The 55,489-nt window shown below is 64.6% G+C and carries 54 protein-coding genes, 9 tRNA genes and 1 pseudogene (1 of these 64 only partly in view); 30 read left to right on the top strand and 34 right to left on the bottom strand.

Translation table 11 applies throughout. The features are described 5' to 3' along the window. The first annotated feature begins 23 nt into the window (after positions 1-23). Positions 24-1,175, top strand: coding sequence for a serine hydrolase domain-containing protein (locus ABWW33_RS17755; RefSeq protein WP_353403048.1), 1,152 nt, complete (start codon positions 24-26; stop codon positions 1,173-1,175). On the opposite strand, the gene ABWW33_RS17750 is transcribed toward ABWW33_RS17755, so the two are convergent. After that, entirely contained in the window at positions 1,165-1,323 is a 159-nt protein-coding gene (locus ABWW33_RS17750) for a hypothetical protein (RefSeq protein WP_176651632.1), read from the bottom strand. The genes ABWW33_RS17755 and ABWW33_RS17750 overlap by 11 nt on opposite strands. A 111-nt stretch (positions 1,324-1,434) precedes the next feature. Here ABWW33_RS17750 and ABWW33_RS17745 point away from each other — a divergent pair, with 111 nt between their 5' ends. From ABWW33_RS17745 to ABWW33_RS17720, 6 genes are all read left to right on the top strand, one after another. Further along, positions 1,435-2,016, top strand: coding sequence for a putative metalloprotease CJM1_0395 family protein (locus tag ABWW33_RS17745; protein WP_176651633.1), 582 nt, complete (start codon positions 1,435-1,437; stop codon positions 2,014-2,016). A 42-nt stretch (positions 2,017-2,058) separates the two neighbouring features. Next, a complete protein-coding gene (locus ABWW33_RS17740) occupies positions 2,059-2,268 on the top strand; it encodes a hypothetical protein (RefSeq protein ID WP_176651634.1) in 210 nt (69 codons plus the stop codon). A 68-nt stretch (positions 2,269-2,336) separates the two neighbouring features. Continuing rightward, complete coding sequence (locus ABWW33_RS17735; protein WP_353403047.1) at positions 2,337-3,230, top strand: hypothetical protein; 894 nt, start codon at positions 2,337-2,339, stop codon at positions 3,228-3,230. Positions 3,231-3,329: 99 nt separating this feature from the next. Continuing rightward, a complete protein-coding gene (locus ABWW33_RS17730) occupies positions 3,330-4,499 on the top strand; it encodes a methyltransferase (RefSeq protein WP_353403046.1) in 1,170 nt (389 codons plus the stop codon). 106 nt (positions 4,500-4,605) lie between these two features. Continuing rightward, positions 4,606-4,682, top strand: a tRNA-Met gene (locus ABWW33_RS17725). 77 nt (positions 4,683-4,759) lie between these two features. Next, positions 4,760-6,283: a tyrosine-type recombinase/integrase gene (locus tag ABWW33_RS17720; RefSeq protein WP_353403045.1), complete on the top strand. Its 1,524-nt coding sequence runs from the start codon at positions 4,760-4,762 to the stop codon at positions 6,281-6,283. A gap of 24 nt (positions 6,284-6,307) precedes the next feature. On the opposite strand, the gene ABWW33_RS17715 is transcribed toward ABWW33_RS17720, so the two are convergent. The 3 genes from ABWW33_RS17715 to ABWW33_RS17705 all read right to left on the bottom strand — a co-directional run bounded on the left by ABWW33_RS17715 (position 6,308) and on the right by ABWW33_RS17705 (position 8,328). Next, positions 6,308-7,447, bottom strand: a complete 1,140-nt coding sequence (locus ABWW33_RS17715; RefSeq protein WP_353403044.1) for a hypothetical protein — start codon at positions 7,445-7,447, stop codon at positions 6,308-6,310. A gap of 30 nt (positions 7,448-7,477) precedes the next feature. Beyond that, positions 7,478-7,777: a hypothetical protein gene (locus tag ABWW33_RS17710; protein ID WP_353403043.1), complete on the bottom strand. Its 300-nt coding sequence runs from the start codon at positions 7,775-7,777 to the stop codon at positions 7,478-7,480. A gap of 191 nt (positions 7,778-7,968) precedes the next feature. Beyond that, a complete protein-coding gene (locus tag ABWW33_RS17705) occupies positions 7,969-8,328 on the bottom strand; it encodes a virulence factor (RefSeq protein ID WP_353403042.1) in 360 nt (119 codons plus the stop codon). A 312-nt stretch (positions 8,329-8,640) separates the two neighbouring features. Here ABWW33_RS17705 and ABWW33_RS17700 point away from each other — a divergent pair, with 312 nt between their 5' ends. The 5 genes from ABWW33_RS17700 to dbpA all read left to right on the top strand — a co-directional run bounded on the left by ABWW33_RS17700 (position 8,641) and on the right by dbpA (position 12,755). Then, a complete protein-coding gene (locus tag ABWW33_RS17700; RefSeq protein ID WP_353403041.1) occupies positions 8,641-8,874 on the top strand; it encodes an AbrB/MazE/SpoVT family DNA-binding domain-containing protein in 234 nt (77 codons plus the stop codon). Continuing rightward, entirely contained in the window at positions 8,868-9,215 is a 348-nt protein-coding gene (mazF, locus tag ABWW33_RS17695) for an endoribonuclease MazF (RefSeq protein WP_353403040.1), read from the top strand. Before ABWW33_RS17700 ends, mazF begins: the two co-directional genes overlap by 7 nt. 61 nt (positions 9,216-9,276) lie before the next feature. After that, entirely contained in the window at positions 9,277-10,938 is a 1,662-nt protein-coding gene (locus ABWW33_RS17690; RefSeq protein ID WP_353403039.1) for an acid phosphatase, read from the top strand. A gap of 102 nt (positions 10,939-11,040) precedes the next feature. Beyond that, a complete protein-coding gene (locus ABWW33_RS17685; protein WP_176651640.1) occupies positions 11,041-11,265 on the top strand; it encodes a hypothetical protein in 225 nt (74 codons plus the stop codon). An 80-nt stretch (positions 11,266-11,345) separates the two neighbouring features. Beyond that, positions 11,346-12,755, top strand: coding sequence for an ATP-dependent RNA helicase DbpA (gene dbpA / locus ABWW33_RS17680; RefSeq protein WP_353403038.1), 1,410 nt, complete (start codon positions 11,346-11,348; stop codon positions 12,753-12,755). 30 nt (positions 12,756-12,785) lie between these two features. Here the strand turns inward: dbpA and ABWW33_RS17675 are convergent, their stop codons facing one another. Beyond that, complete coding sequence (locus ABWW33_RS17675; RefSeq protein WP_353403037.1) at positions 12,786-14,306, bottom strand: sensor histidine kinase; 1,521 nt, start codon at positions 14,304-14,306, stop codon at positions 12,786-12,788. Further along, a complete protein-coding gene (locus ABWW33_RS17670) occupies positions 14,303-15,016 on the bottom strand; it encodes a response regulator transcription factor (protein ID WP_176651643.1) in 714 nt (237 codons plus the stop codon). Before ABWW33_RS17670 ends, ABWW33_RS17675 begins: the two co-directional genes overlap by 4 nt. Positions 15,017-15,165: 149 nt before the next feature. On the opposite strand from ABWW33_RS17670, the gene msrB reads away from it, so the two are divergent. The 8 genes from msrB to ABWW33_RS17630 all read left to right on the top strand — a co-directional run bounded on the left by msrB (position 15,166) and on the right by ABWW33_RS17630 (position 21,955). Then, positions 15,166-15,660 (top strand): peptide-methionine (R)-S-oxide reductase MsrB, encoded by a 495-nt coding sequence (gene msrB, locus ABWW33_RS17665; RefSeq protein WP_353403036.1) that lies wholly within the window; start codon positions 15,166-15,168, stop codon positions 15,658-15,660. Positions 15,661-15,672: 12 nt separating this feature from the next. Then, positions 15,673-17,565, top strand: coding sequence for a cytochrome c biogenesis protein DipZ (locus ABWW33_RS17660; protein WP_353403035.1), 1,893 nt, complete (start codon positions 15,673-15,675; stop codon positions 17,563-17,565). Between the two features lie 12 nt (positions 17,566-17,577). After that, positions 17,578-18,291, top strand: coding sequence for a peptide-methionine (S)-S-oxide reductase MsrA (gene msrA, locus ABWW33_RS17655; RefSeq protein ID WP_353403034.1), 714 nt, complete (start codon positions 17,578-17,580; stop codon positions 18,289-18,291). 75 nt (positions 18,292-18,366) lie between these two features. Continuing rightward, positions 18,367-19,416: an ABC transporter substrate-binding protein gene (locus ABWW33_RS17650; RefSeq protein WP_353403033.1), complete on the top strand. Its 1,050-nt coding sequence runs from the start codon at positions 18,367-18,369 to the stop codon at positions 19,414-19,416. Then, on the top strand, positions 19,413-20,000 hold the full coding sequence (locus ABWW33_RS17645) for an SCO family protein (RefSeq protein ID WP_353403032.1): 588 nt from the start codon (positions 19,413-19,415) through the stop codon (positions 19,998-20,000). Before ABWW33_RS17650 ends, ABWW33_RS17645 begins: the two co-directional genes overlap by 4 nt. After that, positions 19,997-20,470 (top strand): cupredoxin domain-containing protein, encoded by a 474-nt coding sequence (locus tag ABWW33_RS17640; RefSeq protein ID WP_353403031.1) that lies wholly within the window; start codon positions 19,997-19,999, stop codon positions 20,468-20,470. Before ABWW33_RS17645 ends, ABWW33_RS17640 begins: the two co-directional genes overlap by 4 nt. Then, on the top strand, positions 20,458-21,216 hold the full coding sequence (locus ABWW33_RS17635) for an ABC transporter permease (protein WP_353403030.1): 759 nt from the start codon (positions 20,458-20,460) through the stop codon (positions 21,214-21,216). Before ABWW33_RS17640 ends, ABWW33_RS17635 begins: the two co-directional genes overlap by 13 nt. After that, positions 21,206-21,955, top strand: coding sequence for an ABC transporter ATP-binding protein (locus ABWW33_RS17630; RefSeq protein ID WP_176651650.1), 750 nt, complete (start codon positions 21,206-21,208; stop codon positions 21,953-21,955). The genes ABWW33_RS17635 and ABWW33_RS17630 overlap by 11 nt, the downstream gene beginning before the upstream one ends. On the opposite strand, the gene ABWW33_RS17625 is transcribed toward ABWW33_RS17630, so the two are convergent. From ABWW33_RS17625 to earP, 4 genes are all read right to left on the bottom strand, one after another. After that, positions 21,948-22,964 (bottom strand): alpha/beta fold hydrolase, encoded by a 1,017-nt coding sequence (locus ABWW33_RS17625; protein WP_353403029.1) that lies wholly within the window; start codon positions 22,962-22,964, stop codon positions 21,948-21,950. The genes ABWW33_RS17630 and ABWW33_RS17625 overlap by 8 nt on opposite strands. A 110-nt stretch (positions 22,965-23,074) precedes the next feature. Then, the gene (locus ABWW33_RS17620) at positions 23,075-24,679 is read right to left on the bottom strand and encodes an amidase (protein WP_353403028.1); all 1,605 of its coding nucleotides are present in this window, start codon (positions 24,677-24,679) and stop codon (positions 23,075-23,077) included. A gap of 183 nt (positions 24,680-24,862) precedes the next feature. Continuing rightward, entirely contained in the window at positions 24,863-25,438 is a 576-nt protein-coding gene (locus tag ABWW33_RS17615) for an elongation factor P (RefSeq protein ID WP_176651652.1), read from the bottom strand. A gap of 132 nt (positions 25,439-25,570) precedes the next feature. Continuing rightward, entirely contained in the window at positions 25,571-26,722 is a 1,152-nt protein-coding gene (gene earP / locus ABWW33_RS17610) for an elongation factor P maturation arginine rhamnosyltransferase EarP (RefSeq protein WP_353403027.1), read from the bottom strand. Positions 26,723-26,884: 162 nt separating this feature from the next. Here earP and ABWW33_RS17605 point away from each other — a divergent pair, with 162 nt between their 5' ends. The 3 genes from ABWW33_RS17605 (at position 26,885) to ABWW33_RS17595 (ending at position 30,737) form a co-directional block, all read left to right on the top strand. Next, positions 26,885-28,258 (top strand): hypothetical protein, encoded by a 1,374-nt coding sequence (locus ABWW33_RS17605; protein WP_353403026.1) that lies wholly within the window; start codon positions 26,885-26,887, stop codon positions 28,256-28,258. 98 nt (positions 28,259-28,356) lie between these two features. After that, positions 28,357-28,656 carry a hypothetical protein gene (locus ABWW33_RS17600; RefSeq protein ID WP_353403025.1) on the top strand — a complete coding sequence of 100 codons (300 nt, stop codon included), beginning with the start codon at positions 28,357-28,359 and terminating at the stop codon, positions 28,654-28,656. Between the two features lie 11 nt (positions 28,657-28,667). Next, complete coding sequence (locus ABWW33_RS17595; RefSeq protein ID WP_353403024.1) at positions 28,668-30,737, top strand: S8 family serine peptidase; 2,070 nt, start codon at positions 28,668-28,670, stop codon at positions 30,735-30,737. A 57-nt stretch (positions 30,738-30,794) separates the two neighbouring features. Here ABWW33_RS17595 and ABWW33_RS17590 read toward each other — a convergent pair. The 13 genes from ABWW33_RS17590 to apbC all read right to left on the bottom strand — a co-directional run bounded on the left by ABWW33_RS17590 (position 30,795) and on the right by apbC (position 35,992). Then, positions 30,795-30,870, bottom strand: a tRNA-Glu gene (locus tag ABWW33_RS17590). A gap of 39 nt (positions 30,871-30,909) precedes the next feature. Continuing rightward, positions 30,910-30,985 (bottom strand) — tRNA-Glu (locus ABWW33_RS17585). A gap of 140 nt (positions 30,986-31,125) precedes the next feature. Beyond that, positions 31,126-31,201: transfer RNA gene (locus ABWW33_RS17580), tRNA-Glu, on the bottom strand. Positions 31,202-31,223: 22 nt separating this feature from the next. Beyond that, positions 31,224-31,299, bottom strand: a tRNA-Ala gene (locus ABWW33_RS17575). A 64-nt stretch (positions 31,300-31,363) separates the two neighbouring features. After that, positions 31,364-31,439: transfer RNA gene (locus tag ABWW33_RS17570), tRNA-Glu, on the bottom strand. A gap of 35 nt (positions 31,440-31,474) precedes the next feature. After that, positions 31,475-31,550 (bottom strand) — tRNA-Ala (locus ABWW33_RS17565). Between the two features lie 34 nt (positions 31,551-31,584). Continuing rightward, positions 31,585-31,660: transfer RNA gene (locus ABWW33_RS17560), tRNA-Glu, on the bottom strand. A gap of 33 nt (positions 31,661-31,693) precedes the next feature. After that, positions 31,694-31,769 (bottom strand) — tRNA-Ala (locus ABWW33_RS17555). 84 nt (positions 31,770-31,853) lie between these two features. Further along, a complete protein-coding gene (gene gltX / locus ABWW33_RS17550; protein WP_353403023.1) occupies positions 31,854-33,263 on the bottom strand; it encodes a glutamate--tRNA ligase in 1,410 nt (469 codons plus the stop codon). Positions 33,264-33,292: 29 nt separating this feature from the next. Next, the gene (locus tag ABWW33_RS17545) at positions 33,293-33,700 is read right to left on the bottom strand and encodes a VOC family protein (RefSeq protein WP_353403022.1); all 408 of its coding nucleotides are present in this window, start codon (positions 33,698-33,700) and stop codon (positions 33,293-33,295) included. A 142-nt stretch (positions 33,701-33,842) separates the two neighbouring features. After that, complete coding sequence (locus ABWW33_RS17540) at positions 33,843-34,463, bottom strand: TetR/AcrR family transcriptional regulator (RefSeq protein ID WP_353403021.1); 621 nt, start codon at positions 34,461-34,463, stop codon at positions 33,843-33,845. Between the two features lie 5 nt (positions 34,464-34,468). After that, entirely contained in the window at positions 34,469-34,861 is a 393-nt protein-coding gene (locus ABWW33_RS17535; protein ID WP_176651659.1) for a DUF4399 domain-containing protein, read from the bottom strand. A gap of 15 nt (positions 34,862-34,876) precedes the next feature. Next, the gene (gene apbC, locus ABWW33_RS17530; protein WP_353403020.1) at positions 34,877-35,992 is read right to left on the bottom strand and encodes an iron-sulfur cluster carrier protein ApbC; all 1,116 of its coding nucleotides are present in this window, start codon (positions 35,990-35,992) and stop codon (positions 34,877-34,879) included. Positions 35,993-36,007: 15 nt separating this feature from the next. Between apbC and metG the strand changes: the two are divergent. Both metG and ABWW33_RS17520 read left to right on the top strand, forming a co-directional pair. Further along, positions 36,008-38,233: pseudogene (gene metG / locus ABWW33_RS17525) on the top strand (methionine--tRNA ligase); the annotation flags it as partial. Positions 38,234-38,243: 10 nt separating this feature from the next. After that, positions 38,244-38,723, top strand: a complete 480-nt coding sequence (locus ABWW33_RS17520) for a GNAT family N-acetyltransferase (protein WP_176651662.1) — start codon at positions 38,244-38,246, stop codon at positions 38,721-38,723. A gap of 82 nt (positions 38,724-38,805) precedes the next feature. On the opposite strand, the gene ABWW33_RS17515 is transcribed toward ABWW33_RS17520, so the two are convergent. From ABWW33_RS17515 to ABWW33_RS17485, 7 genes are all read right to left on the bottom strand, one after another. Continuing rightward, positions 38,806-39,570 (bottom strand): hypothetical protein, encoded by a 765-nt coding sequence (locus ABWW33_RS17515; protein WP_176651663.1) that lies wholly within the window; start codon positions 39,568-39,570, stop codon positions 38,806-38,808. 3 nt (positions 39,571-39,573) lie between these two features. Then, positions 39,574-40,041 (bottom strand): cache domain-containing protein, encoded by a 468-nt coding sequence (locus ABWW33_RS17510; RefSeq protein ID WP_176651664.1) that lies wholly within the window; start codon positions 40,039-40,041, stop codon positions 39,574-39,576. Beyond that, positions 40,038-40,616, bottom strand: a complete 579-nt coding sequence (locus tag ABWW33_RS17505) for a hypothetical protein (protein WP_176651665.1) — start codon at positions 40,614-40,616, stop codon at positions 40,038-40,040. The genes ABWW33_RS17510 and ABWW33_RS17505 overlap by 4 nt, the downstream gene beginning before the upstream one ends. A gap of 9 nt (positions 40,617-40,625) precedes the next feature. After that, the gene (locus ABWW33_RS17500; protein ID WP_353403018.1) at positions 40,626-41,702 is read right to left on the bottom strand and encodes a porin; all 1,077 of its coding nucleotides are present in this window, start codon (positions 41,700-41,702) and stop codon (positions 40,626-40,628) included. A 75-nt stretch (positions 41,703-41,777) separates the two neighbouring features. After that, entirely contained in the window at positions 41,778-45,386 is a 3,609-nt protein-coding gene (locus tag ABWW33_RS17495; protein ID WP_353403017.1) for a hydantoinase B/oxoprolinase family protein, read from the bottom strand. A 22-nt stretch (positions 45,387-45,408) separates the two neighbouring features. Beyond that, a complete protein-coding gene (locus tag ABWW33_RS17490) occupies positions 45,409-46,680 on the bottom strand; it encodes an MFS transporter (protein WP_176651668.1) in 1,272 nt (423 codons plus the stop codon). Positions 46,681-46,763: 83 nt separating this feature from the next. Then, positions 46,764-47,537 carry a putative hydro-lyase gene (locus ABWW33_RS17485; protein ID WP_353403016.1) on the bottom strand — a complete coding sequence of 258 codons (774 nt, stop codon included), beginning with the start codon at positions 47,535-47,537 and terminating at the stop codon, positions 46,764-46,766. A 154-nt stretch (positions 47,538-47,691) separates the two neighbouring features. Between ABWW33_RS17485 and ABWW33_RS17480 the strand changes: the two genes are divergently transcribed. Then, positions 47,692-48,624, top strand: coding sequence for a LysR family transcriptional regulator (locus ABWW33_RS17480; RefSeq protein WP_176651670.1), 933 nt, complete (start codon positions 47,692-47,694; stop codon positions 48,622-48,624). Between the two features lies 1 nt (position 48,625). On the opposite strand, the gene ABWW33_RS17475 is transcribed toward ABWW33_RS17480, so the two are convergent. Together ABWW33_RS17475 and ABWW33_RS17470 are read right to left on the bottom strand one after the other, a co-directional pair. Next, positions 48,626-50,656, bottom strand: coding sequence for a 2Fe-2S iron-sulfur cluster-binding protein (locus ABWW33_RS17475; protein ID WP_353403015.1), 2,031 nt, complete (start codon positions 50,654-50,656; stop codon positions 48,626-48,628). Positions 50,657-50,668: 12 nt separating this feature from the next. Continuing rightward, complete coding sequence (locus ABWW33_RS17470) at positions 50,669-51,292, bottom strand: glutathione S-transferase family protein (protein WP_353403014.1); 624 nt, start codon at positions 51,290-51,292, stop codon at positions 50,669-50,671. 122 nt (positions 51,293-51,414) lie between these two features. Here ABWW33_RS17470 and ABWW33_RS17465 point away from each other — a divergent pair, with 122 nt between their 5' ends. Beyond that, entirely contained in the window at positions 51,415-52,317 is a 903-nt protein-coding gene (locus ABWW33_RS17465) for a LysR family transcriptional regulator (protein ID WP_353403013.1), read from the top strand. Between the two features lie 6 nt (positions 52,318-52,323). On the opposite strand, the gene ABWW33_RS17460 is transcribed toward ABWW33_RS17465, so the two are convergent. Then, positions 52,324-53,223, bottom strand: a complete 900-nt coding sequence (locus ABWW33_RS17460) for a DMT family transporter (RefSeq protein ID WP_353403012.1) — start codon at positions 53,221-53,223, stop codon at positions 52,324-52,326. A 147-nt stretch (positions 53,224-53,370) separates the two neighbouring features. Between ABWW33_RS17460 and ABWW33_RS17455 the strand changes: the two genes are divergently transcribed. From ABWW33_RS17455 to panC, 3 genes are read left to right on the top strand one after another with little or no spacing between them, the layout of a single operon-like run. Beyond that, entirely contained in the window at positions 53,371-53,580 is a 210-nt protein-coding gene (locus ABWW33_RS17455; protein WP_176651675.1) for a DUF3460 family protein, read from the top strand. A 19-nt stretch (positions 53,581-53,599) separates the two neighbouring features. Further along, positions 53,600-54,505 (top strand): segregation and condensation protein A, encoded by a 906-nt coding sequence (locus ABWW33_RS17450; RefSeq protein WP_353403011.1) that lies wholly within the window; start codon positions 53,600-53,602, stop codon positions 54,503-54,505. A 50-nt stretch (positions 54,506-54,555) separates the two neighbouring features. After that, positions 54,556-55,395 carry a pantoate--beta-alanine ligase gene (gene panC / locus ABWW33_RS17445; RefSeq protein WP_176651677.1) on the top strand — a complete coding sequence of 280 codons (840 nt, stop codon included), beginning with the start codon at positions 54,556-54,558 and terminating at the stop codon, positions 55,393-55,395. On the opposite strand, the gene ABWW33_RS17440 is transcribed toward panC, so the two are convergent. Then, a protein-coding gene (locus ABWW33_RS17440) for a hypothetical protein (RefSeq protein WP_353403010.1) crosses the window boundary here: on the bottom strand, positions 55,392-55,489 show its 3' end. It continues 340 nt past the right edge of the window; 98 of the gene's 438 nt are visible here — the last part of the coding sequence; its start codon lies beyond the right edge, outside the window — the gene reads right to left on this strand; it ends in the stop codon at positions 55,392-55,394. The genes panC and ABWW33_RS17440 overlap by 4 nt on opposite strands.

Below are 55,489 nucleotides of genomic sequence, written 5' to 3'. Positions count from 1 at the left end.
TTATTGATAATTCAAGGCCATCCATGAATTTGCTGCTTCGTCTGTGCTGCTGTCTGTCGATCGCGCTGCCGGCGGTCTGCGAGGCGGCCTGTTACGCCCCGACGTTGCAGACCGATGGCTGGGAACTGTCGGTGCCCGGCGCATCGGGTTTCGACGCCAACGCGCTGTGCGTCACGCTGACCGCGCTGGATCGGGGCCGGGACAATATTCACAGCATCGTCATCGAACGCCACGGCAAGCTGGTGGCGGAGATGTACCGCAGCGGCAAGGACCGTTCGCTGCAACGGGGACTGGGCGTCTGGCCGCCGTTCGCGGCAACCGTGGAGTTCGGACCCAACACCTTGCACGACACGCGCTCGATCGGCAAGAGCGTCATCAGCCTGCTGGTCGGCATCGAAAAACAGCGCGGCAAAATCGCCTCGCTCTCCACGCCGGTGCTGGACTACTACCCCGAAGACCAGGACCTGCGCTCACCGCAGCTGAGCGCCATCACCGTGGAGCACCTGCTGACGATGAGCGGCGGCTGGAAATGGGAAGAAGGCGCGCAACCCAACAACGAGCTGCGCTTGTTCTGGAAATCCGACCGCGTGCGCTACGTGCTGGAGCGGCCCATCGTCGCGCCGCCCGGCACCGTCTGGAACTACAACGGCGGCGGCACCAACATCCTGGCCGACATCGTCGCGCGCGTCAGCGGCCTGTCGTGGGTCGACGTCGCCAGGACCGAGCTGTTCGAACCGCTGGGCATCGCGCGCTGGGAATGGGTGACCGACCTGCGCGGCAGGCCGATGCCGTTTGCCGGACTGCGCATGCGTCCGCGCGACATGGCCAAGCTGGGGCGGCTGATGCTGAACCAGGGGCGCTGGAACGGGAGGCAGATCGTCGCCGAGGAATGGGTGGCGGAGTCGCTGAAGCCGCGCCTGAGCGTGGGTTTCAAGAGTCCGGGCAACCAGCCGGACGAACTGCATTACGGCTATCAGTGGTGGACCGGCACGGCCGCCTGGCACGGCCATCGCACCGCCTGGAGCGCCGCCTTCGGCAACGGCGGCCAGCGCATCTTCATCGTGCCGGAGCTGGACCTGACGGTGGTGGTCACCGCCGGCGACTACGGCTCCGATGCGATGGGCGCCAAAGTCAACCAGCTGCTGCACACGCTGATCGCCACCATCAGCGACTGAGATCCTGGTCGCGACGTTCCATCTTCAACATCTCCCAACCCAGCTCGCGCCGGATCTGCTTGGCGTCCGGCGGAGGACGCCGTTCCTCTATCTGCGTCTGCAACCACTGTCGTACGGTTTCCTTGCTCGGCTGCTGTTTCTGGTCCATGGTCTTGCCTCTTGTGTGGAAGATTAATCCCTAGGTAGTCCTTCAACGCGGCGGCGCCAAATCAGTTGACGCGAAGCCGTCCATAAAAAATTGCGCTATCATCCAAGCATCATGAGCATCGGCGCCATATCACCGAGTTCCGCCAGCCCGCCACCGGCCCGCGAAAAGCAGCCGGCGCAGGTGCCGTCGTCCATCACGCCGGCGGGGCCGGCCTCGGCGTCGACCGCCTCCTCGCCGAACACCAATTTCTCCGGCAGCGACACGGCCACCAACCTGACGCCCGAGGCGCTGGCCCTGGTTTCCCAGCTCAAGGCCCGCGACACCGAAGTGCGCCAGCACGAACAGGCCCACCTGGCGACGGCGGGCGGACTGGCCACTTCGGGCGCCTCCTACACCTACCAGCGCGGACCGAACGGCGTCGACTATGCCATCGGCGGCGAAGTCCACATCGACACCTCGCCCGGGCGCACGCCGCAGGAGACCATCGAGCGCGCCCGCACCATCCAGGCCGCCGCGCTGGCGCCGGCCGATCCGTCCGGTGCCGACCGCGCCGTCGCGGCGCAGGCGGCGCAACTGGAATTGCAGGCCCGTGCCGAACTGGCGACGCAGCAGGTCGAGCAGGCCACGTCCAAAGTCCAGCGGACCTATGGCCAGGAACCGCTGGTGCCGCCCAAGCTCGACATCTACGCCTGAGTGATAAAATCCCGCCTTTGCCGTCACCCGTAAAGCGCAACCATGTTAAAAGCACCACGCACCCTGACCTTCAAATGCGCCAAGTGCGCCAAGGCCGTCCAAGTCCGCCTGCAAAAAGTATCGGCCTGCTCGCACATCCAGCCTTACCTGGGAATTTGCCAGTGCGGCGAGGTCAAACACCACGCCATCGGCCAGAAAGAAGCCGTCGCCTCCTACCTGGCGGCGCCTGAAGGCTGGACCCACCATCATTAAATCTGCACGCGGCCCTCAAGAAATCGGCGGGGATACCGTTATAGAAGTAATATCAAACGGAATTTGCCATGTCTACCATCCCCGCCCTTGGCGCCCGCTCCTTGCCGGCGTCCACCCACGCCGCCAATCCATACGGCGATAGCAAGAGCAGCGCCACGAGCGCCGGCAAGCTGGCCAAGAGCACGGATTCTGCGCCGACTTCGCTGTCCAGCGACGGCCTCGACCTGCAAAAGCACGTGGCGTCGGTAGGCAATGCCACCGTCGATTTCGCCCAGAATTTCCTCAGCAGCTTCACCAACTCGCTGTTCGGCGACGCCGCCAAGGGCGCGGTCATCGATTTCGACTCGGCCAGCCTTGACACCTCATCGACCTTCGGCGTGGCGGTGCAGCACAGTTCCGGCCCGAACGGCAGCAGCGACGCCGCCGCCTTCCAGCTGAGCGACAGCTCGCACTTCATCGGCAAGGGCACGATCACCACGGCCGACGGCCGCAAGTTCGACTTCGAGGTGGAGGTCCAGTACAACTACGACCTGACCGCCGGCGCCAGCCAGTCCTCCGGCGCGGCCCAGCAGCCGGACACCCAGGCCGCCGGCAACAAGCCGGTGGCCTCCAACAGCGCCGGCAGCGACAACCTGCCGACCGTGCAGGTACCGAATATCGACTTCCCCGGCACCCTGGCCGACCTGTTCAAACTGATCGGCCGCGACCTGCAGACCGCGCTGTCGACCGGCGACGACAAGAACAGCCAGACCAGCAACGGCATCGACCGCAACACGCTGCGCAACCTGTCGCTGCGCCTGCTCAACCTGGTCGACAGCAAGGACACCAATACCTACAGCGCCCCGTCCAGCGCCGACAAGGCCAAGTCCGCCGCCGACGCCTACGGCGCGCAGGCCGCCGATCCGGTCGCCGCGCCCGCCGCCAGCGATGCCACGCCGGACGCCAAAGCCGCCACAGCCTGACCGCCAAGTATAATAAGCACCTCATTACAAGAACACCGGCAGGGATGAGTCCCGTCGCCGGTGTTTTTGCCGCTTATTCTTCCTACCGATTGCCCCGACATGCCCGCACAAACCACCGCCTCCCCGACGCAGCAACAGATCCACTGGGAGGAAAACGGCGTGCAGCACAGCGCCCGCTGGCGCTCCGAAGCCGGCATGCCGCCGCCGAAACGGGTGATGATCGCCGACGACCGCACCAACGCGGACGTGGCCTACCGCCTGGCCTGCGAAGGTACCGCCCTGCTGTGGCGCGGCGACTTCCAGAACGCCCGCCAGCTGCTGCAGGCCCTGGCGCGCCGCGCCGACCACAAAAGCAAGCCGGCCAAGAAAGCCAAGCCGGCCAAGACACCCGCCACGCCGACCGAAGCGTTCCACCTGCACCGCCAGGCGCAATCGCAGCGCGCCCGCACGCTGGCCATGCTGCTGATTCCGTTCGACGCCGGCTACACCATCCCCCTGCGCCGCGCGCCGGACGTGCAACTGGCCTGCAACGAAGCCTACGGCCGCTTCGAGGAGCCCTTCGTCGCCTCGCTGCGCGAGCTGCTTGGCCTGATCGGCGCGCATGAATGGCGCCGCACCGGGGTCGAGATTCCGGCGCTGGATGCGCGCATCCATCCGCATTACGGCGTGTTCTCGCCGGTACGCGGAGAATACGTGGAACTGGTGGCGAATACGCCGCTGCCGGCCGGCGTCAAGCTGGCATATGACATCGGCGCCGGTACCGGCGTGCTGTCGGCGGTGCTGGCCAAGCGCGGCGTGGCGCGCATCATCGCCACTGACCAGGACCAGCGCGCGCTGAGCTGCGCGCGCGAAAACCTGGCGCGGCTGGGCCTGGACGGCCAGGTCGAGCTGCTGGAAGCCGACCTGTTCCCCGAAGGCCGGGCGCCGCTGGTGGTGTGTAATCCGCCGTGGGTGCCGGCGCGTCCGAGTTCGCCGATCGAATACGCGGTCTACGATCCGGACAGCCGCATGCTGCGCGGCTTCCTGGCCGGCGTGGCGGCGCACCTGACGCCGGGCGGCGAGGGATGGCTGATCCTGTCCGACCTGGCCGAGCACCTGGGCCTGCGCCCGCGCGAGGAACTGATGGCATGGATCGCCGCCGCCGGCCTGAAGGTCGTCGACCGCCACGACGTCCGCCCGACCCACCCGCGCGCCGCCGACACCACCGATCCCCTGCACGCCGCCCGTGCCGCCGAGGTGACGTCGCTGTGGCGCCTGGCGGCCACGTAGAATGCGATAAACATAAGGACCACTTAAAAAAATTATCGAAATATAAGTGGCTCTTATTTTGACCCTTGCGGAATGCAAAAGGGCTGTGTATAATTCGGGCCTCAGACGCGGGGTGGAGCAGTCTGGCAGCTCGTCGGGCTCATAACCCGAAGGTCACAGGTTCAAATCCTGTCCCCGCAACCAGAATTCGCTAGTCCTTGATTTCTTTCAGAAATCAAGGACTTTTGTTTTTTCCGGTGTGCCACTTTGTGAGCCACCTCATGCAGATCAAGACCCCTCGCCTCTTCCGCAATCGCTGCGGCGTCTTCTACTTCCGCATCAAAACCGCCGAGTCCGACCGCCGTTTCAGTTTGCGGACCAAGTGCCCCAGCACGGCAGCTATAATCGCCCTACATCTAAACGCGGACTTAGAACGAAAGCGAGCAATGAGCAACCCCAAGCTATCCGATTTCAATTTCGACCTCGAGGCCATACGACGCTACGAAATCGATCTAAAAAACGGCGTGCTAAGGGCCGATGGTGCAGCGGACCACAAACGGATGATGGAGGCCATCGACCGCCTCGGCATGATCGACCGCGACGACCGCCCATTGCGCTCCGCCAGCGTCCAGCCCGGCAAGTCGGAGCCCCTGACATCTGCCGTAGACAAATGGCTCGCCAACTGCTCTGGAAAGAACGGAGCACGGACCGTGGACACGAAGGTCTATCACATCAAGGATTTCCTCGCGCTATCGTTCCCCTTGGTGGAGTCGGTCGAGCGCTGGCTCGCCGAGCATGAGAAAGTCGAGTTCAACAAAAACAAAGGACTGCGACGGTTAGAGGAGAACAAGGCCTCCGGTCGCCATTCCAGCGTCAACATCGAAGTCAACGCCATTGGCAAGCAAACTTTGGTCGAATACAAGGATGCTCTGCTCGCGATCCCACAGACCCCGAAGACCATCGACAACAAGCTCAACACCCTTCACGACTTCTTCAAATACATGATCGGCCACGGCCTGCACACAGCCCTTGAAACGAATCCGGTCGAAGGGATGTTCATACAGACGAAAAAGTCGCGCACAAAGGCGACAAAGTCATATCAGCCCTTTACGGAGGAAGCACTCGCTATCCTGTTCGAGCCCAAGGCCTACGGCGCCGCAATGGACGCGCCGGACCTGTTCTGGGGGCCGCTGCTGGGCATCTACACCGGTATGCGGATCGGTGAAGCGACTCAAATCCGCTGTGTTGATGTCCGCCAAGCTCCCAACAACGGCTTGCACTACATCCACGTTTATAAGAGCAAGACGCCCGGAGGCATTCGCAACGTCCCGATTTCAGACGGGCTGATCCGCTTGGGCTTCTTGGAATACGTCGAAGAGTGCCGCGCCGCAGGGGCAGAGCGCCTATTCCCGCATCGCACGCTCATCAACCACAGCTACTCAAAAGAGCTATCCGCCGCGATGCTCGCACATCAGCGCGCGCGGGGCATCAAGGCGCCGCAGACCAGTTTCCACTCGTTTCGCGTCAACGTCATCACGCAGATGCACAACAACGATTCCAATACCGCCAAGGTCATGAAGATCGTTGGGCACGACGATGGCGGTGGCCACGCGGTGCATTGGGGCTATGTCCGCGACTTGCCCGACCTGAAACCTATCGTTGATAAGCTGGCATGGCCTATTGACTTACATACGTTGCGATACAGTGGGAGCTTCGCCGCTTTCATCGCAGACCGCAACAACTGGGCCGCCGATAAAGATGCGGCGCCTGAAACCCCAAAAGCCGCTCCGCGAGTTCCGCTTTAAACAGTATAAACCGTTTTAATCGTTTTATAGACTTGGCCCGCGACGCGACGCCGAGGCTGTGTGCGCGGCGTGAGGCGTGCACACTTTCAACGCCACGCTCTCCTTGCAGCTGCTCGGTGGCCCTGTTCGCTGCTTTGTTCCACGAATAGGTGCCCCGGAATGATTGACTCCGCGAATCTCTACTGGCGACACAGCCCCTCCGCCACGCTTCGCCCGACCGTAATGGCGTTGCGTCTCGGTGGTTTGATGCCCCAGCACGGCCGCTGTGCTCTCGGAATCGCCCGCAGCCTTGGACTGGGCTGAAACGCGATGTCGCATGGAGTAAGCAGATATCGGGATCTTCGATTTTTTCGCGAAGTAGCAGAAGATTTTGGTGAAGCGCTGCCCCGCCGACAGACCCTCGGTGGCATCGACCTTCACGACCAATGGCCTGCGGTTGTCCGCGACTTGGTTCGCGAGTTCTAACCAGCGCCTTTGCACCGCTGGCGCAGCATCTCTCGGAAAGCGGCTTACGACTTCGCGCAGGTCCAATCCTTTCTTCTTGCCATCCGCTTTCACCGATTCAACGAAGAAGCAGAGAGCGGCCGCACCGTTGATTTTTTTCGTCTCGATCCGCACGCCGTTCCCGAGCTCTTGGCCGCGACACCCGCTGAACTCGGTGACCAAAAAGGCCTGGCGGAACTCAGATGCGCCAACAGCATCGAAGAATACTTCAAGCTGCGCGTCGGTCGCAGCCTGCTTCTTGTGGTCGGCCTCCTGTTTGCGCGCGTGTGTGAAGTCAGTCCACGGAAGTGCGCGGAACGCATCCAACGCCGCGATTAGCTTCTCAGCCTTCTCGACCTCTTCCGCCCACATCAACTGACGCACCGGCGCCAAAAAAACTTGGCTTCGCGTGGCCTTGTCAGCCTCGCGAAGCGCCGCTTTGATCTGGCGCCGATACTCCCACACTCCCGCCGCTCGCATCGCATAGCGCTCGTTCTTCGTCGCCTTTGCCATATCCCAACCACGCGACAGCAACGCCGCTCGCCGTGCGTATTCGCTCTGCGAATTCTTGGCGAGCGGCGTTGCTATCTTCAATTCCTCCCGCGCCAAACGGACGACATCCTGCAAACGGACGATGTCCGCTTGCGTGATGGTCGTCGTTCGCTTAGTCGGCCTTGGCACGTCCACTCCTCCTCAATCCCCTGATGATCCTCAACCCTTCGGGTTTCGGCTAATCGGGGCTTTCGTCGCAGCTCGTTTTGCTGACGCAACGCCTTTGGCGCCACTCGCACGCACCTCATCTGACGATGACTTTTGTTCCAAAAGGTTGGTGCGCGTATTTTGTCTAGTGCCCGACGGGCCCTGGACAAAATACGGCGCCATGCCGTTTGCTGTGGCCGTTGCTGCTGCCATGGCGGCCTTTCGCACGAAATCGGAGCGCGACAGTCCGACAGACTTCGCCACCTCAGCGAGCCATGCCCAGTCTTCGGCCGCCCAGCGGGTGACCTTCAACGATGCAGTTCCTGTTAGTTTTCCAGCCATGGCTTGCCCCCCGTCTGATTTCATTTGATGTAGTGACTATCTCAAACAGCAGTCGTTACATCCAGATTTCACGGAAAGAAAATTCAGTCAAAGTGAGGCAGAGAATTTTCAGGCATAAAAAAACCAGCGACGAGGCTGGTTTTTGGGGGGGGCAGATAGCTTCAAAGAGCTGGGGTCAAGTCGTTCATTTCCTCGATGCGAAGCATTCTGATGTCTTTGACAGAGGCCTTAAACCATGGCAACGCAGCGCTGACCGACTGCACAGCTAATACGCACTTGACGGCGGTCATTGACGCATCACCAAAATAAACACTTCCTTGCTGCCACGTGAATCCTTTGGCAACAAGCGCGGCTTTGATTTCCGCGTAGGCATTTTGCAAAGACGGCTTGCCATATGAAGCTTGCAGCGCCTGCGTATCTAGATCAAATGCTACTGCATACATATTCTTTGCATCTTTCGGTAATGGTGGGAGCGATGCTTGCTGTAACAAATTTTGCAACGCGATGTCAATTTGGCCCATGTGACCTCCTATTTATGGCGCAAAGTATAGCATGCATCCCGCAGGATGCTTGTCGAGCCCAACTTCATTGACGATTTCCCTGTGTGATACACTCGATGGCACACCTTTTTAACCCGCAACCGGCGAGGCAATGCACCCGTTCTCATAGGGGACTAGCGTAAATTTTGGTGTGGCTGGGCACTTATCCTGTCCCCGCAACCAGATTCGGTAAGCCGTTGATTCTTCTCAAGAATCAACGGCTTTTTTCTTTTTCAGCCTCGAAATTTATGCCCGACTGTATCTACAATGTAGAAACATTTGACGGAGGCGGAAATGCTGGTTGAAATTCAAAAATGGGGCAATAGCGCCGCGCTGCGGATTCCTGCCGCGGCATTGAAGGAAGCGGGTCTTCAGATAGGCCAGAAGCTCGATTTAAAAACAGAGTCCGGGCGACTGCTTCTCGAACCTGCCGCCGAAAACCTTGAAGACCTGATCGCACGGATAACTCCCGAGAATCGCCACAGCCCTTTGCTGGAGGATCAGGCCACAGGGAACGAAGCATGGTGACAAAGGCCTACATCCCCGATCGCGGCGATGTCGTGTGGCTGGACTTTACGCCCCAGGCAGGACATGAACAGGCAGGCCGCCGGCCAGCCTTGGTACTTTCGGTCGCCAGCTACAATGCGGCAGCCGGCCGGGCCATCTGCTGCCCCGTCACCAATCAGACCAAAGGCTATCCATTCGAAGTACCCGCCGTGGCCGCCCCCCATCATCATGTGACCGGCGTTGTTTTGGCCGACCATGTTCGGTCCGTTGACTGGCGTGCTCGCAACGCCAGCAAGTTCGCCGAGGTCACAGCGCAATGCGCGCATGACGTCAGCAATCGTATCAAATTGCTCCTCTCTTGATGTACACAAGTTGTCATAAAACTGTCACAATTGTCCTTTTTGGTTAGCCTAGGAGGCGTTTGTGAAGGATCAAGTTCAGGTAGCAGAACAGCAGGATCAGGACGTTCCCGCCAACCCTTCACGCCGACGCATCTTCCAGGCCGCAGCCGCAACCGGCATGGCCGCTTCCCTGCCCACGCTGGCCACCGCCGCGCCGGCCAAACAGCCGGCCAAAGGTTCGCTGGACGCCAAGCTCAAGGCCAGCGTCAAGAACGTGGTCGTGATCTACCTGGAAAACCGCAGCTTCAACAACCTGTTCGCCAACTTCCCCGGCACCGCCGCGCCACTGTCGGCCGTGCCGCCCGCCGCCTGCCTTCAGCGCGACTTCGACGGCTCGGTGCTGCCGGCGCTGCCGAAGGTCTGGGGCGGCATGGTGCCCAATACCCAGGACATCGGCGGCAAGAAGTACGCGCTCAAGGAAGACGACATCAAGAACCTGCCGAACGGCCCGTTCAAACTGGTCGACGCCGAAGGCAAGCCGCTGCCGGAAGCCGTCATCACGCGCGACCTGTGGCACCTGTTCTACCAGAACCAGATGCAGATCAACGGCGGCAAGAACGACGGCTTCGCCGCCTGGGGCAATACCGGCGGCATGGTCATGGGCTACTACGGCGAAACCAGCAAGAACCTCGGCCTGTGGAAGATCGCCGAGCAGTACACGCTGTGCGATAACTTCTTCATGGCGGCCTTCGGCGGCTCCTACCTGAACCACCAGTTCCTGGTCTCCGGCCGCACGCCGGAATACTTCAACGCCAAGGACACCGCCGCCAAGAAAAAGATCGCCGTGCTGGACGACGGCCCGACCGGCTACCGCCTGTCCGTCGCCAAGGACAGCCCGGCCTCCGCGATGGACGGCCATCCGCATTACGTCAACAACGGCGCGATCACGCCGGACGGCTACGCGGTCAACACCATGGCGCCGCCCTACCAGCCGAGCTACATCCGCCCCGCCTTCGACGGCGACCCGCTGCTGGCCGATCCGCACGACGCCGGCACGCTGCCGCCGCAAACCTACGACACCATCGGCGACCTGCTGTCGGCCAAAAAGGTCAGCTGGGCGTGGTACGGCGGCGCGTGGCAGGCGGCGCTGGACGCGCGCGGCGGCGGCGAGAAGCCCAACTTCCAATATCACCACCAGCCGTTCAATTACTTCAAGCAGTTCGCGCCGGGCACCGCCGCCCGCGCCGAGCACCTGCGCGACGGTGGCCTGGGCGACAGCCCGATCTCGAACAAATTCATCGCCGATGCGCTGGCCGGCAAGCTGCCGGCGGTCACCTTCTACAAGCCGCAAGGTAACCTGAACCTGCATGCCGGGTATTCGGACGTGGAGTCCGGCGACGCCCACATCGCCAACGTGATCGAGCACCTGAAGAAATCGCCGCAGTGGAAGGACATGGTAGTCGTCGTCACCTTCGACGAAAACGGCGGCTGGTGGGACCACGTGGCCCCGCCGAAAGGCGACCGCTGGGGCCCGGGCTCGCGCATTCCGGCCATCGTCATTTCGCCGTACGCGAAAAAAGGCGCCGTCGACCACAGCTTCTACGACACCACGTCGATCCTGCGCTTCATCACGCGCCTGCACGACCTGCCGCTGCTGCAAGGCCTGAAGGTGCGCAACGAAGCCTTCGCCGCCCGCAATGCGCTGCCGCCGGGCGACCTGACGGGGACGCTGAGCTTCCGTTGAGTTTGGGCTGGATTTAAGCTTTGTGTTACACTTCGCCCACGCATTGAAGCATTACATTTTACTGAGCCCGACTGCCGCAGCCGGGCTTTTGTTTTTTTCCAGATGAGAGATAAAAAAGATAACGCCACGTTCGACCTGCCCGGCTTCGGTCCCGCCGCGCCGCTCGAACCGGAGGCAAAGCGCCCGCCGGCGCCGCGCGGCAAACGCGCCACGCTCAAGCAGGAGCAGCTCGAACTGCTGGAGCCGACCGACACCACCGGCCTGCCGGTCTGGGTGCGCGACGACTCCCTCGACCTGACCGGCCTGCCGGTCTGGGCTCCGAACTAAATCCGAATCACCTCACAGCGTCAGGGCCGGCACGGAGCCTGTTAGACTGTGCTTACGTCCTTTTGAACAGGTCCGACACCATGACATCGACTGCATTTTCCAGCCTGCCGCTGGCCCCCGCCCTCCTCGACAACCTCGACTCGCTCGGCTACAAGGAGATGACGACCATCCAGGCGCAAAGCCTGCCGTCGGTGCTGGAAGGCCGCGACCTGATCGCCCAGGCCAAGACCGGCAGCGGCAAGACCGCCGCCTTCGGCATCGGCATCCTGGCCAAGCTGAATCCGGCATGGTTCGCGGTGCAGGCGCTGGTGCTGTGCCCGACCCGCGAACTGGCCGACCAGGTGGCCAATGAGCTGCGCCGCCTGGCCCGCGCCACCGGCAACGTCAAGGTGCTGGTGCTGACCGGCGGCTCGCCGATGCGCCCGCAGATCGCCTCGCTGGAACACGGCGCCCACATCGTTGTCGGCACCCCGGGCCGCGTGCGCGACCACCTGGGCCGCGCCACGCTGGACCTGTCGAAAGTCGAAACGCTGGTGCTCGACGAAGCCGACCGCATGACCGACATGGGCTTCTACGACGAAATCGCGGGCATCGTCAGCGCCTGCCCGAAACGCCGTCAAACGCTGCTGTTCTCGGCCACCTACCCGGACGACATCCGTCGCGCCACCGATTCCTTCCTGGTCGATCCGGTCGAAGTGACGGTCGAAGCGCAGCACGACAACAGCCAGATCGAACAGCTGTTCTTCGAGATTGGCTTCGACCAGCGCAACACCGCCGTCAGCCGCCTGCTGGGCCACTACAAGCCGGTGTCGGCGATCGCCTTCTGCAACACCAAGGTGCAGTGCCGCGAACTGGTCGAGGAGCTGCAGTCGAAAGGCTTCTCCGCGCTGGCGCTGTACGGCGAACTGGAACAGCGTGAGCGCGACGAGATCCTGGTGCTGTTCGCCAACCGAAGCTGTTCCGTGCTGGTGGCCACCGACGTCGCCGCGCGCGGCCTGGACATCCAGAACCTGGAAGCGGTGATCAACGTCGATGTATCGAAGGATACCGAAGTCCACATCCACCGCGTCGGCCGCACCGGCCGTGGCAATGAAAAAGGTTTGGCGCTGTCGCTGTGCGCGCCGAACGAGAAGAAGTGGGTCAAGCTGATCGAGGAATACCAGGGCTCGCCGGTGCAGTGGTTCGACCTGGACAGCCTGGACGAAAACGACTACGGCGTCGATCCGGCGCCGATGATGACGCTGGTGATCTCGGGCGGCAAGAAGGACAAGCTGCGTCCGGGCGACCTGCTGGGCGCACTGACCGGCGACGCGGGCCTGTCCAAGGAACAAGTGGGCAAGATCAACGTGTTCGAATTCCAGACCTATGTGGCGATCGACCGCCGCGTCGCTTACGAGGCGTTCGACCGCCTGAGCAAGAACAACCCGCTGGGCAGGGACTTCGGCGCGATCAAGGGCCGCAACTTCAAGATGCGCTTCATCGACGCGTAAGCTGTATGTGAGCTGTATGCTGGCGCGCGGCTAGCCCTGCGCGTCCAATGCAAAGCGGAACACGGCGCCGCGCTGGGGTTCGCTGAGCAGCTCGATCTTGCTGCCGTGAAGCTGCAGCACCCGGCTGACGATCAGCAGGCCCAAGCCGCCTTCCCTGCGTTCGCCGCGCAAGGCGAACGGGCGGCGGAACAGCACTTCCTGCATCGCCTCCGGGATGCCCGGCCCGGTATCGCCGACGGTCACCTGCACCTTGCCATCACGCGCCGGTTCGACGACGATTTCCACCTCGCCGCCGGCCGGCGTATGCCGCAGCGCGTTGTCCAGCAAATTGGTCAGCACGCGCTCTATCATGCCCAGGTCGGCCTGCACCATCGGCGCCGGATGCGGCAGCGTCGCCATCAGGCGCACCTTGCGCTCCTCGGCCTGCAATTCAAACTTCTGGAATACATCCTGTATCAGGTCGCTGAGCGAAAACGCTTCGATCTCGGGTTCGACCGAGCCATGCTCCAGCCGCGCCAGTTCAAACAGCGCCTGCGCCAGCCGCCCGACCTTGCGGCTCTGCGCCAGCGCGATGCCGAGATAGCGCTGGCGCCCCGCCGCATCGAGCGTGTCGTCCTTCAGCGATAGCGTCTCCAGGTAGCCGTGCAGGGAACCCAGCGGCGTGCGCAGGTCGTGCGAGATATTGGCCACGATTTCGCGGCGGTCGTGATCGAGCTGGCGCACCGTCTGCCACTGTTCGTTGATGCGGTCCGCCATCTCGCCGAAGGAGCGCTCCAGGATCGCGATCTCGTCGCGCCGGCCGCCGCTGACGGGCGGCGGCAGCACCAGCTGCTCGGCCTTGGTATCCAGCTGCTGCATGGTCGCGGCCAGGCGGTGCAAGGGCCGCGTGATCAGGCGGAAGGCGACCAAACCGGCCAGCAGGCCAAGCAGGGCCACGATCGCCATCGACCACAGCGTGGTGCGCAGCACCGAACTGGCGGCGGCGCGCGCCGCCAAGCGGTCGTGCTCCTCACTTTGCAGCACCACGTAGATGTAGCCTACCTTGCGCTCGCCCATGCGCAGCACAGCGGCGCTGAACACCTTGCGGCCGTTCTCGCTGCGCGGGTCGTCGCCCTGTATCGGCAACGGTTGCTTGTCGAGGAAGCGACGGATCGGTTCGAGATCGACGCGATTGCGCCGCAAGTGGCCGGCCGGCGCGGCATGGCCGACGACCATGCCTTCCATGTCGAGCAGGTAGACTTCGACATTCGGATTGACCACCATCAGCTGGCCGAACAGGCGGCGCACGGCCTCGGGCCCGAGACCTTCGCTGGCGGGTGCGCCAGGCGCTGGCGCAGGGGAAGCTGCGGCATCGCTGTCGGCGTTCATCAGTTGCGCTTCGAGCGCGATGCTGCGCGCCAGGCCGCGCGACAGGCCTTGCACCACTTCCTTCTCATGCATGATATTGGCGCGGATCTGCAGCCACGCGGACGCGCCGCAGCAAGCCAGCAGCAGCACCGCGAACACCAGCGACAGCCGCTGCGACAGTGTCAGCGAAAATCCGGACTTCATGCCGCGCCGCCTGTGGCGAAACGGTAGCCCTTGCCCCACACCGTCAGGATGCGGCTCGGCTCGGCCGGATCGGCTTCTATCTTGGCGCGCAGGCGGTTGATATGGGTGTTGACCGTGTGCTCATAGCCGTCATGCTGGTAGCCCCACACCTGGTTCAACAGGTCGAGCCGGGAAAACACCTTTTCCGGATGCTTGACGAAGAAGTACAGCAGGTCGAATTCGCGCGGCGTCAGGTCCAGCGGCCGGCCTTCGACGGCGGCCTGGCGCGTCACCGGATCGAGGCGCACGCCGTTGAGCTCCAGCGCCCCGCCCTCGTTGCGCTGGTTTTTGGCCATGGCGTCGGCCCGGCGCAGCAGCGCCTTGACGCGCGCAACCAGCTCCAGCACCGAAAACGGCTTGGCCAGGTAGTCGTCGGCGCCCAGCTCCAGCCCGAGGATGCGGTGCACCTCGCTGGAACGGGCGCTGGTGATGATGATCGGCGTGTAGGTCTTCATGGCGCGCGCCTGGCGGCAGATTTCCAGGCCGTCGACACCTGGCAGCATCAGGTCGAGGATCAGCGCGTCCCAGCCGCCGTTGCGCAGCTGGGCCAGCCCCTGGTTGCCGTCGGCGCAATGGGTGACCTGATAGCCCTCGTCTTGCAGATGCAGGCGCAGCAGATCGGCGATAGGCATATCATCTTCTACGATCAGGACGCGTTTTGGTAAATCCATGGTCAGTCGAGCCGGAAAAAGTCGGGATGCGCCATTGTGCGGGATTTCTGGCCTGGAAAGTATCACAATTAATTGAAGTTTACGTGAGGATTTCGCCAGCCCTTCTGGACAACAATGGCTGCATCGACATTCCAACTTTGGAGCTTCTCATGACTTCCAGACGCAAATTTCTCCTGACTAGCGGTGCCGCCCTGATGGCAGGCGCCGCAGCTTTAAAATGGCGCGCGGTGCAGGCCGCGCCGGCCCCTGCCTGGGAAGTGAACCTGAGCGACGCCGAATGGCGCGCCCGCCTCACCCCGGCCCAGTATGACATCCTGCGCCGCGGCGGCACCGAGCGTCCGTTCAGCAGTCCGCTGTACAAGGAACATCGCGCCGGCAAATTCTTCTGCGCCGGCTGCCAGAACCCGCTGTTCTCGTCCGCCGCGAAATTCGACAGTGGCACCGGCTGGCCGAGTTTCTGGAAGCCGCTGGAGCGCGGCGTCTACACCGCCCGCACCACGTCGCTGGGCTTCCGCGGCGTCGAGGTGCAGTGCCGCCGCTGCGGCAGCCACCTCGGCGACGTGTTCGACGACGGCCCGGAGCCGACCGGCCTGCGTTATTGCATCGACGGCCTGGCGCTGAGCTTCACGCCCGGCGCGGCTTGACCGGAGGATGCCATGCTACTGATCCTTCTTTCCTACCTGGGCGGCGCGCTGACGATACTCAGCCCGTGCATCCTGCCGGTGCTGCCGTTTGTATTTGCCCGCACCGGACAACCTTTTGTACGCAGCGGCTTGCCGATGTTGGCAGGCATGGCGCTGACCTTCGCGCTGGTGGCGACGCTGGCCGCCGTCGGCGGCGGCTGGGTGGTGCAGGCCAATCAGTACGGCCGCTGGCTGGCGATGGCGCTGATGGCCTTCTTCGGTGTGACACTGATGCTCCCGCACCTGGCGGACCGCTTGACCAAGCCGCTGGTGGCGCTGGGCGACAAGCTGTCCAGCAAGGCGCAGCAGGCGAATGCTCCGGCGTCCGGCGACGCGGTGGTTGGCGCCTGGTCCGGCGTACGCGCCTCGTTCCTGCTCGGCATAGCGACCGGTTTGCTGTGGGCGCCTTGCGCGGGTCCGGTGCTTGGCCTGGTGCTGACCGGCGCGGCATTGAACGGCGCCAGCGTGGGTACCACGCTGCTGCTGTTGGCCTACGCGGCCGGCGCGGCGACTTCGCTGGCGTTGGCGCTGCTCGTCGGCGGCAAGGTCTTCGGCGCGATGAAGCGCTCGCTGGGCGCCGGCGAATGGGTACGCCGTGGCTTGGGCGTGGCCATGCTGGGCGGCGTGGCGGCGATCGCCACCGGACTGGATACCGGCCTGCTGACCAAGGTGTCGACGGTGGCGACGGCGGGCCTGGAGCAGAAGCTGATCGATGTGCTGTCGCCGCACGAGCAGCAGCAAGCCGCCAGCCAAGGCGCGGCGATGATGTCGCGCAGCGCGGAGCCTGAAGGTGGCGCCATGATGAGCGGTGGCGCCATGATGTCGCGCACGGCGATGACCGGCAAGGGCCCGGCCATGATGGCGATGCACGGCGCGGCGGCCGATGCCGACGCGCTCAAAGTTGAAGGCACGCTGCCGCAGCTGACCGGCGCCGTCGACTGGCTGAACTCCCCGCCGCTGACCGCCGCCCAGCTCAAAGGCAAGGTCGTGCTGGTCGACTTCTGGACCTACTCGTGCATCAACTGCCTGCGCACCATGCCCTACGTGAAGGCCTGGGCGGAGAAATACCGCGACCAGGGCCTGGTGGTGATCGGCGTGCACGCTCCCGAATTCGCCTTCGAGCGCGACCTCGGCAACGTGCGCAAGGCGATCAAGGATCTCGGCATCACCTACCCGGTCGCCGTCGACAACAACTACGCCATCTGGCGCGCGTTCGGCAACCAGTACTGGCCTGCCCACTACTTCATCGACGCCAAAGGCCAGATCCGCCACCACCATTTCGGCGAAGGCGAATACGCCCAGTCGGAACAGGTGATCCAGCAGTTGCTGGAAGAGGCAGGCCGCAAGGACGTCACCAACACCGTCGTCAGCGCGGAGGATGCGAAAGGCGTCCAGCAGGCGGCCGACATGAGCCAGGTCGCTTCGCCGGAAACCTACCTGGGATACGAGCGCGCACAAAACTTCGCCTCGGCTGAAAAACAGGCCGCCGACAAAACCCGCCTGTACACGGCGCCAGCCAAGCCGGCGCTGAACCAGTGGGGCCTGGCCGGCAACTGGCTGTCGCAGCCGGACCAGGTCACGCTGAACGACGCCAGGGGCAGCATCGTCTACCGCTTCCACGCCCGCGATCTGCACCTGGTGCTCGGTCCCGGCAAGGATGGCAAACCGGTGCGCTTCCGCGTGACCGTCGACGGCGCCGCGCCGGGCAAGGATCACGGCACCGACGTCGCCGCAGACGGCACCGGCACCATCACCGGCCAGCGCCTGTACCAGCTGGTGCGCCAGTCCGGCAGCGTCGCCGACCGCACCTTCAGCATTGAATTCCTCGATCCCGGCGTACAAGCCTACGCCTTCACCTTTGGTTGAAACGGAGTACATATGAACAGCATCTTGAAAAACTGGGGCGGTCCGCTGGTACTGGTGGGCGCCAGCATCTTCGGTGTCGCGTTATGGCAACAGCCGGCGGAATCGGCGGAAATCGCCGTCGTCATCGCGCCGCCGGCGGTCGATGAGCCGGCAACCACCGAACACTCGGCCACCGCCATCTTCGCCGGCGGCTGCTTCTGGGGCGTGCAAGGCGTGTTCCAGCACGTCAAAGGCGTCGGCAACGCGGTCTCCGGCTATGCCGGCGGCGACAGCCGCACCGCCAACTACGACGCCGTCAGCGGCGGCGACACCGGCCACGCGGAAACCGTGAAGATCACCTACGATCCAACGCAGATCAGCTATGGCAAGCTGCTGCAGATCTTCTTCTCGGTGGCGCACAATCCGACGGAGCTGAACCGCCAGGGGCCCGACACAGGCACCCAGTACCGCTCGGCGATCTTCCCGCAGTCGCCGGTCCAGCGCAGCGTGGCGGAAAAGTACATCGTGCAGCTCGATGCGTCGCACGTGTTCAAGAAGCCGCTGGCGACCAGGATCGAACTGGATAAGAAATTCTATCCGGCCGAAACCTATCACCAGAACTTCCTGACGCTGCATCCCAGCCATCCGTACATCGCCTTCAACGACCTGCCGAAAGTCGAGAACCTGAAGCGGATCGCGCCGGATGTGTATCGCGCCGACCCCGTACTGGTCAGAAAAGCACTTTAAGCCTGAAACACCCTCAGCCGGTGTAGTACAATTACATAATGTATTACACTGCGGTATTACACACGGCTGAGCGCTATGGATAACCAAGACCACTCTTCTCCCGATTCGCCACTGCGGCGCCAACTGCTGGGCGGCCTGCTGTCGGCCGCCGTGCCGGCGCTGCCGCTGATCCTGCCGTCCAGCGCCCGCGCGGCCGATGCACCGATCCAGGTCGGCGGCCTGCCCGTCACCTGCAATCTGACGCTGCCGGTGGCCTGCATGGCGAAGGCCGCCGCCGCCGGCAAGCCGGGCGCGCTGCCGCGCGGTTTCGAGTACAGCAAGTACAACGGCTGGCCCGAGATCAAGGAATCGCTGATGACGGGCCGCATCCAGGCCGCCTACATGCTGGCGCCGCTGGTGATGGACCTGGCCGACAAGCGCATCCCCGTCAAGATCGTCTCGCTGGGCCACCGTTCGGGCGCCGTCATCATGGTGCGCACCGATTCCGCCTACAAGAAATTCGCCGACCTGCGCGGCAAGCGCATCGCCATTCCAAGCCGCTTCGCGGTGGACTTCCTGTTCCTGCGCAAAATGCTGGCGCGCGAAAAAATGACGCCCAAGGATATCGAGATCGTCGAGATGGCGCCGCCGGACATGCCGGCCGCGCTGTACGCCAAGGCGGTCGACGGCTACTGCACCGGCGAGCCGTTCGGCGCAGCGGCGCAGCGCGCCGGCTATGCGCGGCCGCTGGCGATGACGCGCGACGAATGGCGCAACTACATCTGCTGCGTGCTGACCGTGCGTGAAGAGCTGATCAAGGAAAACCGCCCGCTGGTGCAGGAGCTGGTCAACTTCGTGCAGGCGTCCGGCAACTGGCTCGATTCCGGGCCGGCCAGCCGCGAAAAGGCGGTCACGATCGCCGCCGGCCGCAAGTACTTCAACCAGGATCCAAATGTGCTGCGCTTCGTGATGCAGAACCCGACCGACCGCGTGACCTACGGCGACCTGCGCATGATACGCGCCGAATTCGACGAGTTGATGCAGCTGTCGATCGAAGCCGGCACCATCAAGCACCCTATTCCCTACGAATCCTATGTGGACGAGAGCTTCGTCAAGGCCATCAAACCGGTGGCCATCAACATATGATCAAGACTCTCGTGCTGCTGATGGCGATGGCGGCGACCTCGCTGAGCGCCCATGCCGCCGACACGCTGGGACTGAAAGCCGGCGTATTCGATCCGCCGCGCATGGCGCCCGACTTCACCGTGCGCGGCTCGGACGGCAAGGAGCTGAAACTGAGCCAATACCGCGGCAAGCTGGTGCTGCTGGAATTCGGCTACACCTCCTGCGTCGATGTGTGCCCGGTATCGCTGGCGATGCTGGCCGACGCGCGCAAGCAGCTCGGTGAGCAGGCCGCCCAGCTGCAGGTGATCTATGTGACGGTCGACCCGGAGCGCGATACGCCCGAACGCATGAAGAACTACCTGCGCGCCTTCGACCCGACCTTCATCGGCGCCACCGGCACGCCACAGCAGATGGAGCGTGTGCGCCGGGACTACGGCATCACCGCCACCAAAAAGATGATCGAGGGGAGCAAGACCGATTACGTCGTCGGCCATTCCTCGTATCTGTACTTCGTCGATCGCAAGGGCAACCTGCGCGCGCTGCTGCCGTTCGGCCGCACCGCCGCCGACGTGGTGCATGACACTACACTGCTGCTGAAGAATTGAGTACGCCGCCGCGCCGCCGCTATCGCTGGCCGCTGGCCGGCGCCGCCTTGCTGCTGGCTGCTGCTGCAGCGCTGTGCATCTGGGCCGCGCTGGCGCCGCTCGTCCTGCCCTCGCGCGACGAACTGTTTGAAATCCCCAATGGCACCTGGGCGCGCCGCATGGCCGGCGACAAGGTGGAGATCCTGCCGTCCGAAATCCATCTGACGCAGGGCGCCAACGACGTGCTCCTGCTGCGCAACAAGGACAGCGTGCCACAGATCTTCGGACCGGTGCTGATCATGCCGGGGCAGAGTTTCCGGCTGCCGTTCGAAACCGTCTCCATCAACGACTTCGCCTGCACCGCGCACGCCAGCGGCCAAATGCGCGTGGTGGTGGACGCCATGCCGGCCGCCGGCTGGCCGCGCCTGAAGTGGCGCGCGCTGCGGGCGGCACATTCCCTCAACATGAACTGGACGTTATGGAAAAACTGAAAAAAATCCTGCCGCCGCTGGCGGTGCTGGTCGCGCTGATCGCCCTCTGGTGGGTGGTCGTGGTACAGACCGAAAGCGTGATCTTCCCGACGCCGCTGCAAGTGGTGACCGGCACGCTGGAGCTGGCCGAAGACGGCACGCTGTGGGAGCACATCGGCGCGTCGCTGTTCCGCGTCGGCACCGGCTTCGGCCTGGCGGCGCTGGTCGCCATTCCGATGGGCCTGTGGATGGGGCGCGTGGACGGCGCCTACATCACGCTCAATCCGATCTTCCAGATCCTGCGCCCGATCTCGCCTATCGCCTGGATCCCGCTGGCGATCCTTTGGTTCGGTGTCGGCAACCTGTCGCCGATCTTCCTGATCTTCATCGCCTCCGTGTTCCCGATGATCGTGCAGACGGCCGCCGGCGTGCACACCATCGAACGGCGCTACCTGCGGGCGGCCGAGAACTTCGGCGTGTCGAAGACGGTGCTGTTCCGCCAGGTGATCATCCCGGCGGTGCTGCCGGAGATTATCGTCGGCATGCGCATCTCGCTGGGCGTGGCCTGGCTGGTGGTGGTGGCGGCCGAGATGATCGCGCTGCGCTCCGGCCTGGGCTATCTGATCATGGATTCACGCAACGCCGGCAACCGCTACGACCTGGTCATCGCCGGCATGATCATCATCGGCATCATCGGCCTGATACTGGACGCGGTGATGCGCAAACTCGAAGGCCTCAAATCGGTAAGGTGGCGCTATGGACGCTAAAACTATGGACGCTAAAATCGTCGTCGACAACATCAAGAAAAACTTCAAGGAGCTGCCGGTGGTCGGCGGCGTCAGCCTGGACGTGAAGGATGGCGAATTCGTCGCCATCGTCGGCCCGTCCGGCTGCGGCAAGTCGACGCTGATGAAGATCATCGCCGGCTTCGAGCCGCCGAGCGAAGGCGAGGTGCGCATCGACGGCACGGTGCGGCGCGGCCCGAGCCCCAAGGGCATCTCGATCTCGCAGCATGGCTCGGTGTTCCCGTGGCTGACGGTGCAGCAGAACCTGATGTTCGGCCTGAACGGCGACGGCCACGGCGACAAGGCGGCGCTGGCCGATCACTACGCGGCCATGGTGGGCTTGAAGGGCTTCGAGAACAGCTACCCGCACGAACTGTCGGGCGGCATGCTGAAACGGGTGGAGCTGGCGCGGGCGTTCGTCGTCAAGCCGGAGATCCTGTACATGGACGAGCCGTTCTCCGCGCTGGATGCGTTGATGAACCTGAAGATGCGCACCGAGCTGCTGCGCATCCTTTCAGAGGAACGCCACACGGTGATACTGATCACGCACGACGTGGAAGAAGCGCTGTTCATGGCGGACCGCATCCTGGTGCTGTCGCCGCGTCCGACGAAGATACAGGCGATGTTCGAAGTGCCGCACCCGCACCCGCGCAAGCTGTCCCGCCCCGAGTTCCAGGAAATGAAGGAGCAGATCCTGCGCGAGCTGGGTGTGACTATTTGACCTGCTTGAGCACTTCCAGCACCGCCTCGATCACGGCTTCGGGCTTGTCGGCCTGAATACCGTGGCCGGCGCCGGCCACGATGTGCTGCGTGCCACGCGTGGACAGCGCGGCCATCTCCTTCTGGATCGCGACGTTCTCGTCTTCCATCGCTTTATTCAGCGCGCTTTGCGGCTGGTTCGGCACCGCATACGGACTGACGCCGCGCGTCAGCACCACCAACGGCAGGTCGCCGAGCGGGCGGCGCAAGGCGCGCAATTGTTCGTCGCTATCCTTCATCGCATTCCATTCCGCCACCGTGGTGCGCCAGTAGAGTGGCTTGCGCTCCTGCGCCAGCACCACCGGACCAAGCGCAGGGCCGAAGAAGGTCGACGGATCGCCGATGCAGTTCTTTTGCTGCTGGCTGCCCGCCGCGATGCCCTTGCCTTTGCTGGCAGCAGCCAGGCAGTACTGGTTCTGCTGCTCGACCATGCCGTAGATCTGCTTGATCTTACCATCGGTGGCTTTGTCGAGGCGGCTGGTTTCGTCTTCATGCTGCGCTTCGACCAGCACCAGGCCCTTGACCTCGTCCGGGTAACGGTAAGCGTAGACCTGCACATTGGCGCCGCCGAGCGAATTGCCGACCAGGACATAAGGCGGCTTGACGCCGGCGCCGTCCAGCAGCTTGTGCAAATCCTCGACCACGTTTTCGGAAGTGTTCGGACGCGTGGCCGGATCACTGAAGCCGAAGCCGGCGCGATCGAACACGCAAGCGCGCGCGTGCTTCGCCACTTCCGGCTGCACCTTGAACCACGCCCATCCAGCATCACCGGACGGCGAGTCGAACAACACTGTAGTGGCGCCCTCGCCGCTGCAATGCAAATTCATCTTGCGGCCGCCGACATCGATCAACTGCCGCGGTTTGGCGAAGGCGCGACCGCCATCGCCCTTCGCGGCCGATGCCGCCAATACCGGGGAAACCGCACCGGCGGCAAGCGCCAGCAGTGCAACACGGAACAAAGCTTTAGTCATTCAGATTATCCTTAAAAATTGGGGCAGTCTGTCATTCGGACACGGGGCTCAAGCTTGGCAACTTTACTACAGTTGAGTTCGCGTACGAATGCAGACTTGCCCCCCAGTTTTTAGCGGACGGCGAGCGAGACGCTGGCGGGGAATTGCGGTGCGCGGCGGTGTTTCGTGGCCTGCTCGTACGAGTAGGCCATGCCGATCAGCGCGGCCTCGCTGTAGGCGGCGCCGACGAACGACAAGCCGACCGGCAAGCCATGCACATAGCCGGCCGGCACCGTGATGTGCGGGTAGCCGGCCACCGCCGCCGGCGACGAGAAGCTGCCGCCGAAATGGTCGCCGTTGATGAAGTCGGTCAGCCACGCCGGGCCGCCGGTGGGCGCCACCAGCGCGTCGAGCCGGTGCTCCTTCATGACCTGGTCCAGTCCCTCGGCGCGCGCATAGCGATGGTTGTTGGCCAGCGCCTCGCGGTAGGCCGGCGTGTCCAGGTCGCCTTTCGCCTCCGAACGCTCCAGGTATTCCTGGCCGAAGAACGGCAATTCCTTCTGGTGGTTTCTCTGGTTGAAGGCGATCACGTCGGCCATGCTGGCCACCGGCGCGTCCGGCGCGTATTCCTTCAGGTAGGCGGCCAGGTCGGCCTTGAATTCGTACAGCAGCACTTCGGTTTCGCTGTCGCCGTATTTGCTGGTGTTGGGCACCTCGGTATCGACCAGCACCGCGCCCTGCGCCTTCAGTTCCTGCAGCGCCTTCTCGATCACCGCGTCCAGCTCGTCGTTGCTGCCGAAGAAATTGCGGGCCACGCCGATGCGTTTGCCTTGCAGCGCGCCGGTGCGCAACGCGGCGCGGTAGTCGCCGGCCTTGCCGGCGCCTTCCTGCGTGACCGGGTCCCTCGGGTCCACGCCCGTCATCGCCGCCAGCATCAGCGCGGCGTCGGCCACGCTGCGCGCCATCGGGCCGGCCGTGTCCTGCGAATGCGCGATCGGGATGATGCCGCTGCGGCTGACCAGCCCCAGGGTCGGCTTGATGCCGACCAGGCCGCAGATCGAGGCCGGCGAGACGATCGAGCCGTCGGTCTCGGTGCCGACCGCCAGCGTGGCCAGGCCGGCGGCGATCGCCGCGCCCGAGCCGGAGCTGGAGCCGCTGCAGTTGCGGTCCAGCGAATAGGGATTGAGCGTCAGCCCGCCGCGACCGCTCCAGCCGCTGACCGAGTGCGTCGAGCGCATATTGGCCCACTCGCTCAGGTTGGTCTTGCCGATGATGACGGCGCCGGCCGCGCGCAACTGCGCGGCCACGTGGGCGTCGCGCGCGGCGCGCACGCCGTTCAGCGCCAGCGAGCCGGCGGTGGTGCTCATGCGGTCGCCGGTGGCGATGTTGTCTTTCAGCAGTACCGGGATGCCGTGCAGGGGGCCGCGCACGCGCTTGAGGTTGCGCTCGCGGTCCATCTCCAGCGCGATCTTCAGCGCTTCGGGATTGATTTCAATGATGGCGTTGAGGCGGGGGCCGGACTTGTCGATGGTCTTGATGCGGGCCAGGTATTGCGAGGTCAGCGCGTGCGAGGTCAGCTTGCCGGCCTCCATCATCTGCTGCTGTTCCCACACGCCGGCGTCGAGGATGCCGCCGGTGCCCAGCTTGGCACTCGTGCCCGGCGCCGCCAGCACCCGATTGCCGCCGGCCGCCGCACCCGCCGCCAAGCCGATTCGAACGAAATCCCTGCGATCCATGCCATCCTCGTGAGTGGTTAGTCTCTGATCACCAATAGTCGCAATTTATTGCGTGCCATAAATATATCAGCGTGTTGCAACCTACACCACAAAAATTATTACAAATCGGCAAATAATTACCTATTTCCAATAAAAAAAGCACGCCGGCTTGCGCGAGCGTGCTTTTTTTGCAAGGAAAAGCGATCAGTTACGAACGATACGCTTGTATTCGTTGGTGCGGGTGTCGATTTCGATGACGTCGTCCTGGCTCACGAACAGCGGCACTTGAACGGTGTGCTGCTTGGATTCGATGGCGTTTTCGATCTTGGCTTCTTTCAGGACGTTGCCCGAAGTGTTGCCCTTGACCGCAGGCTCCGAGTACACGACCTGGCGCTGGATGGTGGTCGGCAGTTCGACCGAGATGGCCTTGCCGTCATAGAACACGGCTTCGCATTCCATGCCGTCTTTCAGGTAGCTCAGGGCGTCGCCCAGGTTTTCTTCTTCGATTTCATACTGTTCGTAGTCGGAGTCCATGAACACGTACAGCGGATCGGCGAAGTACGAGTAGGTCACCGGCTTCTTGTCCAGCACGACCACGTCGAACTTGTCGTCGCCGCGGAAGACGTTTTCCATCGGGGTGTTGGTCAGAAGATTCTTCATCTTCCATTTGTACGTGAAGCCCGTGCGGCTCGAACCGTTCACATCGGAACGCAGAACGATCATAGGCTTGCTGTCAACCATGATGATGTTGCCAACACGAATTTCTTTTGCAGGTTTCATAGAGAGTGTACGTAAAAAGTAGGTTGCGTAAAAATCATCTGTCGCCAGGCGGGAAGCCATCAGCTCACGGTTGATCGGGTAAAAATGCGCTAGAGATTAACCCGGCATTATACCGTGCTTTTCCCGCTGCGCCTATCTCAGCGTGGCGGCAAATTGCATCAGGTTGCCGGCCAGATCGCCGTGCGCCAGCATTTGCCGTTCCCACGCGGCGGCGTGCGCGGCCATTTGCGGCATCTGCGCGCGGAAGTCCCGCCACAGCGCGGACCAGCCGGCCGGCTCCCCCGCCGCCGGCGCGCCGTTCCAGCGCAGCGAAAATTCGGCCAGCGCCTCCAGCCCGCCGGCGTAGCGCTGCAGGAAGGCGCGCAGCTTCTTGTGGTGCAGGTCCTCGTCCTGCGGATAGATGTGCCAGACGAAGGGCTTGCCGGCCCACTGCGCGCGCACGAAGGAATCCTCGCCGCGCACGAAGTTCAGGTCGCAGGCCCACAGCAGGCGGTCGTAGTCCGGCTGCGGCACGAACGGCAGCACGCGCAAGGTCAGCGCGCCGTGCGTGGCGCTGGCGCCGGCCACCGGGTCGGCGCCGAGGAAGGCTTGCACCGCTTCGGCCGCGACGCCCTCCGGCACCAGGCAGGTGATGGCTTCGGCGCCGTCGCGCCACACGTCCAGCAGCGCCGACACCGGCGCGTGCGGATAGCAGAACAGCGACACCTTGGTCGACCCCAGTTCGGCCGGCGCGACGCCAAAGCGCGCCAGCGAGGCGGCCATGGCGGCCGGATCGGACTGGAAGCGCAGGCGCTCGGCCTCGAGTTCCGCCTCGCGCAGCAGGCCGCCGGTTTTTTCGGTGAAGCCCGGGAAGAAGAAATGCTTGGTCAGCGGCAGGCGCGGATGCGGCGACGTCAGGCGGTGGCAGCCCTCGACCCACTCTTCCGCCGTCAGCCCTTCGAGGTTGAACCACACCGGGCGCGGCTCGCACAGCGCCATCGCTTCGATATAGCCGGGCGGGATGTCGACCGCAAAGAACTCGATGACGATGTCGGCCACGTCGGCCGGGCTGAACACGCCGTCCTGATCGCGCCAGTGGCGCACCTGGACGCCGTCCACCTGCTGCCTGTCCGCATGGGCATCGACCGCCGGACAGATGCGGCGGAAGCTGGCCAGGTCGTCCACCCACAGCGTGACGGCGAGGCCGTGCTCACGTTGCAGTTGGCGGGCCAGGCGCCAGCAAATGCCGATGTCGCCGTAATTGTCGACGACGCGGCAGAACAGATCGAGGCGGCGGAAAGTCATGGGAACGCTGTGTTGATGGTGAGGCCGGATGATACCTGATTAAGGCATGGGAGCCACCAAGAATACCAAAACTAATCCTCCCGCCTCCCGGTCCAAATTCTTCCAGCGCGGGCGCACACGCCATGGCGGCGCTGGCCAACACCACAAACAAAAGGAGATGTCATGAACGAGTATCAACAATACTACGGACAACAGCAACTGGGCGGCCTGGCGCCGCAGGGTTTCCTGGGCGGCCTGCTGGGCGCGCCGCTGGGAGGCCTGATCGGCCGCGGCATCGGCGGCCTGTTCGGCAATGCCAATCTGGGCAGCCAGATCGGCCAGGCGGCCGGCGGCATCGGTGGTTCTTTCCTGCCGCTGGGCGTGGATCCCGTGACGGCAGCCTATGCACAACAAGCGCAGCAACAACAGCAGCTGCAGCAAGCGCAACTGGCCCCGCAGGGCTGGTTCGGCAACATCATCAAGAGCGTGGCCCAACCGCTGGGCGGCGCCATCGGCGGCGCGTTCGGTAACGCCGGCCTGGGCAACACCATCGGCGGCATTGCCGGCCAGCTTGGCGGCATGCTGCCGTTCTCCGCCGACCCGGTGGCACAGGCCTACGCTCAACAAGCTCAACTACAACAACTTCAGCAACTACAAGGCCTGGCACCGCAGGGCTGGTTCGGCAACATCATCAAGAGCGTGGCCCAACCGCTGGGTGGCGCCATCGGCGGCGCGTTCGGTAACGCCGGCCTGGGCAACACCATCGGCGGCATCGCCGGCCAACTGGGCGGCATGCTGCCGTTCTCCGCCGACCCGGTGGCACAGGCTTACGCTCAACAAGCTCAACTGCAGCAACTACAACAACTTCAACAGGCACAACTGGCTCCGCAGGGCTGGTTCGGCAACATCATCAAGAGCGTGGCCCAACCGCTGGGCGGCGCCATCGGCGGCGCGTTCGGTAACGCCGGCCTGGGCAACACCATCGGCGGCATCGCCGGCCAGCTCGGCGGCATGCTGCCGTTCTCCGCCGACCCGGTGGCGCAGGCCTACGCTCAACAAGCTCAACAGGCTCAACTGCAGCAGGCGCTGGCGCCGCAAGGCTTCTTCAGCAACCTGCTGCACCAGCAGCGTCCTTACGGCGGCGTGATCAGCCCGCCGATCTTCAGTCCCACGCCGACCATCGGCAGCCCCGGCATCGGCAACAGCGGCATCGTCCCGCCGTTGCTGCCGTTCGGTGCCGATCCGGTCACGCAGGCGTACGCCCAGCAACAGGCGCAACTGCAAGGCCTGGCGCCGCAGGGCTGGTTCGGCAACATCATCAAGAGCGTGGCCCAGCCGCTGGGTGGCGCGATCGGCGGCGCGTTCGGTAACGCCGGCCTGGGCAACACCATCGGCGGCATCGCCGGCCAACTGGGCGGCATGCTGCCGTTCGGCGTCGATCCGGTGACGGCGGCCTATGCGCAGCAGCAGGCGCAACTGGCACAGCTGGCACAGCAGACCCAACTGGCCAACGCCGGCAACACAGCCCAGTATGGCGGCCCGCAAACGCTGCACTAAGCCCGGCCCGGGATGATGACGAGGTGGCGCACAGGGCGCCACCCCTGCCCTCCGACGGCTGCGGCCGCGGAGGGCGTTGCACTTTCAAGGAGAACTCCATGACACAAGCGCAAGCCGCGCCGACCATACCGGGCAAAGCACGCTATCTGATCCACGCCCCCGGCGGTGCGCCGCTGACCGACTTCCTGGCGCTGGCCGACGTCGACCCGGAAATTACCGTGGTCGACGTGATCGGCCCGCGCGACAGCCCGCACACGGCCGTCGTTGAAATCAGTCCCGACAAAGCCCGCGTGCTGGCGCTGCATTTCAGCAGCGCCAGCACGCCTTCCCAGCAATTGACGATAGAACCGGACCAGCCGCTGTCGATGTTCGACCGCGCGCAGGCCGACCCGATTTGAAAGGAATACCCATGGCCAAGACTCCCAACGACGGCGCATCGATGTCGTCGGACCCCGCCGCCTCTGGCGGCGAACCCTCCGCCGCGCCGGCTGAAAACGCCGGACGCTCCAGCCGCAGTTCGGCCGCCGGCAGTTCCGGCTCGATCAGCGGATCCGGCGCCGGCGGCAACGAAGCGCGCGCGTCCGCCGATAGCGCCGGCGATGCCCCCAGCGGCGCCGGCCGTGTGGTCGGCGCCCGCAAAAAACAATTCGTCATCGCCCCGCGCCAGATAGAAGGCTTGCAGACCTTGGGCCTGCAGCCGCTGCAGTTCTCGGCGCTGGAACAGGCGCTGCGCAGCAGCAAGGATATCGAGGTGGTCGACACGGTCGGCCCGAAATCCGTGCTGGGCGCGCTGGCCGACGGCATGGGCGGCAGCCAGGGCGTCCTGGTGGCGCGCATGACGGAACAGAAAGCGGCCGTGCTGCATCAGCAAGGCCAGGGCCGCCTGCTGGTCGAACGCGACCAGCACCTGGCGCTGATGGAACCGTCGCTGATGCGCCAGCCCTCGCTGGTGACCGGCGTGACGCCGACCATGGGCGGCGGTCCGGTGCTGAACGCCTCCATCAGCGTGACCGGCAAGGACGGCGTGCCGCTGGCCGACGCCGAAGTGTCGCTGTTCGGCAGCATGCTGCCGGCCAGCGGCGTGACCGACGCCAACGGCCGGGTCACGCTGACCTTGTTCGGCGAAACGCCCGAATCGGTGAGCGGCCTGTACGTCAAGCCCAAGGCCGACTACTGGAGCTTCTACCAGCGCGATCCCGACATCAGCACCGACGAGGCCAATGTGGTGGTGCTGCGCGCGCTGTCGGACTGGCCGGCGCTGGCGGGCTTCCCGCGCCAGCGCGCCTACGGCTGGGGCCAGAAGGCGATGCGGCTGGACCAGCTGCCCGGCAATTATCGGGGCCAGGGCATCAAGATCGCCATCATCGACTCGGGCGCCGCCACCACACATGACAACCTGCGCGGCATCCGGGCCGGCTTCGACGTGCTGAACAAGAAAACCAATCCCGAGGGCTGGGACCAGGACACGCTGGGCCATGGCTCGCACTGCGCCGGCGTGATCGCGGCGGCCGACATCGCGTCCGGCATCCGCGGCTTCGCGCCGGAGGCGGAAGTGCACGCCTGCAAGCTGTTCCCCGGCGGCCAGGTCAGCCAGCTGATCGACGCGCTGGAGTACTGCATCGACAAGCAGATCGACGTCGTCAACCTGAGCCTGGGCGGGGCCGAGGTGTCGGAGGCGCTGGAGCAGCAGATCGTGCGCGCCAAGCGGGCCGGCATCGCCTGCATCGTGGCGGCCGGCAATTCGGGCGGCGCGGTGCAGTATCCGGCGTCGTCGCCGAATGTGCTGGCGGTGGCGGCGGTCGGCAAGCTCGACGAGTTCCCGGCCGACAGCTACCACGCGCAGACGCTGGACCAGAACGTCGACGCCTACGGCTTTTTCACCGCCAAGTTCAGCTGCTTCGGACCGCAGGTGGCGGTGTGCGCGCCGGGCGTGGCGATCACGTCCTGCGTGCCGCCGAATAATTTCGCGGCCTGGGACGGCACCTCGATGGCGACCCCGCACGTGACGGGACTGGCCGCGCTGACGCTGGCGCACCACCCGGACTTCCAGACCCCGCAGTACAAGGTGCGCGGCGCCGAGCGTGTCGAGCGCTTGTTCCAGATCATCCGCGCCAGCGCGCACCGTGTCAGCCTGGCCGACCAGAGCCGCACCGGTTACGGCTTGCCGGATGTGCTGGTGGCGGTCGGCCTGCAGGCGCAGGCGGTACAACAGCCGGCGCAAGCCGTGGCGCCGCAGCAGGCCGGCGTGATGGCGCCGATGTCGGCGACGACGCTGGGGTCTCAGTTGGGCGCGCAGTTGGGAAGCCAGCTGGGCAGTCAATTCGGCGGCAATATGGCCGGCTTGATGGGCGGCGGCGCGGTCTACGATCCGCTGGGGCTGGACGTGGCGAGGTCGCAGATGGCCTACGGCTCGCAATGGCCGCAGCTGCATGTGGGCCGCTGGCCGATACCGGCGCCCTACAATCCCATCATGTGGTGATCCCGCGGCACCAGCCCTGAAATGCAAAAAGCCGCTCAAAGCGGCTTTTTGCATGTTTGGCGTCCCCAGGGGGATTCGAACCCCCGTACTCACCGTGAAAGGGTGATGTCCTAGGCCTCTAGACGATGGGGACAGAAATCTGTCCGAGTTACTGACCTTGCTGGAAAAATCCTGGCGTCCCCAGGGGGATTCGAACCCCCGTACTCACCGTGAAAGGGTGATGTCCTAGGCCTCTAGACGATGGGGACTTTTCCAAGGCGCGAATCATAGCAGTGAAATTCGCCGAAGGCAATACCAAGCCGTTGTTTTTACAGGAAAAACCCGAAACATTGGCCGTCACACAACGAATGGGCAACAAAAAAGCCGCTCGAGGCGGCTTTTGCAATCCTGGCGTCCCCAGGGGGATTCGAACCCCCGTACTCACCGTGAAAGGGTGATGTCCTAGGCCTCTAGACGATGGGGACATGTCGGTGCTCTCTGCGCTAATGGTGGAGGTAAGCGGGATCGAACCGCTGACCTCTTGCATGCCATGCAAGCGCTCTCCCAGCTGAGCTATACCCCCCGGGCGCAGAAAGTCTTCTGTCGTACTACGTTCACTGCACTACTGTTTCGTCAGCTGGCAAGGCTGGCGTCCCCAGGGGGATTCGAACCCCCGTACTCACCGTGAAAGGGTGATGTCCTAGGCCTCTAGACGATGGGGACCTTGGCACTACGGTTACTGCGTCGTTTCTGCGCGATGGTGGAGGTAAGCGGGATCGAACCGCTGACCTCTTGCATGCCATGCAAGCGCTCTCCCAGCTGAGCTATACCCCCCGGGCGCAAAAACATTTTTACTGCTTGCCATCGCTGGCGTCCCCAGGGGGATTCGAACCCCCGTACTCACCGTGAAAGGGTGATGTCCTAGGCCTCTAGACGATGGGGACCCTGGAACTACGGCACTACAAATCTCTGCAAACTGGTGGAGGTAAGCGGGATCGAACCGCTGACCTCTTGCATGCCATGCAAGCGCTCTCCCAGCTGAGCTATACCCCCGTTTGCGCGAGAGACAAGATTATAGCAGGGATGCCGTACTATGCAAATACCCTTTTGCAACTTTGCACAGGGATCAATTCACTATTACAAAAACTTCGCCAGACGCGCAACGATGGTCTCGCGGCCGAAGATCTGCAGCACCGCATCGATGGCCGGCGTTTGCAATTGGCCGGTGACGATCAGGCGCAGCGGCATGGCGATTTGCGGCATCTTCAGCGTGTTCGCGGCCAGCACTTCCTTGATCATCGCGGCCAACGCTTCCTTGCTCCATTCCACCGTCTTGCAGCGGTCGGCAAACTGCGCCAGCGCCGGCTTGACGGCGTCGGTCAGGTGCTGGGCCAGCAGCGCGGCGTCCGGCTGCGGTTCGCGGTAGAACAGCATCGCCGCATCGGCCAGTTCATTGACGGTATTGACGCGCTCCTTCATCAACGCCAGCACGGCCGGCAGAGCCGGCGCGCCGTCGAACATGGCGCCGACGGCCAGCATGCGCGGCTTGGCCAAAGCGGCCAGGCGCTCGTTGTCGGCCTGCTTGATATAGTGGTTGTTGAGCCAGTTCAGTTTTTCGATATTGAACTGGGCCGCCGAGTTCGACAGGTGGGTGCCGTCGAACCATGCGATCACCTGCTCCATCGAGAACACTTCGTCGTCGCCGTGGCTCCAGCCCAGGCGCGCCAGGTAATTCAGGATCGCTTCCGGCAGATAGCCCTGCGCCGGGTAGTCCATGACGTTGACCGCGTCCTTGCGCTTGGACATTTTCTGGCCGTCGGCGCCCAGTATCATCGGCAGGTGGCCGTACAGCGGCAGCGGCGCGCCGATCGCGCGCAGGATGTTGATCTGGCGCGGCGTATTGTTAACGTGGTCGTCGCCGCGCAGCACGTGGCTGATCTGCATGTCCCAGTCGTCGACGGCCACGCAGAAGTTATAGGTCGGCGTGCCGTCCGGACGGGCGATGACCAGGTCGTCCAGTTCCTTGTTGCCGATGGTGATGGTGCCCTTGACGAAGTCGTCCCAGGTCACTTCGCCGTCAAGCGGGTTCTTGAAACGCACGACCGGCTTGCGGCCTTCGGGAATGGCCGGCAGGGTCTTGCCCGGCTCCGGGCGCCAGGTGCCGTCGTAGCGCGGCTTCTCGCCCGCCTCGCGCATGCGCTCGCGCATCGCCTCGACCTCTTCCGGCGACGAGTAGCAATGGTAGGCGGTGCCCGCCTCCAGCATCTGCGCCACCACTTCGCGGTAGCGGTCCATGCGCTGCATCTGGTAGAACGGGCCTTCGTCGTGGCTCAGGCCCAGCCATTCCATGCCTTCGATGATGGCCTGCACAGCCTCCGGGGTCGAGCGCTCCAGGTCGGTGTCTTCGATGCGCAGCACGAAGGTGCCGCCGAAGTGACGGGCGTAGGCCCAGGAGTACAGCGCCGTGCGGGCGCCGCCGAGGTGGAGGTAGCCGGTCGGGCTGGGTGCGAAACGGGTGCGGACTGGCTTGGCTGTTGCAATAGTCATCGAAGTAGGAATGCAGTGTGTAAAAGAAGCTATTTTACCGCGTCGGCGAGTCCTTGGCGCTCGAAGCCGGCACGGAAGCGCTCTTCCGCGTCGGCCCGGGTGTTAATTTCAAACAGCAGGCCGCCCGGCGCCTCGCAAAAGAAGCGCGAGCCGCGCTCGTGATGGAACACATCGGTTCTCATCGTCACGCCCGCCTCCTTGAACTGGCGGTGCAATGCGCGCAGGTCTTCGACGGCGGGCAATTCAAAGCCAAGGTGAAAGTTGTGCGGCCAGGCGACGGCGCGCTCGCGGGCGTCTTCAATGATGATGTCGAAGCCGGCCCGCTTGAGCGCCGTGAAGGCGCCGTGACGTTCGGCCGTGCAGCCCAATTGGTCCACGAAGAAAGCAGTGGTGGCGGCGACGTCGTTCGATGGGAAGCTGAGATGGTTGAATTTCATGGTGTTTCTCCTGTTGTGAAGACAACAGAATACGGCCCGAAAACAGCGCCATCAACTCGCTTTCCGGCGCCGCCGCGCAACAGGAAAACCGCTGAACAAACAGGGACTTAGGCGCCGGGGAAGGTGGTGGCGACAGGTTTGCTCACATTTGGCGTGGCGCGGCGTCCAGATAGCCGAAGACGGCGGCGCCGACGCGGTACGCCAGGTCGTCCACGTCGCGCTCGCCGCGGCCGCCGGCCGAATCGGTCATGCCGCGCATCATCGCCAGCAGATCGGCGGCGGCAAGGTCCCTGCGCTGTTCGTCTTGCAAGTGACCGGGGCCGCCAGGCTTGCCCAGTATTTCCTTGAGCAGCGCGCGGAAGCGGAACTTGCCGCTGAGCGCGGCGCGGATTTCGGGACGGTCTTCCTGCTGGTCCAGCAACAGCGCCAGCTGCGGCCGGGCCAGTTGCTGGCGCGCGGTGACGCCGATGAAAGCGGTGAGCGCCTCGCGGAAGGCGGGGAGCTCCAGCGTGGCGCTTGCCGCGTCATGAAAGGCGCGGTCCTCGCGCAGCAGCAGCGCCAGGGTCAAGGCATCCTTGCTGGGAAAATATTGGTACAGCGAACCGACGCTGGCGCCGGCCCGGCGCGCCACCGCGTTGGTGTTGAAGCCCTCCAGCCCGTCCTCCTCCAGCACCAGCGCGGCCGCCTCCAGCAGCGCGTCGACCGTGTGGACAGCGCGGCGCTGGCGCGGGGCTTTGCGGATGCGGAGCGCGTCGGGCTGCATTGCCCTTACTTGACGGTGACCTTGATCGACTTGCTCATGCCCGGGCCGTAGGACTGGTGCAGGCCGTTGGCGAACTGCATCGACAAGGTATAGGTGCCCGGCGCTAGCTTGACTTCGGTCTCGGTCTGGCCCTTGCCGAAGTGAATGTGGGTTTCGTCTGCGGGGATCACCTCGCCGGCCTTGACCGGCGTGGCGTTGATCAGCAGGTGGTGGTGGCCGGTGTTGGCCGTCATGTCGCCGGCCGGCTTGACTTCCATGCCGCTGACGGCGAACTTGACCTTGAACGGGCTGCTGACGGTGGCGCCGTCCGCCGGTTCGACGAACGATACCGACTGCTGGGCGAACGCGCTGGCGCTAACGGCGAGGAAGGCCGCGACCACTACTGATTTCAATTTCATATTGAATCTCCGGGGTTAGTCGTTCTTGATAACGATGCTGGGGAACTTGCTGGTCATATCCTTGGCCTTCTCCGAGACCTGCACCGCGATCTTGCGGGCGATATCCTTGTAGATGGCGGCGACCTGGCCGTCCGGCTCCGCAACCACGGTCGGCTTGCCGGAATCGGCCTGCTCGCGGATCGCCATGGTCAGCGGCAAGGCGCCGAGGAACTCGACGTTGAAATCCTTGCACATCTTCGCGCCGCCGCCGGCGCCGAAGATTTCCTCCGCGTGGCCGCAGTTCGAGCAGATATGGGTGCTCATGTTTTCCACGATGCCGAGGATCGGAATGCCGACCTTCTCGAACATCTTCAAACCCTTGCGCGCGTCCAGCAGCGCGATGTCCTGCGGCGTGGTGACGATGACGGCGCCGGTGACCGGCACTTTCTGCGACAAGGTCAGCTGGATGTCGCCGGTGCCGGGCGGCATGTCGACGATCAGGTAATCGAGGTCGCGCCAGTTGGTCTGCTCCAGCAGCTGCTGCAGCGCCTGCGTGACCATCGGGCCGCGCCACACCATAGGCTCGTCCGGGTCGATCAGGAAGCCGATCGACGATACCTGAACGCCGTGGTTTTCCAGCGGCTCCATGGTCTTGCCGTCCTTGGTTTCCGGCCGGCCGCTGACGCCCAGCATCATCGGTTGCGACGGGCCGTAGATGTCGGCGTCCAGCAGGCCGACCGAGGCGCCCTCGGCGGCCAGCGCCAGCGCCAGGTTGACGGCCGTGGTCGACTTGCCGACGCCACCCTTGCCGGAGGCGACGGCGATGATGTTCTTCACGTTCGGCATCAGCTTGAGGCCGCGCTGCACGGTGTGCGAAATGATCTTGCTCGTGACATTGACGCTGACGTTGCCGACGCCCGGCAACGCGCGCAGGCCGGCGATCACGCTGGCGCGAACGGCGTCGAACTGGCTCCTGGCGGGATAGCCCAGCTCGATATCGAGCGAGACGGCGTCGCCTTCCACCTTCAAATTCTTCACGGCCTTGCCGCTGACATAGTCTTTTGTTGTATTTGGATCAATAATTTGGGACAGCGCGGCTTTGACGTCTTCTACTGTGATGCTCATGTAACTCTCCGTAAAATGTGCCCTCATTCTAGCGCATAGTGCGCGCTTGCCGCTTCCACTGTTAAAATGCTCTTTTTCCACCCACAAAGTGCATCAACCATGACCCGCAAGCTGTTTGTCACCACTGCCCTGCCCTACGCAAATGCCGCTTTCCATATTGGCCACATGATGGAGTACATCCAGGCCGACATCTGGGTCCGGTATCAGCGAATGCAGCGCGACGGCGACGCGCGACGCGTGGTGCACTTTGTCGGCGCCGACGACACCCACGGCACGCCGATCATGATCGCCGCCGAAAAGGAAGGCATCACGCCGCAGGAATTCGTGGCCAAGATCGCCGCCGGCCGCGCCCAGTACCTGGACGGTTTCCATATCGCCTTTGACAATTGGTACTCGACCGATTCGCCGGAAAACGTCGAGTTGTCGCAGGGCATCTACCGCAAGCTGCGCGACAACGGCCTGATCCAGACCAAGATCGTGCCGCGCTTCTACGACCCGGTCAAAGGCATGTTCCTGGCCGACCGCAACATCAAGGGCGAGTGCCCGGTGTGCCACGCCAAGGACCAGTACGGCGACAACTGCGAAGTGTGCGGCGCGGCCTACCAGCCGACCGAACTGATCAACCCGTTCTCGGTGTTCACCAACGCCACGCCCATCCTCAAGGATTCGGAGCAGTACTTCTTCAAGCTGTCCGACCCGCGCTGCTACCAGTTCCTCAAGGACTGGCTGAACACGCCGGGCCGCCTGCAGCCGGAGATGGTCAACAAGGTGTCCGAGTGGCTGGGCGAAGCCGGCGAAAAGCTGGCCGACTGGGACATCTCGCGCGACGCGCCCTACTTCGGCATCCCGATTCCCGACGCGCCGGGCAAGTTCTTCTACGTCTGGCTGGACGCGCCGGTCGGCTACCTGGCCAGCCTGAAGAACTACTGCGAAAAGCAGGGCATCGACTACGAGGCGCTGCTGAAGGATCCGGCCACCGAGCAGATCCACTTCATCGGCAAGGATATCGTGTCCTTCCACCTGCTGTTCTGGCCGGCGATGCTGAACTTCGCCAACCACCCGGTGATCGACAAGCTCAAGGTCAACGTGCACGGCCACCTGACCGTCAACAACGAGAAGATGTCGAAGTCGCGCGGCACCGGCATCTCGCCGCTGCGCTACCTGAACCTGGGCATGAACCCGGAATGGCTGCGCTACTACATCGCCTTCAAGCTGAACTCGAAAGTGGAAGACCTGGACTTCACCGGCGACGATTTCGTGGCCCGTGTCAACAGCGACTTGATCGGCAAGTACGTCAACATCGCTTCGCGCTGCGCCGGTTTCATCGCCAAGAAGTTCGACGGCAAGCTGGCCACCTCGCTGTCCGAGGGGGCGCAGGGCTGGATCAAGCGCGCGCTGGTCACCGCTGAAGGCGTCGAACGCCAGGCCAGCATCTCGGCCAACTTCGATGCGCGCGAATACGGCAAGGCGCTGCGCGAGATCATGGAAATCGCCGACATCACCAACCAGTATGTCGACGAGAACAAACCGTGGATACTGGCCAAGGACGAGGCCAAGCTGCCCGAGCTGCACGACGTCTGCACCACCGCGCTGATCCTGTTCCGCCAGCTGACCATCCTGCTGTCGCCGGTGCTGCCGGGCGTTGCCGCCAATGTCGCCAAGTTCCTCAACGACGAGCAGCTGATGTGGGCCGATACCGATGTGGCCAGCGGCGCCGTCTCGGCCGCGATGCTGGGCCGTACCATCGGCGCCTACTCGCACCTGATGACCCGCGTCGACGCCAAGATGATCGAAGACCTGTTCGACGCCCCATCGCAGCAGGCGGCCGCCACAGCGGCCCCGGCTCCCGCAGCCAAGGCCGCCAAGCCTGCCGCCGTGGCCGCGGTGCCGGCCGCGCCGATGCCGGAAGGCGTGGAAGAACTGGCGCCGCAGATCAGTATCGATGACTTCGTCAAGATCGACCTGCGCGTGGCCAAGATCGTCAACTGCGAGCACGTCGACGGTTCCGACAAGCTGCTGCGGCTGACCTTGGACGTCGGCGAAGGCCGCTTGCGCAACGTCTTCTCCGGCATCAAATCGATGTACCAGCCGGAAGACCTGGTCGGCAAGCTGACCGTGATGGTGGCCAACCTGGCGCCACGCAAGATGAAGTTCGGCGTGTCCGAAGGCATGGTGCTGGCCGGTTCGGCCAAGGACGAAAAAGCCAACCCTGGCATCTACATCCTCAATCCGTGGCCGGGCGCTGAGCCTGGCATGCGTATCCGCTAAGGGCGTCTGCATGAACATCGTGGTACGTGAAGCAACGAATGACGATGCCAAGCTGATTGCCGACCTCACGCGCGCCGCGTGGGCCGGCAAGGTCAACGTCACTTCCAGCGGCCACCGCGAAACCGCCGTCCTCGTCGCAGAACACCTGCGCGATGGCGGCGGTTTTGTTTTGCTGGTCGACGAGCGGCCGGTGGGCTCGGTGCGCTGGCTGCCGCTCGATTCGGATGCCGACGTGTGGGAAATCTGCCGCATGGGCGTGCTGCCCGAGTACCGGGGCGGCAACCTGTCGCAGCACCTGCTGGAAGCGGTGATCCATCACGGCCTGGCCACCGGCGTCGAGGAAGTGCGGCTCGCCGTGCGCAGCGACCAGCCCAAGCTGATCGACTTCTACACCGCCTTCGAATTCGAACTGGCCGAGGAACTCGAATACTCGCACGCCAATCCGATGGAGCCGCCGCCGCTGGTGATGCGCCGTTCGCTCAAGCACTAAATCCCCAGGCATGCCGATTGAATTCAACGCATGCTGGCAAGCCGGGGGGCGATAAACCGGGCAGGCAGGTACGCTGGACACTTCAGCCGGCGGCAGGCGCGGCCGGCAGCTTGCGGCGGGTCGCCAGCTGAAGCGCCAACGCGGCCAGCACGGCGGCCGCAAAACCCGCCATCAGGCCCAGTCGCGGCAGGGTCACCGACAGCGTGAAGCAGAAGGCCACGAACGAGTACAGTCCCGCCGCCATGGCGCGCAGCAGCGCCGCGGCGAAGGCCATGCCTTGGGCCCGATGCGAAAACACGGCCAGCACGATGCCCAGGATAGGAAACACCGCCAGCAGCCCGCTCCAGTGCGCGCCGAGCATACGCGCGGCCAGCGTCACGGCCAGCGTCAGCAGCGCGCCGGCCAGCATCCGCAGCGGCAGCTCGGCCGCCGCCAGCGAGCGGGCGCCGGGCGCCGCCACCGCCGGGAACAGACGCGGCGCCGCCGCCAGCGTTGCCAGCGCCACCAGCAGCGATGCCGCCGCGGACACCGGCAGCCACGAGAGCCCCCAGGCCGCCGCCGCCCATCCCGCCAAGGCTGCCGGCAGCGCCACCGGCCAGCCGGCGCGGCGCGCCGCGTGCGCATACGCGACGCTGAACACCACCGACGCGAACACCGCCGACAGCGCCGCCGATGCCGCGTGGGCAGCGAATTCCGTGCCCTGCTCGGCGGCCAGGAAGAACAGGATGGGACCGGTCACCACCGGCAGCCCGGCCAGCCAGCCGGCCACCGCCGGTCCCCAGCGCTGGCCGGCAAGCGACAGCGCCAGCAGAAACACCGGCACCAGCAATACCTTCAGCGCCAGCATCGCTTATTTGTAGACGCCGCAGCCGATGATCACGTCATCGACCCGCTCGACGTAGGTACGCTTGCCGTCGATCTGCCCGGTGACCGGGTTGGGCCACTTGTAGTCGACCCAGCCCTTGCCCTCCGCCGCCGTGCCCAAGGCCAGGATGTCCTTGATCAGGTACTTGCCGTCGGCATCCTTCATCTCCTTGACGTTCTTGCCCACCAACTTGATGTTGGCGCCGTTGGCCAGTTCGACGCCGTCGCCGTTGGCGCCGAAAGCGAAGATGTACAAATCCTTGTGGATGAACTGTCCCTTCGGATTATTGAACTCGGCAAAGGCCTTTTCCTTGCCGTTCTTCTTCAGGAACTCGCCGGCTTTCTTGACCATCGCCACCGCTTCGTCGGCGGTACCCTTCTCCGCTGCGCCGGCGCCAGCATTGAACATCAGCGCAGCGCAGCCCACTACCAGATATTTCAACAGGTTCTTCATTTTTCAACTCCCTCGGTTAAAAGTCGATCTCTTAAAAGTCGATTATTGGATGCCAGCCAGGCCAGCACCGGTCCCACGCCGACAACATCCGCCGCGCGGGCGATGACGGCTTCGGTGGCGCACCACGGATAAGGCAGCGAAGCCACCCATTTCATGACCCGCTCCTGGGCGGCCGGCGGCAGTATCTGCATCACCTCCACGGTGATCGCCAGCCGCTCGGCCAGGCCGGTGACGTCCTCGAAATGCCAGTCGTAGCGCCCGCAGCCCACCCGCACATTGCCGCTGCCCTTGTCCGTCATCGCCACCAGCCATTCGCAACTGAAGACAGGAATCGGCTGTCCCGGCGGCGGCGTCAGGCAAAACGTATAGACGTTCTCGTAGCTTTGCCCGAAGCGGCGCACCAGCACGTCCGCTATGGCCTCGCGTCCCTGCGACAACGGCGGAAACGCGATGCTTTCAGTGTTGACCTGCATCGACAGCATGGCGTCCTCGCTGAACGCTTCGGCCATCAGATGCGGGCGATTGCCATCCTTCGCCAGCAAATAGCTGTGGATGGTATGGGCGGGTGAGCGCATGGCGGCCGCCTAGAAGATGTGGCGGATGCCCAGGTTCAGGCCACGGTTGCCGGTGCCGCCCTCGATTGCGCTGCCGACCGTGTAGCCGGCGCCGTTCTTGTTGCGGATGTACGCGTACACCGCATACAGGTCCGTGCGCTTGGACAGGTTGTAGCGATAGCCGGCCGCCAATTGCTCGGCATCCTGGTTGAAGCTGGTCTTGTCGTTCTTGCGGATGTAGGAGGCCAGCCAGGTGCCGACGCCCTGCGGCAGCGTCACGCCCAGCAGCACCACATTGCTGTCGGTGGTCGGTGTCGGCGCGACGGCGTAGCCGAACGGGTTGTTCAAGTTGCGCGGCAAGGCGCTGTTCAATCCCTTGTCGACGCCGTAGGCGAAGTGCGCCTTCGCCACGCCGAAGTCGTACAGCGCCGTCAGCACGGTGTTCTTGGCGCTGCTGGTGTTCTTCAGCGTGGCCGTGTTGTTGTTGCGGTTGTGATGGGCCAGGCGCACCACCAGCGGGCCGTTGGTGTAGGCCAGCGCGCCGCCGAACTGGCGCTGCGCCGTGCTGTCGCCGGCGACTTCGCCGGCGCCGTAGACCACTTCCGCGCTGAAGCCGTTGACCACCGGCGACGCGTACTTGACCGCGTTGTCCATGCGGCTGGCGCTGTTGCCGGTCGAGGCCATCAGGTTCTTGGTGTCGCCCGCCGTGCCGGAACCGAACGGATCGACCGCCGCCACCGCCAGGTACTGCGGCGTGTACTGGCGGCCCAGGGTCAGCGTGCCGGAGGTCTTGCTCTGCAGGCCGACGTAGGCCTGGCGGCCGAACAGCAGGCCGCCCTGCCCCATCGCGCCGGTGTCGGCCTGGAAGCCGTTCTCCAGCAGGAAGATGGCCGACAGGCCGTTGCCCAGGTCTTCGGTGCCCTTGAAGCCCAGGCGCGAGCCGGACTCCACGCCGCTGGTCAGCTTGGTGGCGGAAGCGGCCGCGCCCACACCGCCGCTTTCGCGCACCACCGCCATGTCGACGATGCCGTACACCGTCACGTTGGATTGGGCTGCAGCCGTCCCTGCCAATGCGCTCAGCATGAGCGCAAGCATAGTCTTTTTCATTTTTATCCCCGTTTGAATAGGCTCTGATGTTGGAGACGGGATAACGAGCCCTGGCTATCCCGCCTTATTTAAAGCTTATGAACCGAAGCCGCCGCCGCCCGGCGTCTCGATCGCGAACACGTCGCCGGCCTGCATCTCGGCGGTGTGCGTGGCGCCGAACTCCTCGACCGAACCGTCGCCGCGTTCGACCCAGTTGCGGCCCAGCGCGCCGGGCGCCGCGCCCTCCAGCCCGAACGGCGCGATGCGGCGGTGGCCGGCCAGGATGTTGGCCGTCATCGCCTCCAGGAAGCGGATGCGGCGCAATGCTCCGTCGCCGCCGCGCTGCGTTCCCTCGCCGCCGCTGCCGCGCCGGATCGCATGGGTTTCAACCAGCACCGGGAAGCGCCACTCCAGCACTTCCGGATCGGTCATGCGCGAGTTGGTCATGTGGGTCTGCACGGCGGCCGTGCCGTCAAAGCCGGGACCGGCGCCGGAACCGCCGGCGATGGTCTCGTAGTACTGGTGCTCCTCGTTACCGAAGGTGAAGTTGTTCATCGTGCCCTGCGAGGCCGACATCACGCCCAGCGCGCCGTACAGCGCGTCGGTGACGTACTGCGACACCTCTACGTTCCCCGCCACCACCGCCGCCGGATAGCGAGGATTGAGCATCGAGCCTTCCGGGATGATCAGGTTGAGCGGCTTGAGCACGCCCTCGTTCATCGGAATGTCGCTGTCGATCAGCGTGCGGAACACGTACAGCACGGCGGCCTTGCAGACCGACAGCGGCGCGTTGAAGTTGGTCGGCCGCTGCCCGCTGGTACCGGTGAAGTCCACCGTCGCGCTGCGGCTGGCGTGGTCGATGGTCAGCTTGACCTTCAGCACCGCGCCATCGTCCATCTCGTACGAGAAGCTGGCGTCGCGCAGGCCGCCGATGGCTTTGCGCACCGCCGCTTCGGCGTTGTCCTGCACGTGCTGCATGTAGGCCAGCACCACGTCCTCGCCGTAGCAGGAAGCCGCCTTCAGCAACTCGTTGGCTCCGGTTTCGCAGGCGCCCAGTTGCGCGATCAGGTCGGCGATGTTCTGGTCGATGTTGCGGCTCGGCCAAGGGCCGGCGGCGAACAGTTCGCGCACCATCGGCTCCAGGAACACGCCGCGGTCGACGATCTTGATGTTATCCAGCAGGACGCCCTCTTCCAGGATGCTGGTGCTGTTGGGCGGCATCGAGCCGGGCGTGATGCCGCCAACGTCGCCGTGGTGGCCGCGCGCGGCGACGTAGAACAGCGGCGCCTCGCTGTCTCCGTACACCGGGCAGACGATGGTGATGTCCGGCAGGTGGGTGCCGCCGTTGTATGGCACGTTGAGCACATACGCGTCGCCCGGCGCCATCGTCGCCGCATGCTGGCGGATCACGCACAGCACGCTGTCGCTCATCGAGCCCAGGTGCACGGGAATGTGCGGCGCGTTGGCGATCAGGTTGCCGTGGCGGTCGAAGATCGCGCAGGAAAAGTCCAGGCGCTCCTTCATGTTGACCGAGTAGGCGGTGTTCTCCAGCGTGGTGCCCATCTGCTTGGCGATCGACATGAACAGGTTGTTGAAGATCTCCAGGTGGATCGGATGCACGGCGGTGGTCATCTTGTGGGCACTGCCGGCGGCCACGCTGCGCTCCAGCATCAGCGTGTGGTCAGGCAGTACGCGCGCGGTCCAGCCGGCGTCCACCACGGTGGTGGCGATCTCCTCGCGGATCAGCGCCGGACCGGTCAGGCGGCTGCCGACCGCCAGCTCGGCGCGCACGTGCAGCGCGATCGGCACGGTCTGGCCGTCGACGTAGCTGTAGACGCGGCCCGCCGAGTCGGCACCGCCGCCGGCCGGCACTTCGATGACGAAGTCCGCGCCGTCGCCGGCGCCGATCGCCTCGGCCGATACCGATTCGATCACCAGCGGCTGGCCTTCCATCACGAAGCCGAAGCGGCCGCGGTACAGCGCCGCGAAGGCCTCGCCCATTTCGGTCACGCTGCCCAGCGGGATGACGAAGGCCGAATCGCTGTCCTGGTACTTCAGCCGCGCGCACAGCTCGACGCGGATATCGTCCTGCGCCACCTGCTGTTCCAGCAGTTCGGTGGCGGCATCGCGCGCCAGTTCCACCAGCTTGGGACCCAGCTGGTCCAGCGTCGCCTCGCTCAGCAGCTGCTCGACGGCGCCCTCGCGCATCGCCCGGATATCGGCCAAACCCATGCCGAAGGCGGACAGCACGCCGGCAAACGGGTGGATGACGATCTTGGTCATGCCCAGCACGTCGGCCACGCGGCAGGCATGCTGGCCGCCGGCGCCGCCGAAGCAGCACATGGCGTAGCGGCTGACGTCATAGCCGCGCTCCACCGAGATCGACTTGATCGCCTGCGCCATGTTGTCGACCGCCACCGCCAGGAAGCCGTCGGCCACGGCCGATGGCGACAGGCGGGTGCCGGTTTCACGGGCGATGCGCTCGGACAGCTCGCCGAAGGCGCGCACCACCACGTCGCGGTCCAGCGGCTGGTCGCCGTTGGGGCCGAACACGTGCGGGAAGTGCTCCGGCTGGATGCGGCCCAGCATCACGTTGCAGTCGGTGACCGTCAGCGGCCCGCCCTTGCGGTAGCTGGCCGGCCCAGGATTGGCGCCGGCCGATTCCGGTCCGACCTTGAAGCGGCCGTTCTCGAAGCTGCAGATCGAGCCGCCGCCGGCCGCCACGGTATGGATGTGCATCATCGGCGCGCGCACCCGCACGCCAGCCACCACGGTCTCGAACACCCGCTCGTAGGCGCCATCGTAGTGGGCGACGTCGGTCGAGGTACCGCCCATGTCGAAGCCGATCACCTGTTTCAGGCCGATCGCCTCGCAGCTCTTGACCGCGCCGACGATGCCGCCGGCGGGTCCGGACAGGATCGCGTCCTTGCCCTGGAAGCGGCCGGCGTCCGTCAGGCCGCCGTTGGACTGCATGAACATGATGCGCACGTCGCCCGTGTCGGCCGACACCCGCGACACGTAGTCCCGCAGCACCGGCGACAGGTAGGCATCGACCACCGTCGTGTCGCCCCGGCCGACGATCTTCATCAACGGGCTGACCTGGTGGCTGACGGAGATCTGCGTGAAGCCCGTCTCCTCCGCCAGCGCCCGCAGCCGCTGCTCGTGCTGAGGATAGCGATAGGCGTGCATCAGCACAATGGCGATGGCGTCGATGCCCTTTGCGCGCAAGGCCATCAGCTGGCCGCGCAGCCGCTCTTCATCCGGCGCTTCCAGCACTTCGCCGCGCGCGCCGATGCGTTCGTCGATCTCGATCACTTCCTCGTAGATCAGGTCCGGCAGGTCGATGCGCATGGCGAAGATGTCCGGCCGGTCCTGGTAGCCGATGCGCAGCTGGTCGGCAAAGCCGCGCGTGATCGCCAGCGCGGTGCGCGCGCCCTTGCGCTCCAGCAGCGCGTTGGTGGCCACGGTGGTGCCCATCTTGATCACTTCGATCTGGTCCGCCGGCAGCGGATCGCCCGTCTTCAGTCCGAGCAGGTCGCGCATGCCTTGCGTGACCGCGTCGTCGTAGCGCTCCGGATACTCGGACAGCAGCTTGTGCGTCACCAGCTTGCCGTCCGGACGGCGCGCGACGATGTCGGTGAAGGTGCCGCCGCGGTCGACCCAGAACTGCCAGCGAAGTTGTTGAGCGGGGATGTCGTTTTTCATGGTGTTACCTCTACAGTCTAAATCAGGATTCGAGTTTCTTGCCGGCGGTTTCAGGCAGCGTCAGCGCGGCCAGGATCATCACGCCGTAGGCGGTGCCGGCGAAGATGCCGATCGCCTCGCCCAGCGCCATCGACTGGCTGCTCATGCCTATCATCAGCGGGAACAGCGAGCCGATCGCGCGGCCCATGTTGTAGCTGAAGCCCTGGCCGGAGCCGCGGATCGAGGTCGGGAACAACTCGGTCAGGAAGGCGCCCATGCCGCTGAACACGCCGGACACGCAGAAACCGAGCGGGAAGCCGAGGAACAGCATCACGCCGTCGGTCACCGGCAGGCGGGTGTAGGCCAGGGCGATGCACATCGAGCCGGTGGCGAACAGGATGAAGTTCTTCTTGCGGCCCAGGTAGTCGGTCAGGAAGGCGCTGACGATGTAGCCCACGTACGAGCCGACGATGACCATCGCCAGGTAGCCGCCGGTGCCCAGCACCGTCAGGTGGCGCTCGGTCTTGAGGAAGGTGGGCAGCCAGGTGGTGATGGCGTAGTAGCCGCCTTGGGCGCCGGTGGTCAGCAGGACGGCGCGCAAGGTGGTGCTCAGCATTTTCGGCGCGAAGATCTGGGCGAACGAGGCGCGGTCTTCCGGCGCCACCGCCTTCTGCTGCGCCACGAACAGTTCCGGCTCATCGACGAAGCGGCGGATGAAGATCACGAACAGCGCCGGCAGTATCCCCAGCAGGAACAGCGAGCGCCATGCCCATTCGGGCGGCAGCAGCGAGAACATCAGCGCATACAACAGCGCCGACACGCCCCAGCCGATGGCCCATCCCGCCTGCACCATGCCGACCGCCTTGCCGCGGTCCTTGGCGCGGATTACCTCGCCGATCAGGATGGCGCCGGCGGTCCACTCGCCGCCCATGCCGAAGCCCATCAGGCCGCGCGCCACCAGCAGCTGCTGGAAGTTCTGCGCCAGGCCGCACAGCACGGTGAAGAAGGCGAACCACAGGATGGTCAGCTGCAGCGTCTTGACGCGGCCGATGCGGTCCGACAGGATGCCGGCGATCCAGCCGCCGGCGGCGGAGGTCAGCAAGGTGACGGTGCCGATCAAGCCGGCGTCGCCCTTGGACAGGCCCCAGGTGGCGATCAGCGTCGGGATCACGAAGCTGAGGAATTGCGTGTCCATCGCGTCGAGCGCATAGCCGATCTTGCAGCTCCAGAAGGTGCGGCGCTCCTTGCCGGTCAATGCGTGGAACCAGGAGAAAAATCCCTCCTCCCGGGTGGTTGCTAGTGCTCTGGTATTCATGGTGCTCCCCTTTTTGTTTGGCGTAGCAATCCCCGTTCGGACACGCGCTGCGGGTCCGTCCTGGGTGCCACTTTGGTTTTAAGTTAGAACGCTGCTAAGGATGAATTCAGTATGTCGGTCACCAGCATGTAGCCCGGCTGGTGGGTGATCGCCAGCGGCAGGCGCGCATGGCGGATGGCTTCCTGCGGCGTGACGCCGCATGCCCAGAAGACCGGTATTTCGTCAGGCATGATCTCGACCGGATCGCCGTACTCTGGATGGTCGATGTCGGCGATGCCGATCAGCGACGGGTCGCCCAGGTGCACCGGAGCGCCGTGCACCGCCGGGTAGCGGCTGGTGATCTGGATCGCGCGGATCGCATCGGCGGCCTTCATCGGCCGCATCGACACCACCATCTCGCCGCCGAATGGGCCGGCGCCCTGGTTGCGGATATTGGTGCGGTACATGGCGACGTTCTTGCGCTGCTTGATGTGACGCAGCGGGATGCCGGCCTCGATCAGCATCTGCTCGAACGAGAACGAACAGCCGATCGCGAACACCACCAGGTCGTCGCGCCAGACGTCGTGCAGCGAGTACGTTTGCGATGCCAGCTGACCGCCGCGATAGATGTTGTAGCCGGGCGTGTCACTGCGCAGGTCCATGTCCTCGCCGAGACGGGTCACGTTCCACTGCCCCGGTTCGCCGACCGCCAGCAACGGGCAGGCGCGCGGATTGCGCTGGCAGAACAGCAGGAAATCGTCGGCATGCGCCTGCGGCAGGATCACCAGGTTGGCCTGGGCGTACGGGCCGCAATAGCCGGCGGTCGGCAGGCGGAATTCGCCGCTGCGTACCTTGTGACGTAATTCAAGTGGGGTCATTGGGTGGCTCGCTTATTCAGTAAAAAAATTACATGAGTTAAGAATAAACTTGAATACCCCTACACGCCATCTAGTTATTTTTGCTGTTGTTGTATAGTTTTTCTTACCACTCCGCGCTATCTTGGTGCGGACGGTTAAGGTATTCTTGTTTCCCATGAATACCCGCTTCCTCGAGACCTTCGTCACCCTCGCCCAGCTGCGCAGCTTCCGCGCCACGGCCCGCGCGCTGCATGCGACGCCGGCCGCCATCTCGCTGCGCATCAAGACGCTGGAGGAGGAACTGCAGACGGAACTCATCGACCGCAGCAGCAAGGACTTCCGCCTGACCGCCAACGCCGAGTATCTGCTGGCGCCGGCCAAGGCGGTGGTCGACGCCACGCGCCGGCTGGTGGCGGCGGCGCAAAAGGACAGCGCGATACGCGGCCGCCTGCGGGTCGGCGTGATCGAATCGGTGGTGCACAGCTGGCTGGCGCAGTACATCCGCGAATTGAACACGATGTACCCGGAGCTGGAAGTGGACCTGGCGGTCGACATGAGCAACGTGCTGGAACGGCGCCTGCGGGCGCGCGAGCTCGATCTGGTGATACAGGTGGAAGGCGTGGAGAGCAGCGATATCGTCTCCGAGGCGCTGGCGGTGTATCCGCTGCACTGGATCGCCCGCAAGGGCCTGATCGACACACGCAAGGAAGGTTTGAACCAGCGCCTGCTGGCGCTGCCCATCCTGACTTTCGGACGGGGCACGGCGCCGCAGCGCATGATCGAGGAGATCGTCAGCAAGATGGCCAACCTGGCAATGGTGCCGCTGGAGCAGACGCGCATCACCTGCTCGCCGTCGGTGGCGGCCATCGTGCAGCTGGTGAAGGACGGCTACGGCGTGGCGGCCATCCCCAGCCTGTTCGTGGTCGACGCGCTCAAGAGCGGCGAGTTTATCGAGCTGCCGGTGCAGCCGGAACCGCCATCGATCATCGTCTCGATGTGTTTCCATTCAAACGCCGAGATGCTGGTGCACGCCGCCGCCAACGCCGCCCGCCAGGCCTGCGCCAGCTACTGCGCGCAAGTCGATCCGCGTTACATCAAGTCGCTATAGGTCAGAGGTCCAGCGCGATGGCCGCGCTGCCGGCGGCCGGGATGGCGGAGCATATCAGCACCTGCCCTGGGTCCGCCTGGGTACCGCAGTCCCGGGTGTACTTGACCGCTCCGGACCCGATGCCGACCGCGCAGGTACCGCACGCGCCGGAGCGGCAACTGAATTCCGCCGGTATGCCTTGGGACTCGGCCAGCTCCAGCAGGCTGCCCGCGCTGCCGTCCCACAATGCCGAAATGCCCGACCTGGTGAACTGCACCGGCACGGCCGCGGCCACCTCTGTGGACTTTGCATAGCGTCGCACACTGGCCGGACCGAAGGCTTCAAACCGTATGCGTTCGTCGGCGACATTCAGGCTGCGCAAGCCGTCGTACATCTGCTGCATGAACGGCACCGGACCGCACAGGTAGAAATCGTAATCGTCGAACGGCAGTTGGGTTTTCAGCCACGCCAGGTCGATGCGGCCGGCGCTGGCCTGCCAGTTGGTGATGTCGCTGTCGAAGGCCGCCGTGTCGCCCTCGCCGCTGTAGCGTATGTGGACGTTGAGATTGCGGTGTCCGGCCGCCAGCGTTTGCAAATGCTCCCCGAACGCCTGCTCGCGGCGGTTGCGGGCGCCGTGGAAGAAATGGATGGGGTGGCGATGGCGCGTGCGGCTGCCGTTCACCAGCAAGCCGTTCAGCATGGCGATCATGGGTGTGATGCCGATGCCTGCCGACAGCAGCACGGCCGGGCGTTGCTTGCCCTCCTCGAACGTGAAGTCGCCGCCGGGGCCCATCAACTCGACGCGCACGCCCGGTGCCAGATGATCGTGCAGCCAGGCGGAGACGGCGCCGTCGCGCTTGACGCTGATGCGGTAGCGACGGCCATTCGGAACATCGGACAAGGTGTAGCTGCGTACCAGCGGCACGGCCGATCCCGCAGCGCCCGCAGCCAGGCGTACAGAAATAAACTGGCCCGGCACGTGCGCGGCCAAGCCCACTCCGTCGGCGGGTTCGAAGTAAAACGAACGCACAGTGTCGCTTTCCCGCACAACCTCGGTCACGGTGAACGGCCGCCACTTGCCGGTCAACGCGGCGGCGTCGAGCGCACTGTCCGCCTCGGCCCAGGTGCCGGTGCGTGCTACCTGCGCGGCGGGTTTGGGTGCGCTCCAGCGGAACGGCAGCGCGCCAACATTGCGCACCACTTCCCGCACATGGAAGCGCAGCAGCCGCTCCGCGCCGGCGAAGGCCCGCACTTGCGGACCGTCCCAGATGATCTCCGCTTCCACCGCCACGTGCAGCATGTCGCCGCGTTCGAAGTCGATGAACAGTAAGCCCGCGCGCAGATGGCTGAGCAGGTTGCCGGTCGTGTTGAAGAAGAAGTTGCCGACGAATTCGGGCGAGGTCAAGGTGCGGTCGTCGTCGACGCGCACGAAGCCCGGACGTCCGCCGCGATGCGAGACATCCGCCCCCTTGCCCTTGCCCGCCTTGTCATCCAGATTGGCGCTGGCGATGAAGAAGGTGTCGGCGCGGGCGATCAGCTCTCGGTCCTGCGCACTCAGCTGGGCACCGCGCAGCACATGCACTTCGCGCGCGGCCGGCGCCGGCGTCGCGGCACGGTCCTGGATGTATTGCGGGCAGTTGCCGAAGCTTTGCGACACCGCCACCCGCATGCCTCCCTCGTCCACCGACGTGATGACGCCGTTGACGCGGTTGCGCCGCCGCGTGGACGGCACCAGTCCCAATCCCCCGAAGTGGACGCCGACGCCCAACTGGCCTTGCAGCGGATCGCCGGCCAGCATGCCGCCGGCGATGTGCAGCGTGCGCGCGTCGGGCGTCGATACGAAGCCGGGATCGCTGGCCAGCACCGTGGCCCACGGCTGCCCTTCAGCATCGAGCGCACCGATGAAAAACATCGGCAGCTCGCTGAAGAATTGGCGATGCTGATCGGGCATGTAGTCGCGCACCCCGGCCGCGCCGGCACCGGCCATCTGCTCGCGCACGCCCACGCGCTGCTGGATGGTCAGCTCGCCGGCATGAAATGGGGACGCGTCCATGGCCGGCTCCGTTTAAATGATTTCAGGCGCCACGCCGGCTTTGGTGGCGGGCATCGCCACAAAGCCCGGCAGCGCGCGCACGTTGGCCAGCCAGGCGCGGATGTTCGGATACGGCTTGAGCGACACGCCGCCTTCCGGCGCGTGCTCGACGTAGCTGAACGCGGCGATGTCGGCGATGCTGGCGTGGTCGCCCACCGCGTAACGGCGGCCGGCCAGCTCCGCCTCCATCACGTCGAACAGGCGTACCGAGATGGCTAGTGCCCGCTCATGATCGAGCGGCGCGCCGAACACCGTCACCAGCCGCGCCGTGCAGGGACCGTAGGCGATCTTGCCCGACGCGTTGGACAGCCAGCGCTGCACCTGGGCCGCCGCCAGCGGTTCGCGCGGCAGCCAGCGGCCGCTGTCGTCGTATTTGGACGCCAGGTAGACCAGGATCGCGGTCGAGTCGGGCAGCACCACGTCGCCGTCCTCCAGCACCGGCACCTCGCCGAACGGGCTGCGCGCCAGATGCTCGGGCGAGCGGTTCTGCCCCGCCCTCATGTCGATCTGGACGAATTCGTAGGGCAGCTTCAGCAGGCTGAGGAACAAGCGCACACGGTGGGTGTGGCCGGAAAGCGGCGTGCCGTAGAGCTTCATGATGGATTTCCTATGTGGATGGACAGATGCAGCCAGTATATTCAGACGGCTTCGTGCTGATAAGCTGGACAAAACAGGAATCTCAGTTCACTCTAAGTGGACAATCACTCTCCGCACGCACCATGGCCGATTTAAGCACCATCAACCTGAACCGCCTGATCACCTTCGTCGCCGTGGTGGAATCGGGCTCGCTGACTGCCGCCGGCGAGCGGCTCGGCCTGGCCAAGTCCATGGTCAGCAAGCACATGCAGCTGCTGGAGACCGAAGTCGGCGTCAGCCTGCTGCTGCGCTCGACCCGCAAACTGGCGCTGACCGAGGCCGGCCGCGCATTCTACGAAGCCAGCCGACAGTTGCTGCGGCAGGCCGAACAGGCGATCGAGCAGGCCCGCACCGGACGCGACATCCCGCAAGGCACGTTGCGGGTGGCCGCGCCGATCGACTACGGCGTGATGGTGGTGGCGCCCGTGCTGACGCAGCTGCGGGAGCGCTATCCGGCGCTGAAGGTGGAGCTGGTCTGCGGCGACAGCCTGATCGACCTGATCGCCGAGGGCATCGACGTGACGGTGCGGCTGGGCAAACTGGCCGATTCGGGCTATATGGCGGCGCGCGTCGGCGGCATGGTGCGCCTGCTGGTCGCCAGCCCGGAGTTCGTGGCGCGGCACGGCATGCCGGCCACCCCGCAGGCGCTGGCGCCGCTGCCCTACATCGCGCTAACGGTGCTGCGGCAACCGGCCACGTTCACGCTGGAGGACGGCGCCGGCAATCATAGCGAGGTGCGGATGCAGAACATCGTGTTCTCGACCAACACCGCCTATGCCTGCCGCGCCGCCGCGCTGGCCGGCGGCGGCGTGCTGCGCGCGACCTGGTTCTCGGTACGGGAGGATGTGGCCGCCGGCAGGCTGGTGCGGCTGCTGCCCGAGTGGTCGCTGCCGGAGGGCGATATCCACGCGGTGTTCCCGGCTTCGCCGCACCTGCCGCAGAAAGTGCGGGTGTTTATCGACGCGCTGAAAGCGGCGGCGGGCTAGTGGGCTCTAGCGTCGCGCCGAGACGACGATGCCGCCGACGATCAGCGCGAACGCTGCAACATGGTAGCCATGCGGCGCCTCGCCCAGGAAGGCAGACGACAGCAAGGCCGTGAACAGCGGCGTCAGGTTGACGAAGAACGCGCCGACCGACGGCCCGGCCGCCTGCACGCCCGCGCCCCAGCAGCGGAAAGCGATCACCGCCGGCCCGACCGACACGTAGACCAGCGCCGCCGCCAGCGTCCAGCTCCATTGCACCGGGATCGCGCCCAGCGCCCATTCCCCGGCCGCGAAGCCGCCCGACCACAGCACGCCGAACGCCACCTGCGCCAGCAGGAAGGCGGCCCAGTCGGCGCGGATGGCGGCCGGTTCCTTCGCGCGCGTCAGCAGCCAGCTGTACAGCGACCAGGCGATGGTGGCCAGGATCATGAACAGGTCGCCCGCCACCAGCCGCAGTTCCAGCACGTGGCGCCACTCGCCGCGCGCCAGCACCAGCACCACGCCGGCGATCGACAGCACGGCGCCGGCCACCTGGCGCCGGCTCACCGGCACGCCGAAGAACAGCCAGCCGGTCAGCATCATCCACACCGGCATGCCGGACGCCACCAGCGTGACGTTGATCGGCGTCGAACTCTGCAACGCCATGTATTGCAGCGCGTTGTACATGCCGATGCCGAGCAGGCCCAGCAGCGCGTACTGCTTCCAGTAGCGCCACATGCCGGCCTCGCGCCGGAACACCGGCCCGGCCAGCGGCAGCAGGATGCAAAACGCGATCAGCCAGCGCAGGAAATTGAGCAGCACCGGCGGCAGCATGTCGTGCACCAGGCGGCCGACGATGGCGTTGCCGGCCCACAGCAGCGGAGGCAAAGTCAGCAGGAAAACGGTTTTGGGCGTCAGGCGATGGGTCATTTTTCTATTTTTTCGTGATAACTATGCAACATTACGTCCCGAGCATACCCGATTCCGCCGTTTCCGGCTGAAGGCCGGCGATAGAATTAGCGCCCGGCCGCCGCGGCGCGGTAAAATACAAGTTGCTGATCCACCCACTTAGAAAATATGAAACTCTCTAAACAACATTCGATGTACGAATCCGATCACACCCTGTTCATCAAGGCGCTGAAGGAAAAGAATCCGGGCATGGAAGAAGGCCAGCAAAAAGGCCGCGCGCTGCTGTGGGACCGTCCGCCGGTGTCGCTGGACGAGCAGGAGCGCCAGATGAAATCGGCCATCAAGCAACAAGCTTACGTCTACCAGAACAAGGTCTAAGCATTCCGGGGCGGCAAGGATGTTGCCAGACGACACGGTTGAAACGCAACCGCCGGTAGCCGACCTGGTCGGCGAGGAGGAGGCCGCGCCGTCGCCGGAGCTGGCGGAAGCGGCCGAGGCGGACGCCGCCGCCATCACCACCGAGGTGTCGGCCCTGGCCCGCTTGTACGGCGAGCCGATGCTGAAAATGCCGACCGACCTGTACATCCCGCCCGACGCGCTGGAAATCTTCCTCGACGCCTTCGAAGGCCCGCTGGACTTGCTGCTCTATCTGATCCGCAAGCAAAACTTCAACATCCTCGACATCCCGATGGCGCAGCTGACGCTGCAATACCTGAAATATGTCGACCAGATCCGCCTGTCCAACCTGGAGCTGGCGGCAGAATACCTGCTGATGGCGGCGATGCTGATCGAGATCAAGTCGCGCATGCTGCTGCCGCAGCGCCAGTCGGACCTGGAAATCGAAAGCGACGACCCGCGCGCCGAACTGGTGCGCCGCCTGCTGGAATACGAGCAGATCAAGCTGGCCGCCTACGACCTGAACACGATCCCCCAGGTCGACCGCGACTTCGTGCGCACGCAGATATTCATCGAGCAAAGCCTGGTGCCGACCTGGCCGGACGTGGCGACTATCGACCTGCAGCAAGCCTGGCTGGACGTGATGAAGCGCGCCAAACTGACCCAGCACCACAAGATCAGCCGCGAGGAACTGTCGGTGCGCGAGCACATGACGGGCATCCTGCGGCGCCTGCAATCGAGCCGCTTCGTCGAGTTCGCCGACCTGTTCGACATCGCCGGCGGCGTGCCGGTGGTGGTGGTGAACTTTGTCGCGCTGCTGGAGCTGGCCAAGGAAACGCTGATTGAAATTACCCAGGCCGAGCCGTTCGCGCCCATCTACGTGCGGCTCGCGTACTCGCCGGCCTGAACGGCCGCCCTCCCCTGAATTCCCATTACCGCTCATAGCGAACACATGTCATGAAAATCATCACTTCCATTGAAGAATTGCGCGACCAACTCAGCGGCCAACTGCGCACCGCCTTCGTCCCGACGATGGGCAACCTGCACGAGGGCCACTTGTCGCTGATGCGGCTGGCGCGCAAGCACGGCGACCCGGTGGTCGCGTCGATCTTCGTCAACCGCCTGCAGTTCGGCCCGAACGAGGATTTCGACAAGTACCCGCGCACCTTCCAGGCCGACGTCGAGAAGCTGGAGAAGGAAGGCGTGTACGTGCTGTTCGCACCGACCGAGAAGGATCTGTACCCGGAGCCGCAGGAGTACCGTGTGCAGCCGCCGGACGGCCTGGGCAACACGCTGGAGGGCGAATTCCGCCCGGGCTTCTTCAACGGCGTGTGCACGGTGGTGACCAAGCTGTTCTCGTGCGTGCAGCCGCGCGTGGCCGTGTTCGGCAAGAAGGATTACCAGCAGCTGATGATCGTGCGTAACATGAGCCGCCAGTTCGCCATGCCGACCGAGATCATCGCGGCCGAGACGTATCGCGCCGACGACGGCCTGGCGCTGTCGTCGCGCAATATGTATCTGTCGGAAACGGAACGGGCGGAAGCGCCGGCGCTGTACCAGACCTTGAATTTCGTGGCCAATGAAATGCGCTCGGGCCATCTGGACGTGTTCCAGCTGGAGCACAAGGCGATGGACGACCTGGCCAAGCGCGGCTGGAAACCGGACTACATCTCCATCCGCAAGCGCAACGACCTGCAGCCGCCCAACGCCGGCGACCTGGCGCAAGGCGCGCAACTGGTGGTGCTGGCGGCCGCCAAGCTGGGCTCGACCCGTTTGATCGACAACCTGGAAATTTAAGGCTTAGGCGGCACAGCGGGCGCCACCGGCAGCACGCTGACGCCCTGCGGCGTGACCTGGATGATCATGGCCGGCACGGTCGCTGCCGGCGCCG

The sequence above is a fragment of the Duganella hordei genome, from assembly GCF_040369125.1.
Lineage (GTDB): Bacteria > Pseudomonadota > Gammaproteobacteria > Burkholderiales > Burkholderiaceae_D > Rugamonas > Rugamonas hordei.
This window is presented reverse-complemented; position numbering and strand designations above follow the sequence as displayed.

Bases quoted from the DNA above. Each gene is read 5' to 3' on its own strand.
- ABWW33_RS17755 (WP_353403048.1), top strand. From the start codon at position 24: ATGAATTTGCTGCTTCGTCTGTGCTGCTGTCTGTCGATCGCGCTGCCG.
- ABWW33_RS17750 (WP_176651632.1), bottom strand. From the start codon at position 1,323: ATGGACCAGAAACAGCAGCCGAGCAAGGAAACCGTACGACAGTGGTTG.
- ABWW33_RS17745 (WP_176651633.1), top strand. From the start codon at position 1,435: ATGAGCATCGGCGCCATATCACCGAGTTCCGCCAGCCCGCCACCGGCC.
- ABWW33_RS17740 (WP_176651634.1), top strand. From the start codon at position 2,059: ATGTTAAAAGCACCACGCACCCTGACCTTCAAATGCGCCAAGTGCGCC.
- ABWW33_RS17735 (WP_353403047.1), top strand. From the start codon at position 2,337: ATGTCTACCATCCCCGCCCTTGGCGCCCGCTCCTTGCCGGCGTCCACC.
- ABWW33_RS17730 (WP_353403046.1), top strand. From the start codon at position 3,330: ATGCCCGCACAAACCACCGCCTCCCCGACGCAGCAACAGATCCACTGG.
- ABWW33_RS17720 (WP_353403045.1), top strand. From the start codon at position 4,760: ATGCAGATCAAGACCCCTCGCCTCTTCCGCAATCGCTGCGGCGTCTTC.
- ABWW33_RS17705 (WP_353403042.1), bottom strand. From the start codon at position 8,328: ATGGGCCAAATTGACATCGCGTTGCAAAATTTGTTACAGCAAGCATCG.
- ABWW33_RS17700 (WP_353403041.1), top strand. From the start codon at position 8,641: ATGCTGGTTGAAATTCAAAAATGGGGCAATAGCGCCGCGCTGCGGATT.
- mazF (WP_353403040.1), top strand. From the start codon at position 8,868: ATGGTGACAAAGGCCTACATCCCCGATCGCGGCGATGTCGTGTGGCTG.
- ABWW33_RS17685 (WP_176651640.1), top strand. From the start codon at position 11,041: ATGAGAGATAAAAAAGATAACGCCACGTTCGACCTGCCCGGCTTCGGT.
- dbpA (WP_353403038.1), top strand. From the start codon at position 11,346: ATGACATCGACTGCATTTTCCAGCCTGCCGCTGGCCCCCGCCCTCCTC.
- ABWW33_RS17675 (WP_353403037.1), bottom strand. From the start codon at position 14,306: ATGAAGTCCGGATTTTCGCTGACACTGTCGCAGCGGCTGTCGCTGGTG.
- ABWW33_RS17670 (WP_176651643.1), bottom strand. From the start codon at position 15,016: ATGGATTTACCAAAACGCGTCCTGATCGTAGAAGATGATATGCCTATC.
- msrB (WP_353403036.1), top strand. From the start codon at position 15,166: ATGACTTCCAGACGCAAATTTCTCCTGACTAGCGGTGCCGCCCTGATG.
- ABWW33_RS17660 (WP_353403035.1), top strand. From the start codon at position 15,673: ATGCTACTGATCCTTCTTTCCTACCTGGGCGGCGCGCTGACGATACTC.
- msrA (WP_353403034.1), top strand. From the start codon at position 17,578: ATGAACAGCATCTTGAAAAACTGGGGCGGTCCGCTGGTACTGGTGGGC.
- ABWW33_RS17650 (WP_353403033.1), top strand. From the start codon at position 18,367: ATGGATAACCAAGACCACTCTTCTCCCGATTCGCCACTGCGGCGCCAA.
- ABWW33_RS17645 (WP_353403032.1), top strand. From the start codon at position 19,413: ATGATCAAGACTCTCGTGCTGCTGATGGCGATGGCGGCGACCTCGCTG.
- ABWW33_RS17635 (WP_353403030.1), top strand. From the start codon at position 20,458: ATGGAAAAACTGAAAAAAATCCTGCCGCCGCTGGCGGTGCTGGTCGCG.
- ABWW33_RS17630 (WP_176651650.1), top strand. From the start codon at position 21,206: ATGGACGCTAAAACTATGGACGCTAAAATCGTCGTCGACAACATCAAG.
- ABWW33_RS17625 (WP_353403029.1), bottom strand. From the start codon at position 22,964: ATGACTAAAGCTTTGTTCCGTGTTGCACTGCTGGCGCTTGCCGCCGGT.
- ABWW33_RS17620 (WP_353403028.1), bottom strand. From the start codon at position 24,679: ATGGATCGCAGGGATTTCGTTCGAATCGGCTTGGCGGCGGGTGCGGCG.
- ABWW33_RS17615 (WP_176651652.1), bottom strand. From the start codon at position 25,438: ATGAAACCTGCAAAAGAAATTCGTGTTGGCAACATCATCATGGTTGAC.
- earP (WP_353403027.1), bottom strand. From the start codon at position 26,722: ATGACTTTCCGCCGCCTCGATCTGTTCTGCCGCGTCGTCGACAATTAC.
- ABWW33_RS17605 (WP_353403026.1), top strand. From the start codon at position 26,885: ATGAACGAGTATCAACAATACTACGGACAACAGCAACTGGGCGGCCTG.
- ABWW33_RS17600 (WP_353403025.1), top strand. From the start codon at position 28,357: ATGACACAAGCGCAAGCCGCGCCGACCATACCGGGCAAAGCACGCTAT.
- ABWW33_RS17595 (WP_353403024.1), top strand. From the start codon at position 28,668: ATGGCCAAGACTCCCAACGACGGCGCATCGATGTCGTCGGACCCCGCC.
- gltX (WP_353403023.1), bottom strand. From the start codon at position 33,263: ATGACTATTGCAACAGCCAAGCCAGTCCGCACCCGTTTCGCACCCAGC.
- ABWW33_RS17545 (WP_353403022.1), bottom strand. From the start codon at position 33,700: ATGAAATTCAACCATCTCAGCTTCCCATCGAACGACGTCGCCGCCACC.
- ABWW33_RS17540 (WP_353403021.1), bottom strand. From the start codon at position 34,463: ATGCAGCCCGACGCGCTCCGCATCCGCAAAGCCCCGCGCCAGCGCCGC.
- ABWW33_RS17535 (WP_176651659.1), bottom strand. From the start codon at position 34,861: ATGAAATTGAAATCAGTAGTGGTCGCGGCCTTCCTCGCCGTTAGCGCC.
- apbC (WP_353403020.1), bottom strand. From the start codon at position 35,992: ATGAGGGCACATTTTACGGAGAGTTACATGAGCATCACAGTAGAAGAC.
- ABWW33_RS17520 (WP_176651662.1), top strand. From the start codon at position 38,244: ATGAACATCGTGGTACGTGAAGCAACGAATGACGATGCCAAGCTGATT.
- ABWW33_RS17515 (WP_176651663.1), bottom strand. From the start codon at position 39,570: ATGCTGGCGCTGAAGGTATTGCTGGTGCCGGTGTTTCTGCTGGCGCTG.
- ABWW33_RS17510 (WP_176651664.1), bottom strand. From the start codon at position 40,041: ATGAAGAACCTGTTGAAATATCTGGTAGTGGGCTGCGCTGCGCTGATG.
- ABWW33_RS17505 (WP_176651665.1), bottom strand. From the start codon at position 40,616: ATGCGCTCACCCGCCCATACCATCCACAGCTATTTGCTGGCGAAGGAT.
- ABWW33_RS17500 (WP_353403018.1), bottom strand. From the start codon at position 41,702: ATGAAAAAGACTATGCTTGCGCTCATGCTGAGCGCATTGGCAGGGACG.
- ABWW33_RS17495 (WP_353403017.1), bottom strand. From the start codon at position 45,386: ATGAAAAACGACATCCCCGCTCAACAACTTCGCTGGCAGTTCTGGGTC.
- ABWW33_RS17490 (WP_176651668.1), bottom strand. From the start codon at position 46,680: ATGAATACCAGAGCACTAGCAACCACCCGGGAGGAGGGATTTTTCTCC.
- ABWW33_RS17485 (WP_353403016.1), bottom strand. From the start codon at position 47,537: ATGACCCCACTTGAATTACGTCACAAGGTACGCAGCGGCGAATTCCGC.
- ABWW33_RS17480 (WP_176651670.1), top strand. From the start codon at position 47,692: ATGAATACCCGCTTCCTCGAGACCTTCGTCACCCTCGCCCAGCTGCGC.
- ABWW33_RS17475 (WP_353403015.1), bottom strand. From the start codon at position 50,656: ATGGACGCGTCCCCATTTCATGCCGGCGAGCTGACCATCCAGCAGCGC.
- ABWW33_RS17470 (WP_353403014.1), bottom strand. From the start codon at position 51,292: ATGAAGCTCTACGGCACGCCGCTTTCCGGCCACACCCACCGTGTGCGC.
- ABWW33_RS17465 (WP_353403013.1), top strand. From the start codon at position 51,415: ATGGCCGATTTAAGCACCATCAACCTGAACCGCCTGATCACCTTCGTC.
- ABWW33_RS17460 (WP_353403012.1), bottom strand. From the start codon at position 53,223: ATGACCCATCGCCTGACGCCCAAAACCGTTTTCCTGCTGACTTTGCCT.
- ABWW33_RS17455 (WP_176651675.1), top strand. From the start codon at position 53,371: ATGAAACTCTCTAAACAACATTCGATGTACGAATCCGATCACACCCTG.
- ABWW33_RS17450 (WP_353403011.1), top strand. From the start codon at position 53,600: ATGTTGCCAGACGACACGGTTGAAACGCAACCGCCGGTAGCCGACCTG.
- panC (WP_176651677.1), top strand. From the start codon at position 54,556: ATGAAAATCATCACTTCCATTGAAGAATTGCGCGACCAACTCAGCGGC.